At 40.6% G+C, this 57671-nt stretch carries 58 protein-coding genes and 3 pseudogenes (1 of these 61 running past the window's edge); all 61 read left to right on the top strand.

Annotated features, from left to right (window positions below):
• On the top strand, positions 1–100 hold the final stretch of the coding sequence (ntdP, locus tag HF992_RS02435) for a nucleoside tri-diphosphate phosphatase (protein ID WP_168548473.1). The gene continues 434 nt to the left of window position 1, outside the view; the window shows 100 of its 534 coding nt (coding positions 435–534); the start codon falls outside the window, past its left edge; it ends in the stop codon at positions 98–100.
• A 67-nt stretch (positions 101–167) separates the two neighbouring features.
• The gene (locus tag HF992_RS02430) at positions 168–590 is read left to right on the top strand and encodes a GNAT family N-acetyltransferase (protein ID WP_168548472.1); all 423 of its coding nucleotides are present in this window, start codon (positions 168–170) and stop codon (positions 588–590) included.
• 253 nt (positions 591–843) lie between these two features.
• A complete protein-coding gene (locus tag HF992_RS02425; RefSeq protein WP_168548471.1) occupies positions 844–1161 on the top strand; it encodes a DUF960 domain-containing protein in 318 nt (105 codons plus the stop codon).
• Positions 1162–1251: 90 nt separating this feature from the next.
• The gene (locus tag HF992_RS02420; RefSeq protein WP_168548470.1) at positions 1252–1491 is read left to right on the top strand and encodes a DUF1858 domain-containing protein; all 240 of its coding nucleotides are present in this window, start codon (positions 1252–1254) and stop codon (positions 1489–1491) included.
• The gene (locus tag HF992_RS02415) at positions 1484–2806 is read left to right on the top strand and encodes a DUF438 domain-containing protein (protein WP_168548469.1); all 1323 of its coding nucleotides are present in this window, start codon (positions 1484–1486) and stop codon (positions 2804–2806) included. Before HF992_RS02420 ends, HF992_RS02415 begins: the two co-directional genes overlap by 8 nt.
• Entirely contained in the window at positions 2803–3057 is a 255-nt protein-coding gene (locus HF992_RS02410; RefSeq protein ID WP_168548468.1) for a DUF1912 family protein, read from the top strand. Before HF992_RS02415 ends, HF992_RS02410 begins: the two co-directional genes overlap by 4 nt.
• 17 nt (positions 3058–3074) lie before the next feature.
• The gene (locus tag HF992_RS02405) at positions 3075–3527 is read left to right on the top strand and encodes a helix-hairpin-helix domain-containing protein (protein ID WP_168548467.1); all 453 of its coding nucleotides are present in this window, start codon (positions 3075–3077) and stop codon (positions 3525–3527) included.
• A 386-nt stretch (positions 3528–3913) separates the two neighbouring features.
• Positions 3914–4078 (top strand): hypothetical protein, encoded by a 165-nt coding sequence (locus HF992_RS02400; RefSeq protein WP_168548466.1) that lies wholly within the window; start codon positions 3914–3916, stop codon positions 4076–4078.
• A 57-nt stretch (positions 4079–4135) separates the two neighbouring features.
• Positions 4136–4390: pseudogene (locus HF992_RS02395) on the top strand (hypothetical protein); the annotation flags it as partial.
• Positions 4391–4902: 512 nt separating this feature from the next.
• Complete coding sequence (locus HF992_RS02390) at positions 4903–5091, top strand: hypothetical protein (protein ID WP_168548424.1); 189 nt, start codon at positions 4903–4905, stop codon at positions 5089–5091.
• Positions 5091–6293 carry a replication initiator protein A gene (locus HF992_RS02385; protein WP_168548465.1) on the top strand — a complete coding sequence of 401 codons (1203 nt, stop codon included), beginning with the start codon at positions 5091–5093 and terminating at the stop codon, positions 6291–6293. Before HF992_RS02390 ends, HF992_RS02385 begins: the two co-directional genes overlap by 1 nt.
• Positions 6290–6721 carry a single-stranded DNA-binding protein gene (gene ssb, locus HF992_RS02380; protein WP_168548464.1) on the top strand — a complete coding sequence of 144 codons (432 nt, stop codon included), beginning with the start codon at positions 6290–6292 and terminating at the stop codon, positions 6719–6721. Before HF992_RS02385 ends, ssb begins: the two co-directional genes overlap by 4 nt.
• A 9-nt stretch (positions 6722–6730) precedes the next feature.
• A complete protein-coding gene (locus HF992_RS02375) occupies positions 6731–6961 on the top strand; it encodes a hypothetical protein (protein WP_210729387.1) in 231 nt (76 codons plus the stop codon).
• Between the two features lie 36 nt (positions 6962–6997).
• Complete coding sequence (locus HF992_RS02370) at positions 6998–7138, top strand: hypothetical protein (protein WP_168548463.1); 141 nt, start codon at positions 6998–7000, stop codon at positions 7136–7138.
• Between the two features lie 586 nt (positions 7139–7724).
• Positions 7725–8054, top strand: a complete 330-nt coding sequence (locus tag HF992_RS02365) for a hypothetical protein (RefSeq protein WP_168548462.1) — start codon at positions 7725–7727, stop codon at positions 8052–8054.
• Between the two features lie 60 nt (positions 8055–8114).
• Positions 8115–10571 carry an SEC10/PgrA surface exclusion domain-containing protein gene (locus HF992_RS02360; RefSeq protein ID WP_168548604.1) on the top strand — a complete coding sequence of 819 codons (2457 nt, stop codon included), beginning with the start codon at positions 8115–8117 and terminating at the stop codon, positions 10569–10571.
• Positions 10572–10725: 154 nt separating this feature from the next.
• Complete coding sequence (locus HF992_RS02355; RefSeq protein ID WP_168548603.1) at positions 10726–12816, top strand: putative cross-wall-targeting lipoprotein signal domain-containing protein; 2091 nt, start codon at positions 10726–10728, stop codon at positions 12814–12816.
• Positions 12816–16601, top strand: coding sequence for an SspB-related isopeptide-forming adhesin (locus HF992_RS12335; protein WP_168548461.1), 3786 nt, complete (start codon positions 12816–12818; stop codon positions 16599–16601). Before HF992_RS02355 ends, HF992_RS12335 begins: the two co-directional genes overlap by 1 nt.
• Before the next feature lie 175 nt (positions 16602–16776).
• Positions 16777–17013 (top strand): hypothetical protein, encoded by a 237-nt coding sequence (locus HF992_RS02345; protein ID WP_168548460.1) that lies wholly within the window; start codon positions 16777–16779, stop codon positions 17011–17013.
• Positions 17014–17025: 12 nt separating this feature from the next.
• Complete coding sequence (locus HF992_RS02340) at positions 17026–17772, top strand: hypothetical protein (RefSeq protein WP_168548459.1); 747 nt, start codon at positions 17026–17028, stop codon at positions 17770–17772.
• A gap of 49 nt (positions 17773–17821) precedes the next feature.
• A complete protein-coding gene (locus tag HF992_RS02335) occupies positions 17822–18145 on the top strand; it encodes a hypothetical protein (protein ID WP_168548458.1) in 324 nt (107 codons plus the stop codon).
• A gap of 69 nt (positions 18146–18214) precedes the next feature.
• Positions 18215–18580, top strand: coding sequence for a PrgI family protein (locus HF992_RS02330; RefSeq protein WP_168548457.1), 366 nt, complete (start codon positions 18215–18217; stop codon positions 18578–18580).
• Positions 18528–20903, top strand: coding sequence for a VirB4-like conjugal transfer ATPase, CD1110 family (locus HF992_RS02325; protein WP_168548456.1), 2376 nt, complete (start codon positions 18528–18530; stop codon positions 20901–20903). The genes HF992_RS02330 and HF992_RS02325 overlap by 53 nt, the downstream gene beginning before the upstream one ends.
• Before the next feature lie 9 nt (positions 20904–20912).
• Complete coding sequence (locus HF992_RS02320; protein WP_168548455.1) at positions 20913–23579, top strand: phage tail tip lysozyme; 2667 nt, start codon at positions 20913–20915, stop codon at positions 23577–23579.
• A gap of 15 nt (positions 23580–23594) precedes the next feature.
• Positions 23595–24254, top strand: a complete 660-nt coding sequence (locus tag HF992_RS02315; RefSeq protein WP_168548454.1) for a hypothetical protein — start codon at positions 23595–23597, stop codon at positions 24252–24254.
• Positions 24208–24474, top strand: coding sequence for a hypothetical protein (locus tag HF992_RS02310; protein ID WP_168548453.1), 267 nt, complete (start codon positions 24208–24210; stop codon positions 24472–24474). The genes HF992_RS02315 and HF992_RS02310 overlap by 47 nt, the downstream gene beginning before the upstream one ends.
• The gene (locus HF992_RS02305; RefSeq protein WP_168548452.1) at positions 24437–25315 is read left to right on the top strand and encodes a hypothetical protein; all 879 of its coding nucleotides are present in this window, start codon (positions 24437–24439) and stop codon (positions 25313–25315) included. Before HF992_RS02310 ends, HF992_RS02305 begins: the two co-directional genes overlap by 38 nt.
• Before the next feature lie 23 nt (positions 25316–25338).
• On the top strand, positions 25339–26151 hold the full coding sequence (locus tag HF992_RS02300) for an LPXTG cell wall anchor domain-containing protein (RefSeq protein WP_168548451.1): 813 nt from the start codon (positions 25339–25341) through the stop codon (positions 26149–26151).
• A 58-nt stretch (positions 26152–26209) separates the two neighbouring features.
• Complete coding sequence (locus tag HF992_RS02295) at positions 26210–26761, top strand: DUF3801 domain-containing protein (RefSeq protein ID WP_168548450.1); 552 nt, start codon at positions 26210–26212, stop codon at positions 26759–26761.
• A complete protein-coding gene (locus tag HF992_RS02290; RefSeq protein ID WP_425505585.1) occupies positions 26758–28569 on the top strand; it encodes a VirD4-like conjugal transfer protein, CD1115 family in 1812 nt (603 codons plus the stop codon). Before HF992_RS02295 ends, HF992_RS02290 begins: the two co-directional genes overlap by 4 nt.
• 21 nt (positions 28570–28590) lie before the next feature.
• Positions 28591–29919, top strand: coding sequence for a hypothetical protein (locus HF992_RS02285; protein ID WP_168548449.1), 1329 nt, complete (start codon positions 28591–28593; stop codon positions 29917–29919).
• A gap of 1 nt (position 29920) precedes the next feature.
• The gene (locus HF992_RS02280) at positions 29921–34354 is read left to right on the top strand and encodes a PBECR4 domain-containing protein (protein ID WP_168548448.1); all 4434 of its coding nucleotides are present in this window, start codon (positions 29921–29923) and stop codon (positions 34352–34354) included.
• A gap of 54 nt (positions 34355–34408) precedes the next feature.
• The gene (locus HF992_RS02275; protein WP_168548447.1) at positions 34409–34663 is read left to right on the top strand and encodes a hypothetical protein; all 255 of its coding nucleotides are present in this window, start codon (positions 34409–34411) and stop codon (positions 34661–34663) included.
• A gap of 200 nt (positions 34664–34863) precedes the next feature.
• Entirely contained in the window at positions 34864–35229 is a 366-nt protein-coding gene (locus tag HF992_RS02270; RefSeq protein ID WP_168548446.1) for a plasmid mobilization protein, read from the top strand.
• A 3-nt stretch (positions 35230–35232) separates the two neighbouring features.
• A complete protein-coding gene (locus tag HF992_RS02265) occupies positions 35233–36867 on the top strand; it encodes a relaxase/mobilization nuclease domain-containing protein (protein WP_168548445.1) in 1635 nt (544 codons plus the stop codon).
• A gap of 77 nt (positions 36868–36944) precedes the next feature.
• Positions 36945–37751, top strand: coding sequence for a ParA family protein (locus HF992_RS02260; protein WP_168548444.1), 807 nt, complete (start codon positions 36945–36947; stop codon positions 37749–37751).
• 64 nt (positions 37752–37815) lie between these two features.
• A complete protein-coding gene (locus HF992_RS02255; RefSeq protein WP_168548443.1) occupies positions 37816–38055 on the top strand; it encodes a ribbon-helix-helix domain-containing protein in 240 nt (79 codons plus the stop codon).
• Positions 38056–38072: 17 nt separating this feature from the next.
• Entirely contained in the window at positions 38073–38195 is a 123-nt protein-coding gene (locus HF992_RS12155) for a hypothetical protein (protein ID WP_281346960.1), read from the top strand.
• A gap of 111 nt (positions 38196–38306) precedes the next feature.
• Positions 38307–38450 carry a hypothetical protein gene (locus HF992_RS02250; RefSeq protein ID WP_168548442.1) on the top strand — a complete coding sequence of 48 codons (144 nt, stop codon included), beginning with the start codon at positions 38307–38309 and terminating at the stop codon, positions 38448–38450.
• Between the two features lie 12 nt (positions 38451–38462).
• Positions 38463–39629 (top strand): annotated as a pseudogene (locus HF992_RS02245) (ISLre2 family transposase); the annotation flags it as partial.
• 623 nt (positions 39630–40252) lie between these two features.
• Positions 40253–40816, top strand: coding sequence for a GNAT family N-acetyltransferase (locus tag HF992_RS02240; RefSeq protein WP_168548441.1), 564 nt, complete (start codon positions 40253–40255; stop codon positions 40814–40816).
• Positions 40800–41183: a flavin reductase family protein gene (locus tag HF992_RS02235; protein ID WP_246201211.1), complete on the top strand. Its 384-nt coding sequence runs from the start codon at positions 40800–40802 to the stop codon at positions 41181–41183. Before HF992_RS02240 ends, HF992_RS02235 begins: the two co-directional genes overlap by 17 nt.
• Complete coding sequence (locus tag HF992_RS11900) at positions 41149–41319, top strand: hypothetical protein (RefSeq protein ID WP_246201210.1); 171 nt, start codon at positions 41149–41151, stop codon at positions 41317–41319. Before HF992_RS02235 ends, HF992_RS11900 begins: the two co-directional genes overlap by 35 nt.
• A gap of 62 nt (positions 41320–41381) precedes the next feature.
• Positions 41382–41954 carry a DEAD/DEAH box helicase family protein gene (locus tag HF992_RS02230; RefSeq protein ID WP_168548440.1) on the top strand — a complete coding sequence of 191 codons (573 nt, stop codon included), beginning with the start codon at positions 41382–41384 and terminating at the stop codon, positions 41952–41954.
• A complete protein-coding gene (locus tag HF992_RS02225) occupies positions 41954–42307 on the top strand; it encodes a VOC family protein (protein WP_168548439.1) in 354 nt (117 codons plus the stop codon). The genes HF992_RS02230 and HF992_RS02225 overlap by 1 nt, the downstream gene beginning before the upstream one ends.
• Before the next feature lies 1 nt (position 42308).
• Positions 42309–42899, top strand: coding sequence for a GNAT family N-acetyltransferase (locus HF992_RS02220; protein ID WP_168548438.1), 591 nt, complete (start codon positions 42309–42311; stop codon positions 42897–42899).
• On the top strand, positions 42886–43503 hold the full coding sequence (locus tag HF992_RS02215; protein ID WP_168548437.1) for a DUF1349 domain-containing protein: 618 nt from the start codon (positions 42886–42888) through the stop codon (positions 43501–43503). Before HF992_RS02220 ends, HF992_RS02215 begins: the two co-directional genes overlap by 14 nt.
• A complete protein-coding gene (locus HF992_RS02210) occupies positions 43500–44078 on the top strand; it encodes a flavin reductase (RefSeq protein WP_168548436.1) in 579 nt (192 codons plus the stop codon). The genes HF992_RS02215 and HF992_RS02210 overlap by 4 nt, the downstream gene beginning before the upstream one ends.
• Positions 44068–44598, top strand: a complete 531-nt coding sequence (locus HF992_RS02205) for a DapH/DapD/GlmU-related protein (protein ID WP_168548435.1) — start codon at positions 44068–44070, stop codon at positions 44596–44598. Before HF992_RS02210 ends, HF992_RS02205 begins: the two co-directional genes overlap by 11 nt.
• Before the next feature lie 62 nt (positions 44599–44660).
• Entirely contained in the window at positions 44661–45569 is a 909-nt protein-coding gene (locus HF992_RS02200) for a DUF5655 domain-containing protein (RefSeq protein WP_168548434.1), read from the top strand.
• 14 nt (positions 45570–45583) lie between these two features.
• Positions 45584–48235, top strand: a complete 2652-nt coding sequence (locus HF992_RS02195; protein WP_168548433.1) for a valine--tRNA ligase — start codon at positions 45584–45586, stop codon at positions 48233–48235.
• Between the two features lie 93 nt (positions 48236–48328).
• A complete protein-coding gene (locus HF992_RS02190; RefSeq protein WP_168548432.1) occupies positions 48329–49507 on the top strand; it encodes a DNA cytosine methyltransferase in 1179 nt (392 codons plus the stop codon).
• A 14-nt stretch (positions 49508–49521) separates the two neighbouring features.
• A complete protein-coding gene (locus HF992_RS02185; RefSeq protein ID WP_168548431.1) occupies positions 49522–51627 on the top strand; it encodes an ATP-binding protein in 2106 nt (701 codons plus the stop codon).
• Positions 51627–52496, top strand: coding sequence for a response regulator (locus tag HF992_RS02180; RefSeq protein ID WP_168548430.1), 870 nt, complete (start codon positions 51627–51629; stop codon positions 52494–52496). Before HF992_RS02185 ends, HF992_RS02180 begins: the two co-directional genes overlap by 1 nt.
• 47 nt (positions 52497–52543) lie before the next feature.
• A pseudogene (locus tag HF992_RS02175) lies at positions 52544–52702 on the top strand (DNA (cytosine-5-)-methyltransferase); the annotation flags it as partial.
• 212 nt (positions 52703–52914) lie between these two features.
• Complete coding sequence (locus HF992_RS11895; RefSeq protein ID WP_343032939.1) at positions 52915–53169, top strand: HIRAN domain-containing protein; 255 nt, start codon at positions 52915–52917, stop codon at positions 53167–53169.
• A gap of 90 nt (positions 53170–53259) precedes the next feature.
• On the top strand, positions 53260–53514 hold the full coding sequence (locus HF992_RS02165) for a hypothetical protein (RefSeq protein ID WP_168548429.1): 255 nt from the start codon (positions 53260–53262) through the stop codon (positions 53512–53514).
• A gap of 214 nt (positions 53515–53728) precedes the next feature.
• Positions 53729–55018 carry an adenylosuccinate synthase gene (locus HF992_RS02160; protein ID WP_168548428.1) on the top strand — a complete coding sequence of 430 codons (1290 nt, stop codon included), beginning with the start codon at positions 53729–53731 and terminating at the stop codon, positions 55016–55018.
• Positions 55019–55814: 796 nt separating this feature from the next.
• Complete coding sequence (locus HF992_RS02155) at positions 55815–56204, top strand: hypothetical protein (RefSeq protein WP_168548427.1); 390 nt, start codon at positions 55815–55817, stop codon at positions 56202–56204.
• A 262-nt stretch (positions 56205–56466) separates the two neighbouring features.
• Positions 56467–57228: an IS110 family RNA-guided transposase gene (locus tag HF992_RS02150; RefSeq protein WP_168548426.1), complete on the top strand. Its 762-nt coding sequence runs from the start codon at positions 56467–56469 to the stop codon at positions 57226–57228.
• Positions 57191–57634 carry a transposase gene (locus HF992_RS12330; protein ID WP_210729386.1) on the top strand — a complete coding sequence of 148 codons (444 nt, stop codon included), beginning with the start codon at positions 57191–57193 and terminating at the stop codon, positions 57632–57634. The genes HF992_RS02150 and HF992_RS12330 overlap by 38 nt, the downstream gene beginning before the upstream one ends.
• Positions 57635–57671: the final 37 nt, after the last annotated feature.

Below are 57671 nucleotides of genomic sequence, written 5' to 3'. Positions count from 1 at the left end.
CAAGATTTTGGTGGATTGGATCAACCATGGCAAGGGGCCTTTTTCAGAGGCTTATGTCAACATTTGGTACAAGCGTTACTTGGAATTGAAAAACCGTTAAAGTCGCAAAGACCTCCCTCGTTAGCCTAGCTAATGGGGGTTGTCTTAACTGTTCAAGAGAGGTCAGGATGGAAGAGATTAATGCATTTGTTGATCGGGTTTTTGTAGAGCAGTATCAAGAGCGTTTCGGTAAGGACAAAGCTGATAAGACACTACCAGTCTACCTCACCTTGACCCGGAAGGATGAGCAAAGATTAAAGGCTGTTTTGAGAGCTAAGCTTGTTCTTGAAAATGCCCACATCACTGATTTAGTTGTTGATCAACCTTATAGAGGGCAGGGATTAGGGGCTTCGCTCATGGCAGAGCTGGAGGCTATTTTGTCGGCGCGTGGCATAAGGTCAATTACCTTGTCAACCAAGTCTTATCAGGCAGAGGGCTTTTACCGAAAATTGGGTTATCAGGTTTATGGGACCTTGATAGACGTTCCACAAGTAGGTGTCACGAAATACCATCTAGTGAAATATTTAAACGAATGCCATTTGCCTAAATAGTTGCATTTTAGAGGCAATTGCTGTAAAATCACTATAACTTATATCTTGAGACAAAAAAACGAAGAGATAGGGAGTTGTTCCAGTAGCCATTAGGGGATTTACGTGCCAAAACGGTCTGATCCTTTAAGGTTCGGGCTAGGGGTCTATCCCAAACTATGTCACTCCCAATTCTTGCGTCAAACGGATGACTCTCTACAATCCATTTGGGAGACTGGGCTTACGACTTGGTTTCAGAGTCAGAAAGGAGACTGTGATGGCTTTTTCAAATACAAGAGGACGCTATGCAAGCTTTGGGATTGTCACCGTCCTTCCGAGTGAGATGATTGATGTCTTTTGGGAAATCATTGATAACAAGCTGAAAGGGGTTATTCCCTTGCAGCCAGTCCTGACTTTTCGTCTAGTGAATCGGAAAGGAAAGATTTCCATCGCCTTTTCGCAAGAACAGTTTCCTGTTCGAATCACCTTTGATTACGACTATCCTTTTGATCATTTTTATCCCCACACGGTTTATGTTATTGACCGCAATGGCCGTGAGACGGTTACTTTGCCAGAAGAGGCCCATATGATATGACCTTGAGCTGTTTAAGCCGAGGTTTTTTTGTGACGACATATGACAAATCATGGGCTTTTTAGTATAATGTAAGGAGTAAAAGGAGTCTTTATGCAGAATGCGATTGATTTAAACCAGCCAGTAGCTGACCTGTTAACAAAACATCCGGAACTCTTAGACTTATTGGTTGATTTGGGATTTAAGCCCTTGGCCAATCCTGCCATGCGCCATACGGTTGGTAAAGTGACTAGCCTAAAAGTTGGTTCCAAGATGACTGGTATTCCCTTGACAAAGATTATATCGACACTTGAAAGTAATGGGTATGATGTGCTAGGAGTCGAACATGAGTAAGGAACGGATTGACATTTTAAAAGGCATCTTGCTAGAACTGCACCAGGGAGCCTCTCCTGAAACGGTTCAGGCTCGATTTGAAGAGCACTTTACAGGTGTGTCAGCTATCGAAATCAGCCTGATGGAGCAGGAATTGATTTCAGCGGATACGGGGATTACCTTTGAGGATGTGATGCAACTTTGCGATGTTCACGCCAATCTTTTTAAAGGGGCTGTTCAAGGCGTTGAACTGCCAGATGCGGAACACCCAGGGCATCCAGTAAGGATTTTTAGGGATGAGAATCTAGCCCTTAGGGCAGCACTTTTAAGGATTCGCAGACTCCTGGAGCGCTTAAGGGATAGTTCAGAAGAGGACGCGCAAGCTATCGGCCAGGGATTAAAACGTCAGATGGCTCTCCTAGGCCAGTTTGAACGCCATTACCAGCGCAAGGAAGAATTGTTCTTTCCACAGATGGAAAAATATGGACACACGGCGCCACCTAAGGTTATGTGGGGGGTAGATGACCAGATTAGAGAATTATTCCAAAGAGCCAGCCAGGCTATTGACAAGTTACCGCAAGCTTCATTAGCAGAGGTCAAAGAGGAATTTGAAGTCTTTGCGACTGAGTTTGAGTCCATGATTTTCAAGGAAGAATCCATCCTAATCATGCTACTACTAGAGGCTCTGACCCAGGATGACTGGCTTCAAATTGCTTCCGAGAGCGATACTTATGGTTACGCCATTGTGATGCCTCATGAAAAATGGGAACCTGAGCGGGTAGAATTTGACGCGACAGCCAGCTTGGAGCAGACTCAAGGAGATCAAAATACTCAGGTGATCGATACGCCAGCTGGTCAGGTCCGTATTTCCTTTAGTCCTAAACCGAAAGAGGAAATTGCGATTGATCGGAATACTCCGCAAGCCTTTGGCAATGGTTATCTCTCAATCGAAGAGGCCAACTTAATTCTCAACCACTTGCCGATGGAAATTACCTTTGTTAATAAAGAGGATGTCTTCCAGTATTACAATGATAGTGTCCCTGCTGAAGAGATGATTTTCAAGCGGACACCGAGTCAGGTTGGACGCCATGTCGAGCTTTGTCACCCACCTAAACTTTTGCCCAAGGTCAAACAGATTTTTACAGCTCTTCGTACAGGAAAAAAAGACAAGTTTGAGATGTGGTTCAAGTCAGACTCACGGGGTCAGTTTGTCCATGTGACCTATGCAGCAGTTAGGGATGCTAATGGGGCATTTCAAGGCGTTTTGGAGTATGTACAGGATATTGCCCCGTATAGGGCAATTGAAACGGATGTGTATCGGGAGATAGAGGAGTGACTTATCAAGAAAAGTTTTTAGAGGATTTTGCAGCTTGGGTAGATAGCCAAGTCATGATCAATGAAATGGCCATGGCAGAGAGCCGCCGCGTTTTGGAGGAAGATCAGGATGAGCGGGCGGCAGATGCCTACATTCGTTATGAGAGTAAGCTAGACGCTTATCGCTTTATTCAAGGAAAATTTGAAAACTACAGGGCTGGCAAGGCTTTTCATGAGCTTCCAGATGGCCTCTTTGGTCAAAAACACTATTAAGAAAAAAGGAGAAAAAGATGGCAAAGAAAAAAGTAAATCGTAAAAAGGTGTTGAAAAAGCAATTTGCCGCTTTAAGAAAAGCGGGTAAAGATTTGGTGGGAGCGGCTACTCAGACAGCCCAGCTTGCAGCCACGACAGTGAGCGAAACTGCTGAAACTCTGGTTGACAATGTGACTGAAGCGACCAGCAAGGCTGTGGAAACAGTGACTGAAAAGGTTCAAGAAGCGACAACTGCAGTAGCGGATAAGGTTGAGGATATCAAAGAGAAAAAAGCTGCCAAGGCATTTGACGCTTTTGTGGCAGAGCTAGACGGTGTAGCAACTGCCCGCCTAGAAACCTTCTATGCTGAAGGCATCCAGTCTGTTAAGGACTTTACCAAATGGACAGAAGAAGAACTCCTAGGGCTCAAAGGCATCGGACCAGCAACGATTAAACAATTAAAAGAGCTGGGGATCACATTCAAGAAGTAGAGCGGTTTTGCAAGGTTTCTTTGAAATGAAAAAGCAGTTGAAGGAATTGGGGATAACGATTAAGGTTTAGGGACGTGGATCTAGCAAGGCTTTGCCCTGGAGGAGTTGGGGATAGGGCTGTCATTGCAACTGGAGCTGTTGTTGCCCCCCATGTTCGATTATACGCTGTCGTAGGAGGAGTCCAGCCAATAGCATCAATTGCATGGATCTGGATGTGTCCAAAGCAGAAAATGGACGGGGTAGCCCGAGAGGTGAGAATAGTTCTCTTTGTTGCTCTAGGTGTCCTGAGTTTCCGAAAGTGAAAAAAATTGAATAATCAAGATTTAGAGAATAGATTCGTCTATTCTCTTTTTTGTTGGTTAATTTTTAAGAAATAGGTGTAAATTATGTCAAATTTTACTCAGATTAAAGAACTCATGACCCGTCTTCCTGTTATGGATGGAGTAGTTGTTGTAGATGAATTTGGTGAATATAAAGAAATGGCTATTGAGTTGGGTTTGGGACTTACTGAATACAAAGGGAAATTAGCTTATAAAATCAATATACCATAACATATAGTAAATACGATAATCTTAAGGTAGAAGATTAGTATGGAAAATAAAATTATAGAAAAAGTATTGCCGTATGATGACCTAAATAGAGTTTGGACAAGTAAAGGTTACTACTACAAACCTTCTAGCTTGATTTGGAGAATTGAGAAAGATGGGGTTGTGCATACATTAAGTCCACAGAATAAACATGGAACCTATCCTTATTACCAATGTTCCAGTGATTATACTTGGGGACGTTGTGATCAACTCACACAAGAAGAAGCTATGTGGCTAACTCTGAAATTTAATCCAGATCTGATGAATTATGTATAAGGAGACAAGTGAAATATGCCAATTTTAATTCCAGTAAATATTTGTTTTGCGATTATCACCTTTTCAATGTTTATAAGCGCCTACCATAGAGAAAAATATTACTTTTCTCATCTATTTCTTTTTTTGTTGAATGCTTTGATAGTTCTATATATAGTCTTTAACTACTTTGGTTTGTTGAGGTAAGAAAGTAGAATCGAAAATGAATAGGCAAGAAGAAACAGTTTATGAAGCAAGAGTGTTCTTATTTGGCTTTATCCTGCTCTGCAAAGTAAAACATACTAAAAAGGAGTGGCTGAAACTTCTATCGTTGCAGGTTAAAAGGAATCGCTTAGTATTGGTTGAAAGGATGTGACGAAGCATGAAATTGATGGTATTTCACTTAATTGTATTAAGTCTTGGGTATTTCAATATAATCCCTCATGAGTGGGCAATAATACTATGGGGAGGCTCAGTATTTGCATCGATATTCACTGAAATATCAAAAGAAACCTATGTGGAAAAAGAGGAACAACATGACTAGAAAAGAAAACCAAACACCTGTCTCAAAATTGACAAGAAACATGATGATTATTGACCTAATGAAGACGACAGGTTGGACAAGAGCTAGAGCCGTCTCAGCCATTGAGGAACTTGAAAAAAGTCAGTTGATTGATTTTCCAGAAACTGGTGGATTAAAATTACAGGTTGTTGGAGGACTTTAATGGCAGATATTACAATTGATCAACTGGAGACACAAACATTCTATCAGATACCACAAATCTTTATGTCTAGAACTGAAAAAGAATATGGCTCGGATGGAAAGCTGAAGGCTAAAGTCAAGTGGACTAGCAGATATGCGAGAGAATTATCAAATGATGCTAAATTGACCTATGCCATTCTCTATAATCGATGTTTACTGAGTATTCGCTCTTACCGTGAGGGTAAGTTAGATTTTGTAGACGATAACGGATCAGTCTTCCTGATTTTTACGGTTGAGGATTTAATGGACTTGCTGGATAGAGGCAAAACAACAGTCCTTAAACTTAAAAAAGAGTTGACAAATCTCGGCTTACTAAGAGAGGTTAGCCAAGGGGCAAATCGTCCAAACCGTATCTACTTGCAAACAGTGGATGCTAGTCTTTGGGAAAAAGAATACTATGTAACTGAGCAAAACATTGTACATTCTGGCCAAGGGAATCGTGCCCAAACTAAAGTAACCTACATCCACACTAAAACAGAAGATAGTGGTGGAAAAGTGATTTTTCAAGCTCAGGTTAAGAGCAAGGCAACCCCTGATATATTAACGAAAGGTGGTGGTTCAAAATCTGAACCACCAGAAAAGCCTAGTAAATCAACGAAAGGTGGTGGTTCAAAATCTGAACCACCAGAAAAGCCTAGTAAATCAACGAAAAGTGGTGGTTCAAAATCTGAACCTCCTGTGGTTCAAAATTTGAACCCAACTAAGATAGAGAATACTAATATAGAGAAACTAGATAATAGTAGTTCTAGAAAGGCTGAGGAAATTTCAAAAGAAATTCCCCAACCTGCTAAAACTGAAAAATTACAAACCCCTTCGAAATCTAGCTCCTTTATCTCTAACCCTTATTACAATCTCTTGCAGGTCATTGCTGATAGGTATAATGGGAAGTTTAGTCAGTTTGATTTGCTAACAGGAGAGTTTCAGCACTACAATTTGACACACCATCAAAAAATGTTGATTGCTACATATCTGGAGAATGGCTATGTTACCAGCGAGGAGGTTTTAGGAACGATTGAACGAATTCCTTATGACTGTCAATCTCCATTAGCTTATTTATTAAAATCTCTAAATAATTTGGAAACAGAAAGGAAACTTGAAGTAAAGATTGCTGCTCATCGTAGAGCAGAGACTTATTATCAGGAATTAAAGGGGAAAACAGGATGAACACAACTAACCTAATTGGTCGCCTAACTAAGAAGGCAGAATTATATCAAACACCGAATCAAAAGACTTACGCTAGATTTACTATCGCAGTTAATCGCAAGAAAAAATCAGGCGGTTCAAATCAAGAAGCAGATTTTATTAGCTGTGTCATTTGGGGGAAATCTGCTGAAAACCTAGTTGCCTGGACTAACAAAGGAAGTCTCATTAGTGTTGAAGGTGAGATTAGAACTAGGACCTACGAGAAAGATGGTCATAGGCAATATGTAACAGAGGTGTGGGCTAACTATTTCCAAACACTAGAGAAGAAAGTTCCCTCTCAAGAGCAAGTTGTACACCAGGAACAAACAGGTTTTTTCAAAGGTCAGAGCACTCAGCTTCAAGATGATTATCTCCCAGATATGCCATTTAACTTTTCTGGTGATGAATAGGAGTGAATTATGATGCTGATGGTGGAGTGTCGAGACTGCGGTTCTACTCATGCTCTGAGAGGATGGGTAGAACCCTCAGACTTGAAAGGTACGGTCTGGGAAGGGTACGATGAGAAACAAATTCGAGAGGCTGAAACAGAAAACCCTCAGATTTTTAACGGTCTAGATCCGATTGATCAATTTGAAGTTAGTGGCGATAGGTGCCCAAGTTGCAGTTCTGAAAATACTTTTTGGTACTAACGATTTTTAATCTAACAGACGATTAGCTGAAAATTCATGCTGAAAGTTATTTTTGAAAAATTTTTACAGAAATTAGAGAAACCAGCAATTAAGAAGGAGTTAGTTATGGGATGTGATATTCATTTATGGATTGAAGGGCGAGACAAAGAGGGGAATGCGTTTGGTATTTTGGTTTGATAATTAGTCGGTTTATTTAATTGTTGGAAACCTTAATTCTACATAAGGAGATACATCTTAAAAGGAGACATAAAAGATGAACATATATTTTTTGTCAACATTGATAATTCTTGTGGGAGTGGTATATCTAGGATTCCTAGGTTATTCGCACCACATAAAGCAACTTGGAGTAATTTCTGAAGAAGAAAAACCTCGTGTACAAGGGTTAGTGCATCTATTTGCAGCTGTATTTGTTGTCACTTTACTTTTCACCTTTTTATTATGTGTGCTTTATATCATTTCTGCATTATGATTTTTTTGACCTAGATAAGTCCTTAAACTGTCTGAGTCCTTTGAAAACTGAATACCCACATTGTCCACATCAGCGTGTCTAAGCATAAAAGAAAAATGAGGGCGATGGTTAGCTAGAAAGATATATCTAGCGTTGGCACACTAACGTAAAAGCATGATGCGACAACAGGACATCATAAGCTCAAGGAGTTTGCGGTTACTAGACTATAAACCGTGCGCAAAAAATACAGTAAACATGCTACGGCATATTTCGGCATGGCTGTTATTTCAGCCTTTTACTCAAAAGGAGATTTTTATGAGTGAAATAAAAAGAATTGATACTGAGATGACTATCTCAGACTTGCGCCTGCTTGGAAGGCAGGGTAATGCAACAGCAAGGCTTGATGATGGAACGACTCTATTACTCAAGCCAGATAGACCTTTGAAACCTCAGATGGCCTATGTTGCTGGTGAATTATTAGAGGTCATGGTGCCCTACTCCTATATTGACATCTATAGTCAAATTAGAACGGTTAAACGGGGAGATGTTTTAATCGCCAGGCGGTCAAAGTTTGGTGATAGGACAATCTTACGTTTAACTGGCCAGGGATTTGTTAGACCACCTAGGAAATCTCGAAATAGATAGGCTCTTACCCTGATTGAACTAGTAATTTAGAACATTTGAAATTTTTAAAGGAGAACCAAAATGAAAAAAACACAAACACTTATTGCAACTGCAACACTTGTAACTAGTCTAGGTGTTGCAACAACCGTATCAGCTGAAGAACAAGCTAAACCAGTCACGTCAACTGCTGATACTAAAAAACCAGTCACTAAGGCTGATGTTGATAAGGCTAGAGTTAGCCTGGAAACAGCTCAATCTGAAGTGGCTAAACAAGAAGAAGTGGTCGCAACTCAAACTGTGCAAGTAGAAACAGCAGAATCTACTGTCCAGAGCTTGACTGAAGAAGTGAAAGTCGCTGAGGAGCTGGTAAAAAAAGCCACTCCTGAAGAGATTACTAAAGCAGAAGAAGCGATTGTGACAGCTGAAATTGTCCTTGCTGAAGAAACTGAAAAAGTAGCTCCAGCTGAAGAGGTTGTTAACCAAGCTAGTGAAGCTGTCACTGCTCAAGAAACAGTGGTTGCCCAAGCTAAAAGCGAGGTTGATCAGTCACAGGGAGAGGTTGCTGAAGCCCAAGACAAAGTGGATCAAGCCCAGGTAATCTTAGATGGTACTGGCCAAGCTGAAGTTTTAGCGGAAGAAGTAGCTGCTAAGAAACAAGTTGAATCGGCAACAGTTGCTGAAGCAAAAGCTCAGGAAAATCTAACAGCTGCCATTGAAGCGGACAAGAAACGTCAAGTGGCTATTGCTGAAGCGAAGACAAGATTAACTGAAACTGAAGAGGAAGTTGGAACAGCTCAATCAGCTTTGGATCAAGCAACAGCTAAGGCTACTGAAACACAAGAGGCTGAAAATCAGGCTAAAGGAACAGCTGAACAGGCTCAGAAACTTGTTAATGGGCTGACAGATGAATTAGCCAACAGAAATGAAATCAAGCTACCTGAAGGCTATCTGGTTGCTCTAAAAGATTATTACCTCAATGGTAATAATGGCACTACTTTGTCAGCTATCGGGGAATCTGCTCTTGCTAGTCATGCTTACCGCTCAAATAGTAAAGATAGGGCGCTAGTGATTTCTGATGTCAATAATTTAACAGCAGAACAACGTCAAGAGCTAACTTTGTTCACGACTGATCTTTTAAATCAGGTTAGGAAGCAGGGCGGGCTTAATGTAGTAGAAGCTAATAAGTCAGCTATTGAATTTGCGGACAGAGTTGCCAATCGATCAATCACTTTGGGACATGATACAAAAGTCATTTCTGAAGTGGCCAATGAACTAGGTCTCTTTTCGATGGCAGGAGTTAATCACTATGAAAATTTTTCATCAGGCTATTTTAGTCCAACTCGTACTGTGACGATGGACACGCTTAAAGGGGCTATCTATAACACGATTGTATCAATGCTCTTTAAAGATGAATCCTCTAATTGGGGGCATACGACCTCTCTCGTTGGTGTGCGTTACCTCAAGTCTCAGCCAGACAGTCGTTATATTGGTGTTGATGTTTCTAATCTTGCTTATCAATCTACTAGCGGAGTGATCAGTCTAGGTCGAGTGCACATTTTAGGAGTTGCTGATCGTCAGATTGAAGATGGGGTTAAGTTTGATAAGTCAGCTAATATAACTCAAAGAGATTTGCAAGCTGAATTATCAAGTGCTGAAACCAAATTGAGTCAGGCTGAATCAGCTTTGAAAACTGCCCAGGAAGCTAATAAGCTGGCTCAAACGGATAAAAACTCTGCTCAAACAGTCTTAAGCTCAGCTAAAATCAAACAGACAAGAGCGGTAGAGACTTTGACCAAAGCTGAAGCAGTTGAGATCAAGACTCCTGGAGCACAAGAGGCTTTAGGTAAAGCACAAGATGACCTGATTAAAAGTAAGGAGCGTTTGACCCTTGCTGAAGAGGCGGTAGCTCTATTGACTGCTGATGTTAAAGCAAAGCAAGCTAATTTAGAGGCTGCTAAGTTGGTACTGGTTGATAAGGAAACGGTACTCAAACAAGCCCAAGATCGTTTATCAAGTGAAAAAACAACTCTCACAACTCTTAAACAGGAACTGACTGAGGCCCAAAAGGTCTTGAAGAATCAAGAGGATAAGGTTGCTGAAGCTCAAACGAAATTGACTGAAGCTAGAACTTACCTAGACTCTTTGTTAAAAGCTCCTGAAACCTTGGCTGAGAAACAAGCTCTCTTGACAGAAGCTAAAGAAAGCTTGTTCCAAGCTCAACAAGCTTTAAATCTTGAAAAGGAAAAGTTAACTCAGCTTCAGGAAAAAGAAATCTTGGCTCAATCAACTTTGACTAACTTGGAAAAATCCTATGAAATTGAACTTGTTAAGGGTGTAACAGCTCATGCTCTGCCTGTAGTTAATTCTCATGGCCAAGTGGTTGCTTACAACAACGACACTAAATTTATAGCAAGTAAGACTAAGAAAGTAGCTGTCACTTTACCAAAAACAGGAGAGACAGCTTCGGCTAGTTTAACAGGCTTCGGCTTGATTTTATCGGTGTTATCTCTTCTAGGATATAAAAGAAAGGAGGAATAGCTGATGGAAGATGATAATTTTGAAGCAAATTTAGTGATGTCTATATGTGTCTTAATCTTATCTATTCTTCTAGCCCTATCAAGTTTATAAAAACTTTTATTGACCTGGACAAGTCACTAAACTCTCTAAAATTTATAAAAAAGGAGATTCGGAAATGAATCAAAAAATGGAAAGAGGGCATGGGTACTATCGTAAATCTAAAGCTTATGGCTTGGTTTGTGGCATTATGTTAGCTGGTATGTTAACGATCACAACGTCCGTAGGCGCTGAAGAATTGACAAATACTTATGTTGCTGATACTAGTGCGCCAGTGGCACTGCCTGCTGAATCTGAGACTGTAGAACCTATCACGGTCAAAGTTGTTGATGAAGCGACTAAAACAGAAGTCGCTCGTGTATCTAAAGACACTGTAGTGGAGTGGGAAGAAAGCAAAACTATCGACTTGCCATCAGATCGTCCACACACAGAAACCTTAACCGTTACCACTCCCGTTGATCCAACGGAAGAGGTTAATATTGATAAGACTAACGAACTGAATAAAGAAGCTGGTTGGTCAGCTGAATTAAAGGACAAGGAAGTTGTTTATACAGCAAACAAAGAGTTGTTGGATAAGGTAAACACCAAGGCCTATACTAATATCACTGGTCAAGAAACCTTTGAAACAAAAGCTATAGAAACAGATCGTGTGCGTAAGGAAACTGAAACTTATGAAGTTGATGTTACCAAAACACGTGAAGTGACAGAAGAAGTTCCAGTTACCAAAACACGTGAAGTTACGGAAGAAGTACCTGTGACAAAGACACGTTTGGTGGATAAAACTGTCACCGAGACGACAATGGACTACACTACCTCTCCCCTAAACATTGGGTATATTCTTGATACTTCTAATTCTCGCAAGGAGATTGTTGCTAGTGCTACATCTACTCTCAATAAGTTCTTGGGTACTTTGGATAAATCTAAAATCGAAGTATATGCAGAGGACTACGCTTATGACTATGTAAGTGCTGGAACTGGCTTGTCTTCAGGCTGGTCATTTGCAGGGAACACGGTTAAAGTAGAAGGTGGAAGTAGCACTTTGAAAATTATCTATGATAAGACAGGTACCTCTCTTTCTCGTGCTAAGAAGATTACTGAGGCACTTAAGCAAGCGAACGGATCTGCTGATACCGTAATTGTTATTGAATCTGATTTTGATGATTTTGGTGGTTTTAGTTCAGGTGCTACAACGTCATTCTTTAAAGATGCTAAAAACTTGGAAGATTTGCCAGAAGGTGTCAAACTACTTCTTATCGAAGATGCCGAAAGCAACGGTACTAAGGACGAAGCGACAACTAATCTAGAAGAAATCGTTTCAGGACGTGTATGGAGAGTGTCAACTAAGAATGCAGATGGTTCTATTTTTGACCGTAACGAAATCTTAAATACTTTTATGAAAACTATCGCTAAAGAAACAACAGTTTCTAAGGTTGTCCAAGTCGAAGAAGAGTACACTGAGATGGAAACCCGTACACGTACAGAAGAGTACACTGAGATGGAAACCCGTACACGTACAGAAGAGTATGTGGAAAAAGAAACTCGTACTCGTGAAGTAGATGTCCCTTACAAAGTTTTAGAGCCAATCGTCATTTCAGTTGAAAATGGTGATGGTGCTAAGATTACTTCAGTTACCGTTGAAGAAGTTGGCAAAGCTCCTCAATCCCTTGAACTTGTAGATGGTAAAGCAACCTTCACACCTACAGTTGTAGGTACGGTTAAAGTGACTTATACCTATGAACATGATGGAGTCGAAACAACGTCTGTTAAGATTGTGGCGACAAGCAAAAATACGGTAACAGGTGAAACATTAACTGAAAACGAATCGACAAAAGCTTTGCCAACTAACGGTAAGTATGAGTCAGTCAGCATTAAGCTCCCTGTAACAGTATCTAAGCTAACAGCTTATGATACCAAGTATGAGCGTGCGTATGCCGTTAAGGTTAATGAAGGTCTTGACAATGCCTATACGCTCGATATTAAGGGTGGTCAGCTTTTGACTGAAAAAGCCCCTGCTAAAGTTGTGAATCCAGTCAAGGTTGAGAAGTCACCTACGAAACCTGAGGAAAAACCACAAACAATCACTCCAGTAGCTGTTTCTACTAAAGTCTTACCAAAGACTGGGACTGCAACTAGTTTCTTATCACTTGTTGGGGCTGTAATGTTGCCATTATTGGCACTTGGAACGAAAAAGAAAGAGGAAAATAACTAATGAATCAAAATACAACACAAAAAGGACGCGGATATTTCCGTAAATCAAAAGCCTATGGTTTGGTTTGTGGGATCGCTTTGGGAGCTATGCTTTTTATGAGCAATTCCGTTTCTGCGGATGAAGTATCACCTGTAGAAACAGCTCCAACTGCTGTTTTAACGGACAATCCAGCGACAAACCTTCAATCTGCTCAGCCAGAGACACCTGTTGCTAACCAAGAAGCAACTGCTCAATCAGGAAACCAAACAGGAACGTTGACTTCAGAAGTAACATCTGAAGCGTTGAATAGTGCTGTGGAATCTGCGACACAAGCAGGTGTTGAGGTTAATCAAACTGAAACAGTAACTCACAACACCTTGACTGAAGCTCAGGCTGATTTGAATACACAAGTTGAAACTGTTAATAAGGCTGAAGTTGCTCATACAACTGCCAATGAAGTTATTCAGGAAGCTGTTGGCAAAGCTGTAGGGGAAACAGAAGCAACTGGTACTATTAAAGTAACAGCGGCTGAAGCTGAAGCTAAGTCAAAAGAAATTGCTGCAAAAGTTGAAGAAGTTTCAAAGTCAAATCAGGCTAAACTTGATGAACAAGCGAAGGCCCAAGCAGAAATTGATAAGAAAAACGCTGAAATTAAGGCAAATAATGAAGCACGTGCGGAAGCTATTGCTAAGAATAAAGCTATTGATGAAGCGAATGCAGCTGAGCAAGCCCGTGTTGACAAGTTGAATGCGGAAGGTCAAGCAGAAGTTGATAAGCGTAATGCGGAAGGTCAAGCTGCTGTTGACGCTAAGAATAAAGAAGCAAAAGATAAAATTGATGCTCAAAATAAAGCTTTGCAAGATGCTTACAACGCTGCCCTTGCTCGATTCAACAATGGTACATCATTTAGTGCTAATGTAGAGGCTCGTACACAAAATGTTGATAATTTGGAGTATGGTGATAGCTTCATGAAAGCAACTGTAGATGATCGTACGGGTGATTTTACTCTACACTATGACGTGAATGACGGTGTTGGTGTATTTGGCGAAGGGAAGATCAATGGCCGTATCAATTGGACGGTAAGTTCTGATGGAAAGGCTGGTGAGGTGATTGTTGTATCAACAGTAACATTGAAGAACCATAGCTTTAAAAACTTCACGGCCAACCGTGCAGTTAATCAAAACATCAGTTTACATATTCAAGATTTGAAAGGGAATAATGTTTATTCACATCAGTATGATGGAAACTCAGACTTTGATATTCCTATCAATAAAACATTAGATGTCAACCTTCGAACCACTTTAGCCCCAAATCAGACTTCAAGCTTGATTCAGGTTCTTAACGTTGATGACAACTGGATCCATAACACACACGGTCAAGTGTTCGTGCAATTCAGAAACACTAACCAAAAACCAGGGGATCTCAAGTTGATTCAATCAACTCCTGATACTGGAAGTTTTGAGCCTGATAAATATGAACCAATTAAACCGAATTTGACGCCAAAAGTCGATGTTCCTGAAGAAAGATTTGTACTTCCTCCAGCACCATCGCCAGAGCTTGACAAGATTGGGTATGAAAAACTTGTTGTAACTACAAATGTCCATGATGTTCTTTTGGATCAAAAACCAAGCAATGACAAAGATGTCATCAATGCAGATCAGGTATCAGTAGATGGTCAACTTGTGCCAAAAGGCTCTACAGTTACCTGGACACTTGCAAATGATTCTCTTAAAGCAGGTCGTGAAGTTGTTACAGCTTACACCATGTCTGATCCATTGCCATCAGGTTTTGAAATTGATGCTAAGGCAACTGCTGAAGCTTCACCAGCCTATCTAGTAACATTTGACGAAACTGGTAAGGCTTCCCTGGTTGCGACTGAAGCTACGCTTAAAGCAATCAATGCAGACTTGACTAAAGATGTAGCTATTCCTGTGGCAACTATTGTTGGTCGTGTGGTCAATGATGGTGCGACTTACAAGAATACCTTCACTACAACAATCACTACTCCTAAAGGCGAATATACAACGGTATCTGATACCCCTGTTGTCTATACGCCAGGTTCAGAAGTTCGTACTTACAATGGTAACGTTGTAGTTCGTTATCGCTCTACAGATGGGCTGAAGATTGCTGAAAATGCTATTGATGTAGAAGATGGAAAAGTAGGCTCATCTTATGACACTACCGATAACAAGCCAGCTATTATCGCTTTTGAAGGCAATCAGTACAAATTGACTGAAAAAGTTGAAGGTGCTGAAAACGGTAAGGTTATTGATGGAACAATTTATGTTACTTATTTCTATGATCTTGTAGCTAAAGAAGCTGGTAAAGGCTCTGTTATCGTCCATTACGTTGAAGAAGGCACTAATCGTCCAATCGCAGTTGATGTAGTAGATACCCCATCTGCGCCAGTTGGTGAGTCTTATGAAACAACTGATAACAAACCAGGTACTATCAAGACTAATGATGGTATTGAGTATGAACTCATTCCTACTGCGACTATCGGAAACGAAACAGGTAAGGTGGTAGAAGGGGTAACGGAAGTAACCTACGTTTACAAACGTTTAACTCCAAAACCAGAAACTCCAACACCAACAGACAACTTGATTGAGCCTAAGAAAGATGTTGTTGACGATAAAGGCAACTCTATTGATGGTAAATCAGTTTTACCAAACACTACGCTTAACTATTTGGCCAAACAGGACTTCGATCAGTATAGAGGCATGTTAGCTAGTCGCTCAGCTATTCTCAAGAATTTCCTACACTTGGAGGACTTAAAAGATGAGGCTTTGGATGGTAAATCTTTAGTAGTTAACAGCATTACAGCCTCTAATGGTGATGATGTTCGTGAGTTACTTGAGATGAGACATGTTTTGTCTTTAGATGCTCTTGAGGAAAAGCTTCAGACTTTGATTAAGGATTCTGGAATCTCTCCAGTTGGTGAATTTTATCTTTGGGTAGCAAAAGACCCTCAGAAATTCTTTGAAGCTTATGTTCAAAAAGGCTTGGATATTACTTACAACCTTTCCTTCAAGATCAAGGAGACTTTCAAAGAAGGTGACATTACCAACCAAACTTTCCAGATTGACTTCGGTAACGGTTATGCAGGAAATGTTGTAGTGAACAATTTGCCAGTGCTGGCTATCCATAAGGACGTGCTGGATAAAGATGGCAAGTCCATTGATGGTGGTACAGTTCAAATTGGTGATGAAGTAACTTACAAACTTGAAGGTTGGGTTATTCCAGCTGATCGTGGTTATGATTTTCATGAATACCGCTTTGTGGACCAACTCCAAGCAACGCATGACGAGTACCAGGCCTACCGCTTTGAAGCTAAAGTAGACATTACTTTGGCAGATGGTACCGTGATTAAAGCTGGTGCGGATCTCAAAGATCACGTGGAAACAGTCTACGATGCCAAGTTTGGACTCTTTGTAGCTAGATTCAAAGAAGATTTCTTGAAATCAATCCAACGTGAGAGCGCCTTTGGTGCAGATGGGTACATTACTGTTAAGCGTATTAAAGCTGGAGACGTGACTAACTCTTACCAACTCTACGTTAATGGTAATCCAGTGGTATCTAATGTCGTGATCACTCACACGCCACCAAAACCAACACCTCCAGCTCCAGAAGCTCCAACACCAGAAAAACCAGTAACACCAACTCCAGTTACTCCAGCAACTCCTGTAGTAGCTGCTAAGGTATTGCCACAGACTGGTGATGGTGGCTCAATCGGTCTGTTGATGGCTGGTTTAGTATCAGCTATGAGCGGTCTTGGATTTGCGGTGCGTAAGCGTAAAGAGGACTAGTCCTCAATCAACTATGCTAGGTTAATGCCTAGCTAGTTGCTAGATATTTGTTTCCTGGTAAGGTAGATCCCAACTTTATCATCTGAAACAGATGTCTATCAGCTAGTTAGGCTGATCTAACCAACTCTTCCCCAGTTCTGAATAACTGGGGTTTTTGAATTATAAAGGAGAAAACATGAACGCAAAAACAATCATTATTGGCTTTATCTCGCTAATTTTTGGTATTGCTGCTGTTAATGGCTTATGGTCGGCAGCAGAAGGCTATCTGAAATTCTTATCTGGTCAGCGTATTAACAATGATTTGACCAAGGAAGAAGGTCGTAACCAAATGTTGTTTGGCTTGGCTCAAGCAGGTGGCTTGGGAGCCTTTTTGGCAGGTATTATTGCTGCTATCAATGCTCTAGAATTCTAAGGAGGGCTATATGTGGATATTACTGAACTAACCCAGTCTATATCGGCCTATAATGCTCAGGCTAATGCAATTACCAACCTGGTTTATAATGCTACTAAGCCGATAGCTCATATCCTGATTGGGATATTTTTTGCGATTGAGTTTGATACCATCACAAAACACCAAGCCAGGCAAGGAGCATCGATGACAGGAGAAATTTTTTGGGGCATTGCCTACAAATTTCTTCTGGCCTTTCTCTTGGTAGAGAATGCTCGTTTAATTTTTGATGTGATTATGTATCTAACCACTGGTGCGGTTAAGGCTATGGATAAGACAGTTAAACCTGTTGACATGGATTTAGGGATTGAAGTCAAAGGGATTAAAGGCATTATAAAACATTTAATTTTAGTTATTGCTTGGACTGTTGAGGGGATTTCACAGCTATCGATTAAAATTATTATGATGATGAGGGCTTTTAACCTCTATATTCTTAGGGCGGTGTCTGGTCTACTGATTGCCCTGTTTATGTCTGATACCACTCGACAGATTACCATCAATTTCTTAAAATTAGTAGCGGCAGCTACCTTCCAAGTAATTGTTTTATTTATTATCATCCGTCTCTATCCAGTCATTGTATCTAACGATCTATTTAAAATGACTCTATCCAATGATAAGGGAGCGATGGCGATTGCCTTTGCGGCTTTGGCCAAGGGTATTGTATTTATTACGCTTATTTGGGGTAGTCAAAGAACTGCAAAAAACTTACTTAATGCTATGTAATGATGTCTCTGTGTGGTATAATTATCTTATAGGCACTGGAGGTATTTACATGAATGAAGAAGAAGTTGTTTTAACTAAAGATGAACCTTCATTAGAGGGAATTTTTGGTGCTATTATTGTAGTTATTGGTAAAGGCATATCATATATTCTACTTACTCCTGTATTTCTTTATACATGGATTAAATCTTGGATTTATGTAGGTTTGGTTTCTTCTGGCTTATGGTATGTTCTTGGAGCAGGCTCTTTGGAAGGTTTAGGCTACTCTAAATATATTCCTTATGTTAAATCTCCAATAGCATTTACAATTATCATTATCTTAACAGGTTTGTTAACCTTACGGAGAACATACTACTATATCAAATATTATCGTTAGTTTTTATTTTATAAAATGGGACACCTTACAAATTCTGTAGGGTGTTTTTTCATACCTGAAAGGAGACTTATGGCCAAATTAGGCTCAGAATTTTTAAAAGAATTTGATCATTTTGAAAAGCCCTCACTGTTTAAATCCTCCAAGAGACTGGTGATCTTCATCATCGGTGTTTTCTTGGTTAGTGCTTTAAGTGTTGGGCTATTTTTAATTAACTTTCCGCTCATACTCATTTACCTCTTGCTGTTTATGGTGCTTGTGCCTTTAACCTTATATTGTACAGGTAAGGATGAGGCCATCAAGGAAAGGGTGCTTTATTTTATAACCATCCATGAGAGGAGCTATCAGACACAATTTCAAAATAGAGAGGAGGATCTCATTGTAGATGATTTTAAAGTTCGCTCAAAAACAAAAGAAAGCCAAGCTGACGAAAGCTGAGAAAGAACGGAAGAAGCGCCTCAGACGGTCCATTAAACCGTCTACCCAAAGTTCGATTTATTACCAGTCCTTATTCGAGAATGGCCTAATGCACGTGGCCAAGAACATCTGGTCCAGGAGTTATCGTCTGGGTGACGTGGCTTACACCTCAGCTTCAGATGAAGATAAAGTCGCTGTTATTGATACCTATGCAGAAGCCACTAATAGTTTAGATGTGGGTAATACCATGCAACTGCTAGTGATTAACAGACGTGTCGAAAGCTCTGCGATTTCAAAAATCCTGTATGAACCTGCGGATGATGATTACAATGATCTGCGTGAAGAGTACAACACGATGATTAAAAATCGCTTTTCAGCTGATAGTCGAAATTTTAAAGTTGAAAAGTACATTACCTTGGCCACCCAGGCTTATGATGCCTTACAAGCAGATACCAATCTTCATGAACTCTCTGGATCCATTACAGATCAGTTTACAGAGATGGATATAGAGTTTGATCCCCTGGACGGTTTAGAACGCATGGGGATTTTTTCATGGTTTCTGAAACATAGTCCCTATCTACCGTATACCTATAGAGATATAGACCTATCAGGTCTCAGGACTAAAGATTTTGTTGCTCCTAATCGATTCCACTTTATGGAAAATCAGATTAAGATTGATGACAAGTTTGCTAAGGTGATGTATGTCCGACAATTCCCAACCTTCTTATCCGATAAATTGATCAAGGAGTTGACATCGATAGGGATTGAACTGGCTATTACGGTGACTGCTGATCCTTATAACCCTGGAGAGTTTACTCAATCTCTCCAAAATGCCCAATCTGAGGTTAAACGTGAGATGATCAATAACCAAAAGGATGGGGCCATGCAAGGGATTGACCCAGAATTAGCAGTCTCAGGGATTGCCCAGGAAGTGAATGAAGCAACTAAACGCTGGCAGGATGAAATTCGTGAGAATGACCAGAAGGCCTTTGCTGGGGTGATTGCAGTTTACCTAGTTGCTGACAGCCAGGAAGAGTTAAACACTCATCGAACCAAGGTAGTAACTGCTGGGAATAAGCTAGGTGTTGACTTTGTAGAATGCTATTACCATCAGGAACAAGCCTTAAATACCATGTTACCAATCGGGCAGATTTTCTTAGATGCTAAGAAAAAATTTGTCCGTCCCATGACCACAACTAATATTGCTACCCAGGTCCCCTTTACCAATGTGGACTTGAGATCAGATAGTCCTAGGGCTATCTATTATGGCCAGAACCAGCTGTCCCATAACACCATTACCTTAGATCGCAAACGTGACCTAAACGCTGGTAATGGTGGTGTTGTAGGGTCTTCTGGATCTGGTAAGGGGATGTCCACTAAGACCACGGAAATTATTCCTACTCTCCTGCGTTATCCTGATGATCGAGTGATTATTGTGGATCCTGAAGGGGAATATACCAAGATTGCTGAAGCTTTTGATGGGCAAGTCTTAAACATTTCACCAAAATCAAAAACCCACCTAAACCTCTTAGATTTACCTCAAACCATCACAGCTCTCTTTAATGACGATGACGAGGAGATTGACGTGATTGCGGATAAGGCCAATCTTTTAATGGGTCTCTTTGAAAGTATTTTGAAAGAGGTAGATGATGATCACGTCACCATTATTGACCGTGTAACCACCTTAACCTATGAGCGTTTTGAAACTCCAACACTTGTAGACTGGCACCAGGTGCTCAAAGAACAACCAGAAGAAGCGGCTCAAGATTTGGCTACTAAGGCTGAGATTTATACTATCGGAAGTTTGAACCTATTCTCTTATCCTACCAACGTGGACATGTCAAGTCGTCTCATCGTTATTAACCTCAAAGGCTTAGCTAATAAGCTCAAGCCATTTGCGCTCCGAGTTATCCAAGATTACATCTGGCAACAGGTTATCAATTACCAGGGCAAGACCACCATTCGTCTCTACTGGGATGAGGTCCATCAGTCATTCAGAACTGCTAGCGATGCTGCCTTCTTTGCGGACCTTTGGGCTAGGATCCGTAAATATGGAGCTGTCCCAACCTTTATTACCCAGCAAATTGGTACCTTGATCAAGTTTGAAGAAGGAAGAAACTTACTGTCAAACAGTGAGTTCTTGCTTTTGCTGAAGCATAAGCCCCAAGATCTCAAAGATCTCCAAAGGGTCGTGACCATTCCACCTAGTTTGATCAAGTATATTGAGAAGCCACGTCAGAAAGGCTCAGGTCTCCTGGTTGCGGCACATACCATCATTCCTTTTGAAAATCCTATTCCTAAAGGAACACGGTTGTATGAGTTGGCCCAAACAGATCCAGACTAAGGACTTCCTATGGTAGAACAAAGAAGTATTAAAGTCAGATTTGAAAATCATCGAGCAATTCGTAAAGAAGCTAAAGTAGCTTATCGTAACCTTAAAGGGAAGTCTGCTAAAATCAGACAGGCAACTGCTAGAAGTTATTATCTTGATTCTAAGCGAGCTTTAAAGGTTACAAAACGTCAATATAGCTATCTGAAAAAGATTTCTAAAAATCCGGAAGGAGAGGGTCTTCAAAATCAATTAAACCAGAGTAGAGAAGAACTCCAAGAGGCGATAAGAAGGCATAAGGTTAGTCGTGGGGCTAGTCGCCTAGCGGATAAGAAAGTCAAGCGTGCTGAAGTTAGGAAGCTAGGACTAAGGACAGCGCATAATCAAGCTAGGAGACAGGGTGAAGACTTATTACGAGACAATGAGACCTTAGAAGATATTGCGGATGCCAGGCATCACATTAGAGATGTTAAACGTGACGTTGATTTCTCTAAACGTTTGGCCAAGTACACAATCAATGAGGGAGTCAAAAATTCTAAAACTCTCTATGATGTAGGGAATCGTTCTTATAACCTGATAAGAGGTAGGGGCTTTATGCGGACAGCCAAGGTTGATCGCTGGGAGACCAAACTTCAAAATCAACTCAAGAAAATCCGATACCGTATTTCTCAAACCAGGTTAGGACGTTGGGGGAAGAACACAAAAGAGTTTGTCGGCTTCTTCTCAAAGCCTTTTAAACTCATGGCCAAACCAGTCCTTCATGTGCTGACTAACCCCTTATCACTCGCCTCCTATCTCATAAGCTTTATTGTGCTGTTTATCTTTTCCTTCTTCATGAGCTTATCTCCAACGATCTCTCAAGATGAATTTGACTTAAACGAGAGTTGGTTAACCTTGAGTAAAAAGGATCGTGAAAAATCGACGGATAAGGTGGATTATTGGACTAACATTGATGATGTCATCTTCTACATGAATCACCGCTACAGTGGCTACACGATCGATGAAGCTTGGACAGAAAAGCGGATGAGTAAACCATTGACGATGAGACATGCGTTAGAAGATATTTGGGATCATCTTAATAAAGATGAGGATAAGCTCAAAACCATGATGGAGTTAGCTCAGAAAGGGGATACTTGGATTAAGCTCTCTAAAGATGACTTGGAAGAGTACAAGGAGGCTCTGGAGAATGCCCAGGAGTTGGGACGATATGTCGCCTATCAAGACCTGGACAATCCTCTTTACAAGGAGGATGATGAAGCTAACTATCAGTCGCCATTGGTCATTGTAGACCGTTTTGGCTATACTTCAAAGACTGAGTTAAAAACCTCCAGTCATATTCGAGCAACTCAGGGACAAGATGTCTTAGCTGCCATGGATGGAACCGTTACAATCAAAGGCAAAAAGGTGATTATTGAAGATAAATCGAGTCGGTTAACTTATCACAATATGGCTGGTATTCGTGTCAAGGATGGGGAAGAGGTCAAGACCCAGACCCTGATTGGACAAAATAACAGTGGCAATGGGTTAGAGATGACCTATGAGAAAAAAGATGATGATGACAAGTGGGTCCCCGTCAATATCGGGTTCTACTTTGAACGTGTCACCTATAACCAAACCACTAGCGTGTTAACTGATCTTAAGATAGATGGGGATTTGGCCCAAAGGTCAAGAGCTATCCGTGATCGGATTAAGAAGAAGATTCCAAAAGCAACAGATAACGGGATAGCTGCTATGTTGGGGAACTTTGCTACTGAGAGTGGTATCAATCCTAAACGGGCTGAAGGGGATTATCTAGCCCCTCCAGTAGGTGCTACAGACAGCTCCTGGGATGACCCTAACTGGTTATCGCTTGGAGGGCCTGCAATCTATAATGGTGCTTATCCCAATATTATCCATCGAGGGCTTGGGTTAGGCCAGTGGACGGATACTGCTGACGGGGCTATTCGGCATACACTTCTATTGAATTTCGCCAAAGAGAAGAATAAGAAGTGGTATGACCTGGATCTCCAGATAGACTTCATGATGGAAGGAGACAACCCTTACTATAGGGAGATCTTACGTGAGATTCTAACCAGTGAGGAGGATGTGGAAACTCTCACCAAGCGCTTCCTGAACTTGTGGGAAGGAAATGCTGGAGATAAACTCCTGGAGCGCCAAAATAATGCTAAGCAAATTCTTCAGTATCTCAAATCGTCTGGAGGAGTTGGCAAAGGCGGTCATCCGTTTAATCAGCCTTACACGGTGCTTCAGCCTTATGGTTTTACACCGTGGTCAACTGGAGCAGGATATTACCTCTATGCAGCCTCTGGAGGGAAACATACAGGTGTTGATATTGTTGCTAACGGGGTACATGATGGGGTGGATATTCCAATCTTTAGTATGACAGATGGCACGGTCTATAGCGTCTCATATTCTGATTTAGGTGGTCATGCCATTACTATCCAACTGCCAGATGGCAAGTATCTCTATTATGGTCATATAAAATATGCACCAAGTTTATCAGCTGGCACTAAAGTCAAAAAAGGGGAGCAGATTGCAGTCCTTGGACGATCAGGAGCGACAGATGTGTATCATATTCACCTGGAGTTATCCACTAGTCCTATTATCTCAAGTGGGCAATATGATTTGGATCCTAGCTCACTCTTCCAAGACAGCGGAACTCTCCAACAAAACCAAGTTATTACTCCATAGAAAGGAAATTACATTATGTTAGATCAGGAAGCTGTTAAGAGGCTTCAAAAGGTTGGCCTAGTATTGGGTTTTATCTTGATATTCTTTATTGGCTTTGTGTTGGGAGGACATGGTAAAGTATCCCCCAAGGCTGTTAAAGAGACTCCCAAACAGGTTATTAAAGAGGAGGTTCAAGGACTGACTCAAAAGGAGGTCGAAGACTTCCTAATTGCTTATTATACCAAGAAAGATTTGGAAGCAAACCGCCAGATTTACCGTCCCTTTATGACCGCAAGTCTATACCAACAAGAAATGGATCTTGAAAATGATCCCATCAATCAGGCTTATAAGGGCTATATTGTGGATTTTAAATATAAGTCATCATCCATATACATTGATCAAGAATCGATGGTAGCCCTGGTAAAAGTACAGTATACCAATACTCTACTAGCTGAAAAGGGCAACTATGAACGGTCTCAAAGGGATGTGGTCAATGAAGTTGCTTTACAGCTACAATATGTCAAGCAAGGTGGGAAATACCTGGTTAACCAGAAAACACCAATCACACTTTCAGCACTACATGATCAGGGGCCAGATTATCCTGATTATGGTCATTTAACACAAACGACAACAGAAACGGAGGAATCTAATGGCCAAGAAACCGACACTAGCGGAACTGAAGAAGAAAATCGCTAGAGAACAAAATGAGCTAGATAAGCTCAATGAGAGGGAGGCAACCCTCCAAGAAAAAATTACCAGACAGAAACAAAAGGTGAGCCAAGCGGAGGTTGAATACCATTTGGCTTTGATTAAAACCAGTCATCGAACAGCAGAAGAATGGGAAGCCTTTGCTTTATCAGCTGAGAAAGGAGGAACAGATGTATCAAGTCACGAATCTGGAGAGCCAAGATACTAGGGGCTTTGAGTCTAGGGATGCCCTCCTACAATTCTTAGATGAACAGAATGCGGTTTGTCGTCAGGAACAGATGCAACTCGATTTGAAGCTCTTGCATGTTGATCATGATACTGGTGAAGTTAAGAGCAATCTTTCGATTACTTTACCAACATCAGGTACGATCGATAGTCTCTTGATGACCTTTGGTAAGGATGAGGGTAAGAAAAAGCTACCGCTGCCATTCCCTAAGAGAGCACCTAAAGAAATACCAAAATCACCTCCTGAGAAGCTTGAGGGCAATCCTGAAGAACCGGCAAAAGTAAATCAGGAAGTTGTATCGGAAAAACAACTTGAAACCCTGTTCAAGCAAGAACTCTTGGCTGCTAATAGACAATCTCAAAGGGTTGCGAGATTTTTATTTGGGTTAATCTTTATGCTAGGAGCAGCTAGTATTGGTCTTGGTATCTTACAGTCTACCCAAATCAAACAGTTGAAGGAAGACATTAAGATATTAAACTCTAGCCAAAACCAGGAAGCATCTAATTTAGACCATAAGTTAAATGTCTTTAGTCGTTATTTCCTATCCCATTACTACAGTGTAGCGGATAGGGACTTGTCAGATTTCGTTTCAAAGTCTTTGACTAAGGAAGTGAAATCATCGGAAACAAGTTTAATTTCTGCCATCCTGGAAGAAGTCAAATCAACAAAGGCAGGCTATAACGTTAGCTTTGTCCTGGCTCTACGAAGCAATAATGAAACAAGAAACGTTCGCTTAGTCTTTACAGTAAAAGCGGATAAATCTAGCCCCTATGGTTACAGGATCATTAAAGCTCCTGTAGAAACCCCGTATCTCAATCAATAACAATAGAAACAGAGGAACTTAAAATGAAAAAAACAACGCTATTCTCAATCATGCTTTTATCAACACTTGCTCTCAATTCAGCTGTCTTAGCTGAAGAAGCTTCAGCGCCAGGAACAGATTCTGAAGTCATCGTTCCTATTGGTGATACCAATATTCCTGAGCTTCCTCCAGTTGAAGCGCCAGTTGTACCACCAGCTCCAGAAACGCCTGCTCCAACAGATCCAGTAGTTGTTCCTCCAGTAGAGAAACCAACAGCTCCTGAAGAACCAAGTAAACCAGAGGAGCCTGTTTTACCACCAGCTCCAGAAACTCCAGTTGAGACAACAGAAACTACAACTAATCCAGAAGTCCCGACAACACCACCTACCACCGAACCGACTTCGCCAACTACCGAAGATAAACCAAACGGAGATCCAGAAACGACTAAGCCAACGACTCCAACGACAACAGAAACGCCTAAACCTACTGAGCCAAGCACCACTGAAGGAAACAAACCTTCAAATAAGCCAACTGCGCCAGCAACTTCTGACAAGAAGGAAACCACTAACCCTCCTGTAACCCCTATGACCCAACCTGTCATTACAGATAAAGGGGTAACCATTGTTGGGACTACAGATAGTCAAGTCATTGTTGCACATGCAGATGGTAGGCAGGAAGTTGTTGCTGCTGCAAGCGTAGGAGGTGTTGTCAATGCGGATAAGACCGTTACTATTACAACCCAAGGAGGGAAGAAACAAACCCTACCAAGTACAGGTGATCAATCAGGAATTGTAGCTTCTATTATGGGCTTATTAACCCTGGTTGGCCTTGGATTTAAGAAACGCTTTACTAACTAATGATGTCATCAAGTCATGAGCAATAGCTCGTGGCTTTTTTTGTATTCAAGGAGGACTTATGGATCAAGAAAAAACCGTACGACAACTAAAGGAAAACGCCAGGGCGACAGGGGAATTTATCCTCAAAGCCATTTATTTCTTCACAACACGCCGATTTGATGGGTTTCAACAGACCCTGATGGACCGCACTAAGCATTTAAGAGGGGAGCAGGACTGGGGAAGTTTTATGGGAACTCCTGAAGCAAAAGAATTAAAAACTTTTCTCAATCATGAAGTGAATATTGATGCCCTAAAGAAGCACCTCAAAACCTATGGTGTAGCTTTTGCTATGAGAGAGACGGAGGCAGGAAAAATCCAACTCCTCTTCCAACAAAAGGACGTGGCTATTCTTACTCAGGTCTTTGATGATTTGATTAAACAACTGACGGATAAATCCGCTGGAAAGCAACTAAATGCCCGTTTGTTACGCCCTAACAATGCTCAAAGTCTCGAAGACAAATTAGCTTATCAGACCCAACGAGTCCAGGATAGGATTGCTTTAAAACAAGCATTAGATAGTGCTAAAAAAGTGTCACGTCGGGCAGAAGTAAGTGAGGTGAGTAAATCGTGACGAAAAAAACCGTCAAATTGATTTTACTACTCTGTTTCTTAATCATCTATATTGGCCATTGGTTCTATAAGTCTACTCTCTTATATCCTGATACTGGAGAATTGGATATTCTTGGTCTGAATCGTTTAAGCTGGGTCTTTGGGCACTTAACGCAACTACCTTTGATTGACTTTGGCTTTACGCTAACATCGTTGAGCTTTGGTCTAGGGCTATGCTTGATTATCTTATTTATTGCTTATCGGCCAAAGGACACTAAAACCTATCGAACTGGAGAGGAGCATGGATCGGCTAGGTTCGCGACTGTCCAGGATTTGATTAAGTTTCGTGACAAAGAGCCTCAAAATGATATGATTCTCTCTCAAAATGCCCGTATGGGCCTATTCAATAAACGGTTGGGCTTTGCGGTCCAGTTGAATAAAAATGGGATTGTCTTTGGTCCACCAGGTGACGGTAAGACCAGGAACCTAGTCAAACCTAACCTGATGCAGGCGAATGCTTCCTTTGTTACAACAGACCCTAAAGGGCTATTGGTTCATGAAGTGGGCCACTTGTTAAAAGAGGAAGGTTATGATATCAAAGTTTTAGATTTAGTTACCCTCTCTAATTCCTCACAATTTAACGTCTTTCATTATATGACTTCTGAATTGGATATTGATCGAGTGGCTGAAAGTATTATCAATGGAACCAAACGAAGTGATAACAAGGGTGAAGACTTTTGGGCACAAGCAGAGGCTTTCCTCATTCGTGCCTTAATAGGATACCTTTACTTTGATGGTAAGGTTTTAGGAGAATTTGAGCCTCACCTGGGACTGGTAGCGGATTTGCTAAGGAAACTCAAACGCCAGGATCCAGAGGAAGCGAGCGAAGTGGAACAGCTCTTTAAAAAACTAGAAGAAAGATTACCAGGTAACTATGCCTGTAAGCAATTTGACCTTTTTATGGCAAACTTTGGTGGCCAAACCCTGATGTCTGTATTAGCGGTAACTTCAGCACGTTTTTCAGTATTTGACCATGATGCGGTTAGAAACCTCATCAGGACGGACACCCTGGAGATGGAGACCTGGCAAATCAGAAAAACAGCGGTATTTATTGCCATTCCAGAGACAGATCCAGCTTATAACTTTATCGCTAATCTTCTCTTTACAACCATGTTTAGAGTGCTACCTAATCTTGCGGATGAGATTTTGCAGGGTCGCCATCCTCAATATGGCCCTAAGGATCTTATTCATTTGAGATTGATCTTAGATGAATTTGCCCAACTTGGAAAGATTCCTTATTTTGTAGAAGCCTTGTCCAGTGTACGGTCACGTGAGATCTCTATTTGGGCCATTGTCCAGGCTATCAATCAGCTCAAAACATCTTACAGGGATGAGTGGCAGACTATCTTAAACAACTGTGCCAGTTTGATTTACCTGGGTACTCAGGATGAAGACACCATGAAATACTGCTCAATGCGTGCAGGGAAGCAGACGATTGCTACCACGTCTAGCGGTCAAACCTACTCCCAGCAAGGCTCTAGCTCTGTTAACGTGCAATCAAACTCGAGGGATTTAATGACCCCTGATGAGATCGCCAGAATTGGCGTTGATGAAACCCTGGTATTCTTGGCCAAGCAAAATGTCTTTAGGGATAAAAAGTACAATCCTGATACGCATGAGAAGGCTCATTTATTGGCAGATTCGCCAGAAGATAAAGCAAGGTGGTTTACCTATAAATTCCCAATGACAGATATTGATGAATGGCATCTCCTCGTCAATCATGAGGATAGTGAGGTAGTTGACGAGGATACTGTGAAAAAAGTTGCTTAACATAGAAAGAAAGGACAGATAATGACACTAACCCAAAAAGATTATAAGGCTCTAAAACAGGGCGTTGTGGCCGATACCGCTATAGGTGTCGGTTTTTTTGCAGGAATCGAAAGTAAGATTCCTGATTATGCTTTAATTGAGGCCATTCGAGAAATGGCAACAAATGGTTGGATTGGCCATCAGACTTCTGATGGGGATATTAGAAACATGCTGGTAACGGAAAGTATTAAAGCTATGAACTTTCAGGATTTTAAAGATGTGGCCCCGTATCTCTTTTCCTATCCGAGAGAGCAACGCCAAGAGGATCTGTTGGTTGCTCCAATCGAGGTTTCAAGATCATTATTTGAAACGTTACAGGCAGAAGCGGATGAACTCTTTCGTTTGAAGCGTGAGTTGGCCTATCAAGAGCAAGAAGAACTCACGATAATGGATGTGATTGATCAAATAGAACACCAGTCTATTATTCAAGAAACAGGCTATAGCGTTGTTGGCATTAGTCAGGACCAGTCTCAGTTCTTGATCCTGGATAATCGATCAGCAGATCAAAGAGATCCCTATCTGGGAGAAGAGATTTTTGAAGGAGAGCTTTTGCTAAATGATTACCGCTCACCTTACTCTAATAAAGCCCAGATTATGGATGGTCTTATTGAGCAATCGAACCAAATAGCGACTCATATCTATCAATACTACAATGATGTCTATTACCAAGAATCAGGAGTCTTAGACGGTTTAGAAATCGTACAGAATTACTATCAGGAAGATCAATTAGATACTAAGCGATTAGAAGGAGTAAAAAGTACGTCTTCACTGTGGAGACTGGCTCAAGATTCTCCTAGTTTTCAATCCGACTATGAGACAGTAATGGAACTTCTGGAAGATGATGGGATCAGAGATTATATTAGGGATTATCCAGATCACTTCCTAGACGATAAAGACCAGGTAGAACTTGTCCAGGGGATGCTGGCGGAAGATGGGAAACAACTCGCTATAAAAGAAGTGACAGGATATAGTCAGGGTGAATTCTGGACTCTGGGAGCTATTTATGATACCGCACTTTTTAAGGCAGAAGAGATTGATTTTTACCTGGAGCATGAAGTTGGAGCTTTTTATAAGGGTTCTCTAACTGAAGCTATGATTATTTCTAAGGAACAATTAGAGAGCTTGGGTCTAGAGGCAGCTGCACAATCGGCGGAAACCTTTATCGTTAATGAGGAATTGCTTTGGGGGAAAAATTCGCTAGAGGTGCTTACTGAGTTGTTGCAGCTTGAGGGCTATGAATCTCTAGAGCAGGTTATGGATCAGGAAGTTGTAAGTCAGGAAAAAGAAGAAACAATAGAAATGGAGCGATGAGATGGCAACAATTGAAGAGTTAAAACGCCTGTCTATCCTGGATGTGGCCCAGCAACTAGGCCTAGATATGAAGCGTCTGGGACATGACAATTACACCTGGTCTGACCATGATAGTTTTATTCTAAATACGAGTAAAAATATCTTTTCTTGGTTCTCCAGAGATTTACACGGGGACGTTATTAAACTGGTCCAGGTGATAAAGGAGGAACAAACAGGCCAAAAACTTAGTTTTAAACAAGCAAAACATTACCTGGAGACGGGAGAGTTTGAATCTTTTGAACCAACCGAATATATCCCACCTGTTTTTGAATATTACCTACAAAACTTTGAAAGTCAGGATTTAACTTTAGCCAAAGATTATCTGGTCAATGAACGTGGGTTGTCTGAAGATACTATCAATCTTTTTATAAAGCAAGGGTTGTTGGCCCAGGCGACACACAAGACAGGAGAAGTTTTAGAGCCTGTTATTGTCTTTAAGACCCTGGACAAGTCAGGACAGATCACAGGAGCATCGCTACAAGGAATCATGGAGAATAATACCATCCATGAAAGAGGGCGCTTAAAACGCATTATGAGAGCTTCTGATGGGATGTCTGGAATGACCCTAGATATTGGCCAACCTAAGCGCCTAGTGTTTGCGGAAAGTCCTATTGATCTCATGTCCTATGTAGAGCTACATAGAGATAGTTTAAATGATGTTCGCTTGGTGGCCATGGATGGTCTCAAGGAAGCCACTATTAGTCGCCACTTTATGGAATGGTATGCGAATCAGGAAGGGAAAACATACACGGTAGATTATAAAGAAACACCTAAGCTTTTAGCCCACGTTGCTCAACATACCTCCTATTTTAAAAAAGAGGATAACCAGGTTCTGATAACATTAGCCTTGGATAATGATGAAGCAGGCAGAAACTTTATCTCTAAGCTCCAGGGGAAAGGTATTCCAGTAGTTGTTGACCTCCCTCCGCTGGCAGACGGTCAAGAGAAAACGGATTGGAATGATTATTTAAAGACTCAAGGGGCTAGTCAAGTTAGAGATAATAGCAGACTGGCCCAAGCTTATAGAAAGCTAGAACGCCTGGAGAACGAGTTAGGCCAAGCAACGCAGGCAGTCTTTTCCTACCAAGCCCAAACTAATGGCCAGCCTATGAATGATAAGCGTGGGGCTGGAGCTTTCTTCAAGAGACGTGATCAACTGGAAAACAAAGCTATCTCTCTTACTAGAGAAATAGAAGCGCAAAAGGAGCGAATCGAACGCTTGGAAGACCAGGAGGAAAATAAGCGACTAGGGCTTAACAAAAATGGTTATGGTTTAAATTTGACTGTTGACAACATTTCACGGATCAAGGATGAGATAGAGAAATTCTATCGAGGGGAGTCCCTTTATACCCAAACGACTATTAGGAAATATGAAAAACGCCTAGTCGAGCTTGAGGCGTTAGCGGAGAAATCACAAGGTATTTCAATGAGTCCAGGGGTACAACATCTGATTGATCAAGGCCTGGTTAACCAATGGAAAAAACAACCGATGATCTATTTCGTTAAGGGACTTAAAAAAGTAGCCTTTGAGCTGACTGATCAAGGGACCTTTGAACCATCAAAAAAATATGGTCCATTAACTGATAGTGATCGAGCTAGAGTTAATGAATTATTAGGGCTTATGAAGAATAAGGAGGAGAGCGATATGGATTTAGATCAGGTGGAACAACCAGAAGTGGAAATAGACTTAAAAGCTCTCATCAATGAAAAGATTATTCAAGAGGGAGATTACTATCTCTGGCATGATTACGAACTGGAGCGTTTAGGAGCTTCTCAGGAAATGATAGAGGAGTTTCATAATAACCTGGAGGATCTGGCATACTCTAAAGATGGCGTAAATCTTTACATCGAGGACTCATCAAATAAAGGAGCCACTGGCTATCTCTCCCTGGAGGGAAATGTTTTGAATCAAGAGAGTATTTTAACCTATCTCTCAGAAAATGATCTAAACGGAGAGCAAGCTATTCAATTTCTGGATAATCTTGCTCAAGGAGTCGAAGAAACCTGGAGTAGGGTTGAACGTCACTATGATCAGGTCTTTGAAAATATAGTAGCTAAGTATGGATTGGGTAAAGAAAAATCCCTTGAGAAAACCCAAGGGATAATTGCTGAGACAAATGTCGAGGATTTACCTGGAGACCAGGAGGCAGCACCTCTACCTGAAGCGAACTTGTCGCAACCTTTGAATGACTTGTCACCAAATCAAACTGAATCTCAGCCTTTATTACATTTTACCATAGATGGGTTAACACCGTCAACTTACAAGAAGGGCTATCATCCTGTATCAGATAAAGATTTGAGGAAGTTGAATCGTTATGCACAAAACCTTCAGCAAGTGGCACAATTCTATCTTAATGAGCTTGCAGATACTACAATTACTTATTTTTATAGTGATGGGGTTGAAAATGGCCAAGTCAGTATTGAATTTGGGAAAGAATACTTCATGCACTTAACTGGCATATTACCTCAGAAAGAAGGGCAGACCGCCGAGCAGACTTTACTTGATTTTGCGAATGGGCGGGGTCATTTTGATAACTTGCTTATTGCCAATTATGATGCAGCTTTTGAAAAGCTCCAGGTACTGCCTGAATTACAGGAAATAATTGTGAGTGACGCATTTTACTTTAATGATTTATCTGACATTGAGAAATTGCATCGATTGGACTTGGATAAGGCTATTCGTACCAGCGATAAAGATCTTTTGCTAGCATTACGAACAGTCGATGGGTTAGCTATTCCTGCTAGTGTCATGCGATTAAAAAGTAACCTCAATGCTCAACTGGATGCTTCAAATCATGAAAAAATCATTCTTGGTGTTTATCGTAACCGTGATGGTAAGATTCAACAGCTGTCAATTAACAACGAATATATCAAAGATGGAGGCTCTGAGATGATGGCTATCATGCAGAATAACCAATTTGAAAGGGAAGAAATCAGTCAGGTTGAGGAGCTTGAACTGTCAGGAGCAGAAGAGAAAGAAGGGGTAACGTTTGAAGTTAACAAAGTAAAGGTAACTAGTGTGTTAGACACTCTTCGAGAGGTTGGCAGACCTGTTTTAGAAACTAATCTTAACCCAGACTACCTCGCTGAATTGGCTTTTGTTGATCAGCTTTTGGATCAATACGGAGGTGATTTAGACTTGGTGATCACTGATTTAACACTACAAGGTTTGGTTGATACTGAGGCTGAGTTTTACCAAAACTGGGTAGAGGATAAGGTTTACCAAGTCCACCAGGTATCCTGGGCAGATGTTGCGAATGGGAAGCATACACAAGAGGAATTTTCTGATCTAGCCACCAAAACCTTAGATGATTTAGTCTCTCGTTTAGAAGATTTTGAGACTTCTTCTTCGTCTCAAGAAGTAGAGGAGGCTATAGTTATTACTCCAGAAAAGGTCTCAGAATTGATTGCAGCTGGAGATAAAAAAGGTTTGAATGATCTCATGAAAGCAGGAATAAGAACCTATCTAGAATCTGATCGTTACAAAGAGTTTCTGTCAGCGATGGCAAAGTTACCACACTATTCACCTAACAATCTTTTCTTATTACAAGCTCAGAAAGCAGACGTTAGCAAAGTTGCTTCCTTCAAGGTTTGGAAGGAGCAATTTGGACGTTTGGTCAATAAGGGAGAGAAGGCTTTGAGAATTTGGGCACCTGTAACAGTTACTAAAAAAGATAAAGAGACTGGCCAACCCATCCTTGATGAGAATCAAAAACCAGTGACCTATACCAGCTTTAAACTAGTACCAGTCTTTGATATTTCCCAAACGTCTGGACGTGAGTTTCCTAAAGCAGTCAATAACCTGGAAGGAACTTATGATGATTATGCCAACCTTTATAGAGCCACCAAGGTTCTTGCTCAAGAGAGAGGTATTAAAGTTGAGTTGTCTAATAATTTAGGAAACTATAACGGTGTTTACCTTCCTAATGAAGATAAAATTATCATTAAAACAGGTATGTCAGAGACACAAACGCTAAAAACTTTCTTCCATGAAATGGCTCATGCAGATCTCCATAATCTCCAGGAAAGGGAGAAACATCAATACACTAAACCAGAGAAAGAGCTGCAAGCTGAATCAGTTGCTTTTGTGGTGGCGAGTCATTTTGGTATTGATACACAAGACTATAGTTTTGCTTATTTGGCTAACTGGTCAAGAGATAAAAAGTCTTTGTCTGACCTGGAAGCTCAATTGGATGTGATACAAAAATCAGCAAAAGGATTGATTCAACGTTTAGATAATATTCTTGAACACCAACAAAACAAGTCTGTTGGTCAAGATATTTTTAGTCAGCGCTTAGCTGAAAAGACAACGAATAGAGAGACTCAAGCACTCGTTAAGGAGGAGACACCTGACATAAAAAAGTCCCAGGAACAGGAGGAGAACCGTCACATGTAACGATCACAAAACAGCTATCACGATTAAATCAACCAAGAAAGAAAGGAACAAATAATGGAAGCACTTGAGTTAACATTACATCAATACTACTACAACTATGGGCCAACTGATCGCCCAAAGTTAGACCAGAATGCTATCCGTCAATCTCGAAGAGAGGTCATCTATCAGTTGGAACAGGATACTATTTTGGCTCAAAAACAAGAGCTTGATATAGCTCACTCTTACCAGGAATCTATTGTTTTGTTAAAACGAATGACTGATGAAGAGTACCAGCTTCTAAGAAATGGTCTCTTACAAAACGTGCGTTAGCACGTTAAAAGGGGATTGGGGATTTCCCCAAAAATTGAAAAAACTAGGCACCTCTATTCTCCCAAAAGGGAGGATAGAGAGGGTGCTTAGTTTTTTAAAAACAGCACTTGTCAGGACACGTGCTACGCTTGCCAGATGTGAGCCAGGTCTGGCTTAGGTCTGGTTTTAATTCAATTTAGAGAAGTGGAGGATTACAAAATATGGATCAAAAATCAAAAGAAGTAAGACGAAGTCGTTCTGTTAAGAAAGAATTTTTTGTAGACGAGACAGAAGAAAAAATAATCAGAGCTAAGATGGCAGAACATAACTTGAGAAACTTCTCAACTTTTGCTCGGAAGATGTTGCTGACTGGAGAAGTTAAGGTGATTAACTTTGAAGAGCTGCGTTTGTTTCGTCAAGAGATCAAACGCATTGGTGTTAACGTTAACCAGGTTGCTAAGCAAGTCAATACCGATGATGAGGTTTCGGTCGCTCAAATAACTCAAGTTTATGAGTTGCTAAAAGAGGTCAATGATCGAATGAATCAGGTGTTGAAACGGGCTGAAGAACAAGCTAATAAGGAGTAAGGAGTGGTTGTATTAAAAATAAAACAGGTCAAATCTCAAGCCAGTTTAAAAAGAGTTGTGGATTATATTTTAGATCAATCTAAGACATTGCGAGTGTCAATGGATCAAGAATATGATCCTGAAGATGATTTTCCATTGGAGTTTATAAATGGTCATAGACAAGAACAAATAGTCTCCAGTCATCTCCTGACAGATGAGGTCAATGGCTATGAAGAAATGATGATGACCAACCGATTGGCTAACCGTTATCATGGGAGAGCGGATAAAACAGACTATCAAAAAGGGACAAGTGAGGTTTATGCTCACCATATCATCCAGTCATTTTCTGTTGATGATAATCTGACTCCAGAGGAAGTCAATGAGATAGGCAGACGAACCATTATGGAACTCACAGGAGGCCATCATGAATTTATTGTGGCTACTCACATGGATAAGGACCACCTCCATAATCACATCATTTTTAATGCGACAAATAGTTCTACATTGAATAAATTTCGTTGGCAAAAAGGTACCAGGAAAAGTTTAGAAAAGATTTCGGATCGTCATGCGGATTTGTTTGGTGCAAAAATTATTGAAGACAGGAGTAAGATTTTTGATCATCGCAAGTATTCAGCTTATCGAAAACAGAATGTGCATAAGATAGAAATCAAGTCCCGATTAGATTTTCTATTGAAGCACTCTATTAGCCTGGATGATTTTTTAGAAAAGGCAAAGGCTTTAGATCTATTTGTTGACGTTACTGGTGAATATGTGAAGTATAAACTCTTGGATAAGGACCAAGAAAAAAATACCAGGGATAGGGCATTGTCCAAAAAAGGAACCTACTCTTTAGCTGTTATTGAGGATAGGGTTTCAAAAAACGAAGTCGTTTATAGCTTAGAAGAAGTAAAGGAAAAGTACCAACTGGAGCAGGCTGATAAAGAAAATGATTTTGAAATGCGGTTACCTTTGCAGTCATGGCAAGTTAAGGAAGAGACACAGACAGGTATCTATTTAGAAGTCGATTATGGTCTTAGAAATCATGGAATTGTTAAAGTACCGTATCGCTTTGTCGATAAATTAGATGACGGGAGTTTTGAATTGTTTATTAAACAATCTGATTTTTTCTATTTTACCAATCCTGACCAATCAAAAAATAATCGTTTCATTAAGGGGGATGTTTTGGTAAAACAATTGGCCCACCACAACGGTAGTTACATCCTTAAAAAGAATCCGAATATCTCTAAGTTAGATGAGTTAATCAGAGAGTTTAACTTTTTGAATCAGCACCAGGTTAGTAACTCAACTCAGTTGGATGAACTGGCTAATCGCTTTATTGAACAACTAGATCAGACAGATAAATCTTTGGACCTTTTGGATGATAAATTGGCTACCCTCAATAAAATTCGGGGAGCCTTGACTGATTACCAGGAAGGTGGTTTGGCTGAGCAGATGATTGCACAAGAAGTGCTAAATAGTCTATCTATCCCCCTGGATTACTCTCTGGAACACCTTGATAAAGAGATGGTAGAAATTAGTATAGAGAGAACTCAGTTAAAAGAAACGGTTGATCAAATCAGCTTTGAGTATCGGAAGTTGGCGACTTTGAAGGAACATCATAACGATAAACCAAATCCAGAAGAAAACAAATCAATATAAAAATAATTATAATTATGTTGATAAATATAATTATGTGTGGTATAATAAAACTATAAAAATGTGGAGGATTTAAAATCATGAAGATTATCAGCTTTGTTGCTATAAAAGGTGGTGTTGGTAAAACAACATTAACCTTTAATTATGGTGAATGGTTGGCCAAGCAGGGCAAGAAGGTCTTATTTATTGACTTGGATCATCAGTGTAATTTAACCCAGACCTATGAGCTTTATGATACTGAGCAGACTATTGCCAATGTATTCAAAGGTGGTGAGGTGGCCATCAAGCAAGTTAAGGATAATATTGCGATTATACCTGGGTATATGCAGCTGGACCTGGTAGAAAGGGAGCTGGAAAATAATGATCGAAAGAACATGATGCTCTATCTTTGGCTTGAAGATAACTACGAGAAAAGGGATTTGGAGCAATATGATTATGTGCTGATTGATTGTCACCCAGATTTTTCTATTGCCACGAAAAATGCTATTGCAGTTAGTCATGCGATTATCAGTCCCTTAATTCCATCTGAGTTTGGCTATAATGCTAAGTTTAATTTAGAGAGTAGGTTAGAAGCCTATAGAAAAGATGTGATTGACTATCGCACGAGGGAATCCTATATCACTGCTGATCTCTATTTTCTTGCCAATATGATTCGCCCTAACTATGGAACCTCCAGAGAATTGTTAGAGGCACTGGAGCAGGAAGCCAGCGAGAAGGGGGAGAGTGATCTCATTGGTGTTATTCCAGCCAAAGAACTCTTCAATCATTCCACAATTGAGAAGATTTCTATTGCAGAAATGAAAGAGGATTCAGTCCTGTACCACAAGCATAAGAAATTTTTTGATGAAATAGACCTGACTTTTTCAATACTTCATGATACAATATAAATATAATTAAATTTATAATTATATTTATATACATAAATAGATTGATATTGATAAGGAGACCAAAATGGCTTTTAAACCAAAGAAAAATGAAATCGCTCAAGTAATCACGGAGACAGCAACTTTACCAAGCTCCATTCAGTCAACAGACACTGGGGCTGGTGGACACTTTGATACCTTTGAACGAACAAAGCAGTATCAATTTACCTTGCAACCATCTGTCCGAACTAAGATTGATGAACTGGCAAAAGAGAAAGGATTTAGATCCGCTTCAGCATTTGTGAATGACTTGTTTAAAAAAATGTAACCTGGTAAGGAGAAGATATGGACTTAATTACTAGGCTCTTAGCAGAGCAGCATTTTTACGCTAACTACTTAAAAAACAAAGGATTTAGCGGAAAAGTTAATAATCTAGTAGCTAATAGTCAAATGATTATTACCCCCTAAAAAAGATGATTTTGATTTTCAAATAAGATAGACCTCGGCTAGGATTCTGAGGTCTTTTTTTGTTTAAAAATAAATTTGCGTGATTTTGTGAAAATCTTTAGAATACTTATTATGATGAAGAAGGTATTTGATGAAGTGAGTTTATTTTTAGAATTCCAACAGAAAACAGTTGATGATTTTCTGGCACACATAGCTCAGTACGATGAGGAACAAAGTGACTATCTATTACGTCAGGGCTATAAACTGAACAAGTGAGATAAACGGACGGTACTTTTTACTTTTGGGGAGGTTAGTTTCTATCGGAACCGTTGGACCAAGGATGGCCAACAGTTTATACCTGTAGATGTTTATCTTGGACTTGAAAAGTACAGTCGCTATTCAACGCAACTGGTTTATGAAATTTCTAGACTTTCAACCTTTACATCTTATCGGAAGGTTGTAGATATTGTCAAGACGACTTACAAATTAGATATTAGTAAAAACATTGTTAGTCGGGCAATGGAAGAGGCTGGACGTTTACTTGAGGAGAGGGAATCCTATCGTTTTTACGAAGAACAACAGGAAATTGATAAGATACAGTCGAATATTATCTATGTTGAAGGAGATGGGGTCATGGTTAAGGTGGTAGATGAAGCTAATGAGACAACGGTTAATATGGATCTGAGTCATTTTCTCGTTCATACAGGTAGCCAAGAAATTAGTAAAAATCGTTTTGCTTTGGAGAATAAACGGACTTTCGTAGGAGAGAACAACTATCAGGTGAGGCGCCAAGTACAGGACTATCTCTATAATCATTTTGAGATTACAGATGAAACCTTGCTCGTGAGTAATTCGGATCATGGCTCTGGTTATACCCCGTATGTTTTTGAGGATTTAGCGAAGTCTCTAGGAATTAAACATCATGAGCATTTCTGGGATAGATACCATCTCTATAAGTTGATTGAAGAGCATTTCAAACCCTATTCAGAGGAATTATCTGATTTGGTCATTCAGGCTGTTATGCAGCATGATAGGTCTAAGCTAAAATTAGCCATTAACACTGTAGAAAGTCTGATACTAACAGAAGATGAAGCTGAATGGTTTGGGAAGTTTGCGGAGCGTTTGATGCGAGACTTTAAATACACGAAGCCCCCTCAGTTACGAGGTTTACCAACAGCTGGTATCGGAGTCATGGAGACTCAGCATCGTAAACTAACGTATCGAATGAAGCGCCAAGGAAGGTATTGGTCACGTCAAGGAGCTGTGACCATGAGTAAGTTGATTTTATTAACTTACGAGGATCAATTGAAAGAACTCTTTTTTGGGAATTGGCGAAAAGAATATGTTTATTACCAGGAACTGGAAAACATTCCCATAAGTAGCTATCTTAAGGAAATTAAAAAAACTTCAGATTATTATCTGAAGGGGAAATTACACGGAAATTATAAACCATAGAAAGCTCTAAAATTTCTAAATTTTGGGTTTTTTTCAGCATATACTGATTGCTTTTTAGTGATAGTTTTGATATAATAGTTATAATAAAATCAATGAAAAAGGCGTGGACCTTCGACCTTCCACGCCACCGATAAAGACAAAACCACCTTGCTTTATCAGTCAAACAATATTGTAACACAAGAAAAACAATATAGTCAAGACTGAAGCAAGCACGTTTCAGTCTTTTTTCGGCAGAAATTTCTCTAAATCTTGAAATTTTCTTTTTTTCCTTCCTTTTCGGAACTTTGGGACACTAACCTTTGTTGCTAAAAAAGTTGCTTTTAGATAAAGGATTTGCTACAATAAAGCTATTCAGAGGTGTTTTGAGACAACAACTGTACAGAAAGCGGTGAGGCTGAGAAATCCGCGAGTTGGTCAAAACTAGTTGCTGATGGCTAAAACTGAACAAACAAAGTTGCGGGCTCTGCCCGAATCTGGGTGGTACCGCGGAAATCGTAACAGAACTTCGTCCCTGTCTAGCGTATGCTGGATGGGGATTTTTTGATAGATAATAGAAGTGATGTAGGTATTTTACTGTCAGATGGTTCCAATTATAGCATTTGTTAGAGGATTGAGAGGTTTCCATGAAAGAATTTAAAGAACTTATAACAGAGCGTTTACATCTAAGGCCTATTCGTTTAACAGATGCTGAAGCTATGTATGACTATGGTCATCGACCAGAAGTTGCACGCTTGGCAGGCTTCCCCGTGAATCAATCAATAGAAGAATGCCAACATTTTATTCAGATGGACTTGAATAAGGCAGGTGATGACGTTCGCCAACGCATCTATGCTATATGCCTCAAAAATGAGGATAGACTGATGGGGACAGTCAATTTTGCGAAAGAAATAGAACCAGATATTCTTGAAATTGGTTATGTCCTGCACCCAGATTTATGGGGAAAAGGCCTGATTCCAGAGGCTGCTTCAGCACTCATTTCTTTTGGATTTCAGGAGCTCAATCTTCGTAAGATTGAGATTGTAGTCTATGATCATAATCCCCAAAGTCAGCGTGTCGCAGAGAAACTAGGCTTCTCTTTAGAGGCTAGACTTCGTCAACGAAAAAAGATTGATGGAAGTTATCAAGACAAGTTAATTTTCGGACTTCTGAAAGCTGACTGGGAGAAAAGGCATGAAAATTCCCTTTGATACAGCCAAATTTTACTATGGTTTTCCAGTCTTTGTCTTGGGCTACAAGGACGAGGTATTTGGTTACAACATCACGGCCAGCACCTCCTCCTACTCTTTAGGAGATATGATGGTCATCGGCCTTTTTAAGGACAACAATGCCACCAAGCAGATCGCTCAACACAAGGCCTTTACCCTCAATATCCCAACCTTGAAGCATATGGCAATGGCAGAGCAGGCAGGCTTTGTCAGTCACCGCGACAAATTAGACCTGACTGGACTTGCCTATCACCCCGCAAAAACGATTGACGCGCCAGTTCTCAAGGGATTATCCGGTGAGCATGGAATGTCAGGTGGTAGAAGTTGTAGAATTTGGAGCCTATGTTAATTTTGTAGCGCGGATTACCTACCGTGAGGCAGAGGAAAATCTACTTGTGGACGGTGCCTTTCAAAGCCAAGCCTTTCATCCCATGCTCTATATGGGAGACGAGAAAGCGAGAATCTACCATCAGATGACCGTCTAGACGAACCCCCTAGGACACTTCCTCAAAGAAAATCGCCGTCGGAAGAGAAGAGAGGAACACCGATGAACGTCTTGATTATAGGGGCTCCAGCTTCTGGGAAGATGACAGTCGGTCAAGAGCTAGAAAGATTAACAGGGGCAACCTTGGTTCACAATCATGAGACGATCGACTTTGTCTTGAAATTTATCCCAGACTTTAACGAAGAAATGATGAATCTCAACTCTCGCCTCACCTTTACTATTTGTGACAGCTTTGCTCAATATGGGAGAAAGTGGATTGGAACCAGTGTGATTAATTTTAATAATCCGAATCACCTTGATTTTCTAAGGATTATCCAATCTATTTTTCAAAAATATGGTCGAGACCTCTTGTTTGTGGAATTGGAGGTGAGTTTGGGAGAACGCTTAAGACGAAATCGAACCGAAAATCGCCTCAAGCACAAATCTCTCAAATGGAATCTGGCAGTTTCTGAGCAGGAAATCCTAGAAACAGTTAACACATGTCAATATGTATCCGATCGTGTTCCAGAAGGTTTGGACTATTATTTGACATTAGACACGACAGCAATCAGCGCCAAGGAAACAGCAGAAAAAATTGTAGCTCATATCAACCGTTTGGAAAAGGAGAAGGACTAATGGATCTTAATCAACTAGATATTCTTGTCAAGGACGTTCCCCAAGCAAGTGCGAAATTGGAGAGCTTGCTTGGTCTTTCAGCAGACTATCAGGATGAGCATTTTGCCCAGTTCACTGTCGGTAGCCATTGTTTGATGCTGTCAGATAAGGCTCTGATTCCACTGAAGCATTTCCAGTCGGGGATCATTCTCCATGTTCAAATTGAGGATGTAGATGGGAAATACCAAGCCCTTCAAGCAACTGGGGCGGTCATTCTCAATCCACCGACAGAGACTGACTGGGGCACCTATTCCCTCTTGGTTCAAGGACCAGAAGGCCTTGTGCTGGATTTCTATCAATTAAAGGAGGCCTAATATGGATACCAATCACGAAACGCTTAAAAACAATAGCTTGCCAAATATCGAAACAGATCGTCTCTACCTGCGTGAACGGACAGTAGCAGATGCAGAAGCTGTTTTTGATTATGCTAGCCTCCCCGAAGTTTGTTGGCCAGCAGGTTTCCCGCCCGTCGCTACCGTGGAAGATGAGGTTTACTATCTTGAGCATGTCCTTCCCAAGCGCAATGCAGATCAGGATTTGCCGGCAGGGTATGGAATTTGCCTCAAGGGTGAGGATAAGGTTATCGGGTCGATTGATTTCAACCATCGTCATGCGGATGATGTGTTGGAAATGGGCTATCTCCTCCATCCGGATTATTGGAATCAAGGAATTGTAACTGAGGCCGCTCAAGCCCTAATCGAGCTGGGCTTTACCCAACTTGGCCTCCACAAAATTGAAATCGGCTGTTACGACTACAATGTTGGCAGTCGCCGCGTCGCAGAAAAACTCGGTTTCACCCTTGAAGCTACCATCCGTGATCGCAAGGACGCCCAAGGCAAGCGCTGTGCGGATTTGAGATATGGATTATTAAAGAGTGAATGGGAGAAACACCATGGAAGCATTTGACATCAATAAATTGGTTTGGACACGACAGCCAAAATCTTATCAGATTTCAGATAAGGAAATTACCATTGAAACCCTGCCTCACACGGATCTATGGCAACGAACTTATTATCATTTTCGCAATGACAATGCGCCTGTCTTGCAGATGACGACCGACGAGCAGTATTTTTCCTTCGTTGTGAAAACGATCTTCGACAGTAAGCAACGCTTTGACCAGTGCGGTGTCGTGGTCTATCTGGATAGCGACAACTGGATCAAGGGCTCTATTGAATATGAAAATGAGGAATTTCAGCATTTGGGCAGTGTCGTGACCAACCAAGGGTACTCAGACTGGGCAACGGTGGAAATTCCTGCGGAGACCAACAGCATGTGGTATCGCCTCAGTCGTCGTGGCCAGGATTTTCGGATTGAAAATTCGATTGACGGTGTGACCTTTAAGCAAATGCGGATTGCTCACTTGGCAAAAGCAACCGATGAGATTTCTTTTGGGATTTATGCTTGTAGCCCAGAGGATTCCTCTTTCAAGGCAACCTTTACCGATTTTGAACTGCTCGACTGTCAATGGCAGGCTCACGATGGACAAGCGCCTGATGAGGAGATGGAGTGAAGCAAAAATTTAACACCACAAAATTTTACTACGGCTTTCCAATTTACATTTTAGGGTACAAGGATGAAAAGTTTGGGTATAACATCACGACTTCTAGTTCTTCCTACAGTTTAGGTGAGATGCTGGTGATGGGGATGTTCAAGGGAAGTAATGCAGTGGAACAGGTTCAACGCTATCAATCTTTCACACTGAATATACCAACTGAGGAGCAAGCTTTCTTAATGGAACGCGCAGGTTTTCTAACGCGCAGAGACAAACTTAGTTTACTTGATATCACATACAGCATGGCAGAGAAAATTGATGCTCCGTTGTTGGATGATTGTCCTGTGTCCTTAGAGTGTGTTGTTGAAGCCGTTCAAGAATTTGACAATTATGTTAATTTTACTGCCCGCATTGTCAACCGTTGGGTCGATGCTAGTCTGTTAGATGAGAAGGGGTATTTCAAATCAGAGGCTTTCCATCCCTTAGAATATATGGGAGATGGGAAAGCACGGATTTACCGCTATTTGGATGAGGAAAAGTCTGAAAAACTAGGACAGTATAGTAAGAAGGGGAGAAAATATCATGATAGATAGACAATATACAAGTTTTGGAGATGCTCAGCTGTTTGAAGAGGCGATTGCCATTACGATGGACTTAAACAGTCGCTATCATGAGCCTGATGAGGTTCGCCGGTTGATGAGTCAACTGACAGGGAAGACAGTTCCAGACAGTCTGCGCGTCTTTCCACCGTTCTATACGGATTTTGGTAAAAATATTACCTTTGGTGAAGATGTCTTTATCAATTCAGGCTGTCATTTTCAGGATCAGGGAGGCATTGCAATTGGTGCTGGTAGTCTCATTGGACACAATGTCGTTTTGGCAACGGTCAATCATGCGCTAGAGCCTAGTCGCAATCGAAAGAACAGTTATGATTCTGTTGTGATTGGCAAGCATGTCTGGATTGGGTCAAATGCAACCGTCCTTTCAGGAGTGACCGTTGGCGACTGGGCTGTTATTGCTGCCGGTGCAGTTGTCACAAAGGATGTTCCACCTTATGCAGTGGTCGGTGGAGTCCCAGCCAAAGTTCTCAAAATGGTCGATGCGGAGAGTTAGGGAAAAAGTAGAAAAAACGGTTGCCTGCTGTTGAAGAGTGGATTTAGGAGAAAGGAGAATGTATGAATTTATTTAAAATAGATCAAAATAGTTTATCTAATTTAGAAGAAAAACCTTTCAAATTAGAACGAGAACTTCAACGCGTTTTTGAAGAAAATCTTACAGTCATTACTGGCTTGGAGTTTGTAAGTAGTGAATTTTCCATTCAAAATCAACGTTTAGATACCTTGGCTTTCGATCATGAAAATAATGCTTTTGTTATTATTGAATATAAACGTTCAACCAACAATAGTGTTTTAGACCAAGGGGTATCATATCTCAATACATTATTAAAATATAAGGCTGATTTCATTTTAGAATATCAAGAACAGACAGGTAAATTACTAGCAAAAAAAGATATAGATTGGTCTCAAAGTAAAGTAGCCTTTGTTTCTCCGAATTTCACTCTTTTTCAAAAGCAAGCTGTTGATTTTAAAGACTTAAATATTGAACTATGGGAAGTCAAACGATTTACAAATAATATATTAGTTGTAAATGGAATTACTAAATCAGGAAATGCTCCAAGTATCAAAACTAAAACAGAGACCTCAATAGATGAAGAATTAGGTTTGCTGAAAGAAATTGTGACTTACACAGAAGAAAATCATTTTGCAGGGAAATCAGAAGAAGCGTTGGAATGCTACCAAGATTTTAAGCAGGCGGTTTTTCAGTTGGTTCCCGACGTTACTCTGGAACCTAAAAAACTTTATATTGCCTTTAAAAAAAATAAGAAGAATATTGTTGATATAGAGATACAAAAGAAACAGTTAAAGCTGTTTATCAATGCTAAATTGGGCCAAATTGATGATCCAAGAAACTTACTGAAAGATGTTTCATCAGTAGGACATTGGGGAAACGGCGATTATCAGATTATTGTTAATGATACAACCCATCTGGAATATATTATGAGTTGTATTAAGCAAGTTTTATAGTAAAGGAGAAGCACATGTCAAAACAACTTTCACCAAAATACAATCCAGCCGAGGTTGAGGCTGGGCGTTACCAAACTTGGTTAGACCAAGATGTTTTCAAGCCGTCAGGCGACAAGAAGGCCAAGCCTTATTCTATCGTGATTCCACCGCCAAATGTTACTGGTAAGTTGCACCTTGGCCACGCTTGGGACACGACCCTTCAAGATATCATTATCCGCCAAAAACGCATGCAGGGCTTTGATACGCTCTGGTTGCCTGGTATGGACCACGCGGGTATCGCGACGCAAGCTAAGGTTGAAGAGCGCTTTCGTGAGCAGGGCATCACGCGCTACGACCTCGGTCGTGAAAAATTCCTAGACAAAGTTTGGGAATGGAAGGACGAGTATGCGACCACTATCAAGGAGCAGTGGGGCAAGATGGGGCTTTCTGTCGATTACTCACGCGAGCGTTTCACCCTTGATGAAGGCCTTTCAAAAGCTGTGCGCAAGGTCTTTGTGGACCTCTACAAAAAAGGCTGGATCTACCGCGGTGAGTTCATCATCAACTGGGATCCAGCAGCCCGTACAGCCCTTTCAGATATCGAAGTTATCCACAAGGACGTTGAGGGTGCCTTCTACCACATGAATTATCTGTTGGAAGATGGCTCGCGCGCCCTTCAAGTGGCAACAACGCGACCAGAAACCATGTTCGGAGACGTTGCCGTTGCCGTAAACCCAGAAGATCCTCGTTACAAGGACCTAATCGGTAAAAATGTGGTCCTCCCCATCGTCAACAAACTGATTCCTATCGTTGGTGACGAGCATGCGGATCCAGAATTCGGAACAGGAGTGGTAAAAATCACACCAGCCCATGACCCGAATGACTTTGAGGTTGGTCAGCGCCACAACCTCCCACAGGTCAATGTCATGAACGCTGACGGTACTATGAACGAACTGGCTGGCGAATTTGCAGGCATGGACCGTTTTGCAGCGCGTGAAGCTGTTGTAGCGAAGTTGGAAGAAATCGGAGCCCTTGTTGAAATCGAAAAGCGTGTGCATTCAGTCGGTCACTCAGAACGTACAGGTGTGGTGGTTGAGCCGCGCTTGTCAACCCAGTGGTTTGTCAAGATGGACCAATTGGCGAAAAATGCCATTGCCAATCAATCGACCGATGACAAGGTAGAATTTTACCCACCACGGTTCAACGACACCTTCCTTCAATGGATGGAAAATGTTCACGACTGGGTAATTTCTCGTCAGCTCTGGTGGGGTCACCAGATCCCAGCCTGGTACAATGAAGCTGGTGAGATGTACGTTGGCGAAGAAGCCCCAGCAGGTGATGGCTGGAAACAGGATGAAGATGTCCTTGACACATGGTTTAGCTCTGCCCTTTGGCCCTTCTCAACCATGGGTTGGCCTGATGAAGATGCGGAAGACTTCAAGCGCTACTTCCCAACCTCAACCTTGGTAACAGGTTACGACATCATCTTCTTCTGGGTGTCTCGTATGATTTTCCAATCGCTTGAATTTACTGGGCGTCAGCCATTCCAAAACGTCCTGATCCACGGGCTCATCCGTGACGAAGAAGGACGCAAGATGTCCAAATCCCTTGGCAATGGGATCGACCCTATGGATGTCATCGACCAGTACGGTGCCGATGCCCTTCGCTGGTTCTTGTCTAACGGCTCTGCTCCAGGACAGGATGTCCGTTTCTCTTATGAAAAAATGGACGCTTCATGGAACTTCATCAACAAAATCTGGAATATTTCTCGCTATATCCTCATGAACAATGAAGGCTTGACGCTGGCTGATGCGACCGCAAATGTGGCGAAAGTGGCGAGTGGTGAGGCTGGCAATGTGACGGATAAATGGATCCTCCACAACCTCAATGAGACCATCGGTAAGGTGACAGAGAACTTTGACAAGTTTGAGTTTGGTGTGGCCGGTCACATCCTCTACAACTTCATCTGGGAGGAGTTCGCCAACTGGTACGTGGAATTGACTAAGGAAGTCCTTTACAGCGACAACGAAGACGAGAAGCTCATCACTCGCTCTGTCCTTCTCTACACGCTGGATAAAATTCTTCGCCTCCTCCACCCAATCATGCCCTTTGTGACGGAAGAAATCTTTGGCCAATACGCTGAAGGCTCTATCGTGACTGCGGACTACCCAAGGGTTGACGCGGTCTTTGAAAATGAAGCTGCGCACAAAGGCGTGGAAAGCTTGAAAGACCTGATTCGTACCGTGCGAAATGCGCGTGCGGAAGTAAACGTTGCCCCAAGCAAACCCATCACCATCCTGGTCAAAACAAGCGACAGCGACTTGGAAGCCTTTTTCAACAGCAATGTCAACTACATCAAACGTTTCACCAACCCAGAAACGCTTGAAATCTCATCAAGTATTGCGAACCCAGAACTTGCCATGTCAGCCGTTATCACAGGTGCTGAAATCTTCCTTCCACTCGCAGACCTGCTCAACGTGGAAGAAGAGCTCGAACGACTCAACAAAGAACTCGCCAAATGGCAGAAAGAACTGGATATGGTTGGTAAAAAACTCAGCAACGAACGCTTCGTCGCCAACGCCAAACCAGAAGTCGTTGAAAAAGAAAAAGCCAAACAAACCGACTACCAAACCAAATACGATGCGACAGTAGAGCGTATTAAAGAGATGGAGAAGCTTGTAAAATAAGTCACTCACAGGTGAATCATAAACCGTTCAACCCCAGCATTTTGCTGGGGTTTTTGGTATAATGGAAGTGATACTACAATTTAGAGGTTGACAATGAAGTATATAGATCTGTTCGCAGGTTCGGGAGGCCTTTCGCTAGGGTTGCATAATGCAGGTTTAACGGGTGTTTTTGCTGTAGAAAGAAATAAAGATGCATTTGAAACATTAAAGCATAATTTAATTGAGAAGAAAAATCACTTTGAATGGCCAAAATGGTTGGAAAAGAAAAATTGGGATATCCATGAACTATTAAAGAAGCATAAGGTAAATATTTCTGGATTAAATGAAACTGTTGATTTGATAGTAGGTGGTCCTCCTTGTCAAGGTTTTTCAATGGCAGGTAAAAGGCAAAATGATGATATGAGAAATAAACTGATGTATTCTTATATTCATTTTGTAGAACTAGTTCAACCTCAAATGCTTTTCTTTGAAAATGTTCAAGGATTTACAGTAGATTTTAAAAGTGATACTAAGACTCAAAACTACTCTTCGATACTCGTTGATAATTTGAAAAAATTAGGCTATTCAGTTGATTATCAGGTGATTACCATGTCTGATTACGGAGTACCTCAAAACCGAAAACGATTTATTTTATTTGCTTCAAAGAATCAAAATCAGAGTAAGCGGTTTTTTGAATTATTGACCGAGAATATAAATCCATTTTTAGAACAAAGGCAAATCACTCTTCCAGTAACGATATTAAATGCAATTGGTGACTTGAATCAAAAAAATGGTGATATCGATAGTCAGGATACTAAAGGTTTTAAGAATGGAGTATATGGTAATGTGGGGTCTGCTTATCAGCGACTTATGAGAAGAAATATTTCAAATGATGCATTACCAGATAGTCATCGATTTGCCAAACATCGACCAGAAACGATTGATCTTTTTAAACGTTTGATGTCTGCGACAGAGAAACAAATTAGGATAACTCCGCAAATGAAGTTAGTGGATGGATTAAAAAAGCGCGGTGTGACACCATTGAAAGGAAACTCGGTATGTAACACTGTGACATCAATTCCCGATGACTACATTCATTATTCGGAACCTCGAATTATGACGGTTAGGGAGCATGCGAGAATCCAAAGCTTTCCTGATGATTATGAATTTAAGGGACCTTATACTACCGGTGGAGAGCGCCGTAAGATAGATGTCCCAAGATATACCCAAGTTGCTAATGCAGTACCACCACTATTTGCTGAGCAGGTGGGGAATGTACTATTAATGTTCTAAAATTAGGAGATACTATGTCAGAAAAGTTACATTTTAAAGTTAGTTCAGGATTAAAGGATATTATTGGACGTGATTTGATCACTAACGAATTAGTAGCTATTTTTGAATTGGTAAAAAATAGCTATGATGCCGATGCTACTGAAATAAACATAGTTATTAATAGTTACGATAATTCCATTATAATTCAAGATAACGGGAAAGGAATGGACCGATATGATATTGAAAATAAATGGTTATTTGTTGCCCATTCCGAAAAAAAAGATAGTGAACGAGTTTATGCTGGTTCAAAAGGAATAGGTAGATTTTCCTGTGATCGATTGGGGAGTAAGTTAACTTTATTAAGTAAAAAAAATAATGAATTGAGCGAGTTAACTATTGATTGGGGAGAGTTTGAGAAGAATTCTCTTGATGAATTTGAAAAGATGGAAGTTACCTATCGGTCAAATTCGGAAGTTAGTAATTTATTTGAATTAGAATCTGGGACAGTTTTAAAGATTACGGAGTTACGTGATACTTGGTCTAAAGAACGTGTGGAAAAAGTGTTCTCAGCTCTTCAACGTTTAGTAAATCCCTTTGTTGATGATGGGAAAATAAAAATTAATATTAAATATTTTTCATCGGCTTCGCAAATTGCAGAAATTGATAGAGAAGTCAGTAACAATATCGCCACCGTACTAGATAAGAAAACAATCTATTTGGAGTGTACAGTTAAGGAAAAAGAAATCAGTGTTACTTTATTTGATAAAGAAAAGACAATCTATTCTTTTTATGTTGAAAATACGACGATACTAAAAAATATTTATTTTAAAATTTATTATCTTTCGACTGCAGCTAAGAATAATTTTACACGCATTATGGGGACAGAGGCTAAGAATTATGGTTCTATATTCTTGTATAAAAATAATTTTCGTATTTTTCCATATGGCGAGCCTGACTATGACTCTTTTGGACTCAATTTACGTAAAACACAAGGTTATAACCGTCACTTAGGACATCGAGAATTATTAGGTTGGATTAATATCACTGATTCGGAGAATCATTTTAAGGAAGTAACATCTCGTGATAGAGGTTTTGTGACCAATACTTATACGATTGCATTTGAAGATTTGTATATGGAGTTTATTCAGCGACCATTAGAATCTTATGTTCAACTTGTAAAATTTGGTAATAGTGAGATTGACGATATTCAAACTGATGATGGTAAAGTTATTGAAAAGTTAACTAATCGATTTAAAAAATACAAATTTACTACTAACCCAAAATACTATGAGTTACCTAAAATTGCTCAACCTTTGGATAAGAAATTCGACTTGCTTGCAGATGAGACTATTAGTGCTTCAGACAAAAAAGAAATCCAAAAAAATTTAAAACAAACTGCAATGGAGTTAACTAGAGAGAATAAAGCAGTTAAGAAGGAAAAAGAACAGGTAACTCAAGAAAACGAAAGATTAAAAAATAAGATAGCGATAGCAGATAAATTTATTGATAGTTCAAAGCCAGCTAGGCAAGATATGTTATTTCATGAGCTTGGAAAAGTTGCAAGTGAAATAAATGGGACTTTGAAAAAAATGATGCGTTTGATGGATGAGGTTGAGTTTGAAAAATTTTCTGATACAATCTATAAATTAAGAAGAACTTCGGATAAATTATCCTCAATCAAGAAGCAGATACTGAGGATTAATTTTGAAACATACAGTAAAACAGAAAAAATTGAAATTAAAACGTATCTAAAAAGCTATATAGAAAATACAGTGAATGACACTTCAAAAATAAAAATCAATATCGGAAGTGGAGTGATTGAACAAAAGATTAATATCTATGATTTCGGAACTTTGATTGATAATCTTATAATCAATGCTCAAGATAGAGATGCTAGTAATATTAATTTCTATTTTGAAGATGATAATAGTGCTCTACACGTAGTATCTGATACAGGTCCTATTAAAATTCGACCTATAGAAGATATTTTTAGATTGGGTGTTACTTCTAAACATCGGGGCACAGGGTTAGGAATGTATATAAGTAAGCAGATTTGTCAAGATTTTGGGTGGAAAATTACAGTTTCAGAATCGACAAATAATTATGTAGATTTTAAAATTGAATTTAGCAAGGAGTCGTAGTGAGGGAAGATATAAATATTTTATGGTTAGACGATGAACTTAATTCTGATGCCCATGATGAAAGAAAAGAAATTGTAAAAGATATTTTAGAAGATAAAGGTTATAAAGCAGTTTTTAAAGAATGTTCAACATTTGAAGAAGCGGATGAAGAACTAGCGACAGTAAAACGATATGATTTTTTTATTTCAGATTTTAATTTAGAAGATGAGGAAACGGGCTTGACTTATCTTGAGAGAATACGGGAGCGGAACGGATATAAACAATTTGTTATACTGTATTCGAATAATGCATACTCAACTATAAAAGATGAAATAGTTAATGTTGTCAAAGAGAAGAGTATCGACATCTTTTCTAATTTTACTTTCTTTTCTGTTGGTGACCAAAATGAAGAAAATTATTTTCGGAACGCAATTGATACTATCTTGTGTAGATGGGATGAGCTTAATGCAATTCGCGGTAGGTTTATGTTTGAAAATGCGAAGCTTGAGCATATGCTTCGTGAGAAACTTTGCAATAACATAAGTGACATTCTGTATACTAAAGTAGTTGAGGAAAAGGAGTATCGATGGCTAATAAAAGAATTTTTCAAAAGATTGCGTTTTGATAATGGAAAAAAATCCGAAAGAATCTTACTTAAGGAATCTTGGATAGAATTAGCAAACAAAAGAAATCTATTAGCACATTCTGAAGAAAAATTTGATTCAGAAGGGGGGAGAGGTTACTATATATACTCTAAGGACTATCACACAGAGAAAGAATTGTATATGTATGAAGATAGTTTAGATGATGAAAGAAGGTATATCAGTGGGCTTGTTCCGAAATTAATTAAATTATTAAATGGAGAATTTTTACAACAACCGAAGAAGTAATTTTGCACAAATTATATGACATGTTTAATTATAAAGCAGGTGCTTACATGACAAATTCTGTAAGTTCACACCAACCAGATCAGTACGCTGTTGCGGCCTTCTTTTCTGAGGTTGGTGGAATTGAGTTGGACTTCGAACAGACCAACGAGTTTGATAAGCATGCCAGACAAACTTATCAGTTGAATTATCCAGAGACTTTTTGGGATAAACAAAGACAATCCGCCTGTTGATGCCATTGGCTGGATATCAAAATAACATACAATATAAAAAAGGAGCCCCCTATGACCTTTACAAGCTACGAACCAAGTCGGAATGTGGAAGATTTTCATTTAGCCGGTTTTGCATATTAGTCAAAGAGTCCAGTGGACTCTTTGAGCTCGCTTCCTCGAAATAAGAGAGAAGCGAGGGGAGCGAGGTCGTGGATGAGTTGAAGATTGTGACTTACTTGGATTTGGTGGCGGAGCTGACCAATCCGTATGATTCAGAGACAGTGGCCTTGTTTTATAAAGGAAAAAAACTGGGTTATATTCCCAAGGATCGCAATACATTGATCAGCCGGATGTTGTTTTATGGGCATAGTTCTATCTTAGAGGCGCGTGTTCAGATGGTGGATTTAACAGTGCACCCCGAGCGGCAGTTGCGTGTGGTGGTCAAGTTCAAGGACAATCGTTAATCCTTTAAAAGAGTAGCTTGGCTCTCTTTTTCTTTAGTCTTAATTTGTGTTATATTGATAGAAAAAATGCTGGTTGAGAGAGGTGATCAGATGAAAGCTATTAAGGATCTTGTCTTTCAGGGAAAGCAGGTCAACTGGAAATCGTTGGAAACCTTTGGCTTTGCGCTGGAAGAAGGGAAATACGTATACAGGAGCTCCTTGATGAATGGGCAATTTGAGGCGGTTATCACGCTTGGTCAAGAGGGGCGAGTTGTGGGGCAACTCATTGATACGGATTTGGGGAAGCCCCTAGTCTCCTCCATGCTAGAAACAGCTGTTAGGCCCATTTGCATGTTATCGTTATGATTCAGCCAAGTAAGGAGGAGCGTTTTTTAAGAACCTAATCCACAAAAAAACAGTTTATTTAAGCGAAATCCGAATTTTAACACTAAAATATTGAATTAATTCGGTTTTTTCTTTATAATAGAAAGGTATGAGCAAAACTCGCAGGTGAGATTCCTGCCATGTTTGATCAAGAAAGGAAGGAAGTAGCAGCTCTGCTATTTCTATGAGTAGACGTATGACATCAGTTGTTGTTGTTGGGACCCAGTGGGGAGATGAAGGTAAGGGGAAAATCACGGATTTCCTGTCAGCGAATGCAGAAGTAATCGCGCGTTATCAGGGGGGAGACAATGCGGGCCATACCATCGTTATTGATGGGTTTAAGTATAAGTTGCACCTGATTCCATCGGGGATTTTCTTTCCAGAGAAGATTTCGGTGATTGGTAACGGCATGGTCGTCAACCCTAAGTCTTTGGTCAAGGAATTGGCTTATTTACATGAAAATGGGGTCAGCACAGATAACTTACGGATTTCTGACCGAGCCCATGTCATTTTGCCGTATCATATCAAGCTAGATCAGCTTCAGGAAGAGGCTAAGGGCGATCATAAAATCGGCACGACCATCAAGGGCATTGGACCTGCCTATATGGATAAAGCTGCACGTGTCGGGATTCGAATTGCAGACCTTTTGGACCGTGAGATCTTCGCGGAGCGACTCCAGATTAATCTGGCAGATAAAAACCGTCAATTCACTAAGCTCTATGATTCAGATGCAATCAGCTTTGCAGAGATTTTTGAGGAATACTATGCCTATGGTCAGCAGATTAAGCAATACGTGACCGATACGTCTGTGATTTTGAACGATGCCCTGGATCAGGGGAAACGTGTTCTCTTTGAAGGAGCACAAGGGGTCATGTTAGACATTGACCAAGGAACCTATCCATTTGTCACTTCTTCTAACCCTGTGGCTGGCGGAGTGACTATCGGGTCGGGTGTAGGACCGAGCAAGATTGATAAGGTGGTTGGGGTCTGCAAAGCCTACACCAGCCGTGTCGGAGATGGCCCGTTCCCAACGGAATTGTTTGATGAGACTGGGGATCGTATCCGAGAAATCGGTAAGGAATATGGGACTACAACAGGTCGTCCACGTCGAGTGGGCTGGTTCGACTCTGTTGTTATGCGCCATAGCCGTCGTGTGTCAGGAATCACCAACCTCTGTCTCAATTCAATTGATGTTTTGTCAGGCCTTGAAATCCTTAAGATTTGTGTGGCTTACGACCTTGATGGGGAGCGGATCGATTACTACCCAGCAAGCCTTGAGCAACTTAAGCGTTGCAAGCCGATTTACGAAGAAGTACCAGGATGGTCTGAGGATATCACTGGCGCGCGTAGCTTGGAGGATTTGCCTGAAAATGCCCGCAATTATGTCCGTCGAATCAGTGAGTTGACAGGGATTCGGATTTCAACCTTCTCAGTCGGCCCAGGTCGTGAGCAGACCAATATTTTAGAATCAGTATGGTCAAGTTAGTAGCAGTTACGAAATAGGTTGGGACGTCCCAGCCTATTTCGTTTATTATTGACCATTCGCCAAGCCAAGACACAGAGGGTGGAAGTAACGTTTACCAAACCCTAGATAGTCCGTTGTACGTTACGACGAGTCAATCACTATTGAGCACTTTAAGGCAATTGAGTTTTAAGAGTGGGGGACAAAGCAGCTCCCCCTCTAATGCATTGCTATCATGAACTGAACAATCTTAATGAATAAGGGAAATCATTTGCTCATTTTTTAAGTTCATACAGTTACTTAGTTAACGGTTTAAGCTGGACAGAGGGGCAATGGTCTTTGAAGAGAATGTTTCGGGTTCAACATTTCAAAAAAGGGATGGAAGAAAAACAGGAGCTGACGAATGGGCGATCGTTGTCTCCTTCTTATTGATGTTATCCCAGCTAGCCGGTTTTGAAACAGATATTCGTATATGGTTTTAAAGCCGGTCAGGCAGGCCAATAATCCAGTGATGGAAAATTGCTTTTCGATAGCTGATTGGCGTTTGGATATAGAGAAGATGATGGTTAAGCGTTAGAAAATGAAAGATTTAGCAGTTAACTGAGGACAGAAGTGAGGAGCTGATAAGTCAGCCAACTTTAGCTAGTACTAGATGTAGTTACTCTTTTGAAGTAGTTTGGTATTTAGGGTATCAAAAGCAAGAGGCTATTTTCGGATATTGAACGGAGTGCACCGATTTCTTGACAAGGGCGAGCGAGCATGATAGACTAGACTCAATAAGTAGACATGGTATTACAGTGATAGAAAAGAGGTAGCGAGCTTGCGTTTTAAGCGTCAAGAAAGTCGAGCAATTCAGCAATTTATTCTAGGTGGTTTGGCTCTTATTTGTGCAGGACTCCTGTATTTAGCAACCATAAAACAGGTATCTGAGTCCCAGTTACCAGCTCCAAAACCGGCAGCAAAGACTGAGACTACGACGACAACGACAACGACAAGTAGCCAGACTGAAACGTCGTCAGAAACAACAACAGATCAGCCTCAATCCATTATAGAAACTGAGACTGAAGCAGTTTATCAGCCACTTGTGACAGAAGCTCCTGTTGCGGTAATAGTGCCTGTTCCGGTTGAAGTTCCTGTGGAGACGGTCGTTGAGCAACCGGTGGCACCAGCAGAACCTGTTGCTCCTGTTGTTGAGGCGGTTGGAGAATAGCAGTAGGAAGCTTAGGCTTCTTTTTCTCTGCTCAAAACTCTAAGCAGGCTATGCCTGCCAACTCATGACAGAAAAAGAGATTAGGAATATAATGTAGGTGAGCAATACAAATCCGTGGTTTTTAGTAGGGCTTTGCCTAGCCTGTACTCAAAACTGGATGAATAAGAGTCATGAGATAACTCGACTATGCCTTGAGCGTGAAAATAAAATGACAACTAGCCTCTTATTCGATTGTTCAAAATGAAAATAGGAGGCTCTTCATATGGAAGTCATGATTAAAACCTGCTGTGGCATAGATGTTCACCAGAAATCCATTGTTTGTTGTATCCTAGATGGTCCACTGGATACCAACAAACCTAAAAAACTTCAGAAGACATTTGGAACAACCACCATCGCTCTTCAAAATGCCCTAACTTGGCTAGAAGAAAATCATGTGACTCATGTTTTCTTTGAGTCTACTGGTCAATACTGGGTGCCACTCTTCAATATCTTCTCCGATTCCGAACTAACTCTCGTTCTAGCTAATCCTCAACACATTAAGAATGTTCCTGGTCGAAAAACGGATATGAAAGACGCTGAATGGATAGCTCAATTAGGACGGTGTGGTCTCATTGCCCCCTCTTATATTCCTAGTCCTGAAGTCATGCAGTTACGATTACTCACTCGTCGCCTGCGCTCTTATAAGCAACGCCAAACCCAAGTCAAAAATGAAATCCATAACCGTCTTCAACGTGCCAATATTAAGCTAACCAGCTATCTGTCTGACATTTTCTCTAAGACAGGACAGGCACTCTTGAACCTTTTCATCAATGGAGAAACGATTGATGTCAATACGATTTCTTCCTGTATCCATAAACGAGTGAAAGCCAGTCCTGAAGAACTCCTTGACGCCATGAATGGGAAGCTGTCACTAGAAGACCGATTTTTATTGAATCAGAGTTTAGAAGAATATCGTCTGTATCAAGAGCTTATGGATCAATTGACTAGTGAGATTCAGGCTTATATCGAAAAGGAGTTTCCCTGAAGAAAATAAACGACTCCAAACGATTCCTGGCGTGAGTGAAGTTTGTGCAGCCACTATTTTAGCTGAGATTGGACCAAATGTTGACGCGTTTAAAAGTGATGGTCATCTAGCATCTTGGGCTGGGTTATGTCCTGGTTCATACGAGAGTGCAGGGAAGAAGAAATCGTCTCATATCACACAAGGCAATCGCTACATCAAACACGCTCTAACCCTGGCAGGACTAACTGCTGGACGCTCAAAGGACACAGCTTTTTCATCATTTTATAACCGAATTTCCCAAAGAGGAAGCAAGATGAAGGCTGTCATTGCCTGTGCTCATAAGATACTCCGAATTATTTACAAACTACTTACTACTCACCAACCCTATCAAAAAGAAAAGGCGTTAGGACTGAGGCAACAGTTCTAACACCAAATCTTAAAAATTTTTCAACTTTAGTATAGCA

The sequence above is a fragment of the Streptococcus ovuberis genome (assembly GCF_012396585.1).
Taxonomy (GTDB): domain Bacteria; phylum Bacillota; class Bacilli; order Lactobacillales; family Streptococcaceae; genus Streptococcus; species Streptococcus ovuberis.
The sequence above is the reverse complement of the archived record's forward strand: the minus strand, read 5'-3'. Positions and strand labels throughout refer to the sequence as shown.

Bases quoted from the DNA above. Each gene is read 5' to 3' on its own strand.
- HF992_RS02430 (WP_168548472.1), top strand. From the start codon at position 168: ATGGAAGAGATTAATGCATTTGTTGATCGGGTTTTTGTAGAGCAGTAT.
- HF992_RS02425 (WP_168548471.1), top strand. From the start codon at position 844: ATGGCTTTTTCAAATACAAGAGGACGCTATGCAAGCTTTGGGATTGTC.
- HF992_RS02420 (WP_168548470.1), top strand. From the start codon at position 1,252: ATGCAGAATGCGATTGATTTAAACCAGCCAGTAGCTGACCTGTTAACA.
- HF992_RS02415 (WP_168548469.1), top strand. From the start codon at position 1,484: ATGAGTAAGGAACGGATTGACATTTTAAAAGGCATCTTGCTAGAACTG.
- HF992_RS02405 (WP_168548467.1), top strand. From the start codon at position 3,075: ATGGCAAAGAAAAAAGTAAATCGTAAAAAGGTGTTGAAAAAGCAATTT.
- HF992_RS02400 (WP_168548466.1), top strand. From the start codon at position 3,914: ATGTCAAATTTTACTCAGATTAAAGAACTCATGACCCGTCTTCCTGTT.
- HF992_RS02390 (WP_168548424.1), top strand. From the start codon at position 4,903: ATGACTAGAAAAGAAAACCAAACACCTGTCTCAAAATTGACAAGAAAC.
- HF992_RS02385 (WP_168548465.1), top strand. From the start codon at position 5,091: ATGGCAGATATTACAATTGATCAACTGGAGACACAAACATTCTATCAG.
- ssb (WP_168548464.1), top strand. From the start codon at position 6,290: ATGAACACAACTAACCTAATTGGTCGCCTAACTAAGAAGGCAGAATTA.
- HF992_RS02375 (WP_210729387.1), top strand. From the start codon at position 6,731: ATGATGCTGATGGTGGAGTGTCGAGACTGCGGTTCTACTCATGCTCTG.
- HF992_RS02370 (WP_168548463.1), top strand. From the start codon at position 6,998: ATGCTGAAAGTTATTTTTGAAAAATTTTTACAGAAATTAGAGAAACCA.
- HF992_RS02365 (WP_168548462.1), top strand. From the start codon at position 7,725: ATGAGTGAAATAAAAAGAATTGATACTGAGATGACTATCTCAGACTTG.
- HF992_RS02360 (WP_168548604.1), top strand. From the start codon at position 8,115: ATGAAAAAAACACAAACACTTATTGCAACTGCAACACTTGTAACTAGT.
- HF992_RS02355 (WP_168548603.1), top strand. From the start codon at position 10,726: ATGAATCAAAAAATGGAAAGAGGGCATGGGTACTATCGTAAATCTAAA.
- HF992_RS12335 (WP_168548461.1), top strand. From the start codon at position 12,816: ATGAATCAAAATACAACACAAAAAGGACGCGGATATTTCCGTAAATCA.
- HF992_RS02345 (WP_168548460.1), top strand. From the start codon at position 16,777: ATGAACGCAAAAACAATCATTATTGGCTTTATCTCGCTAATTTTTGGT.
- HF992_RS02335 (WP_168548458.1), top strand. From the start codon at position 17,822: ATGAATGAAGAAGAAGTTGTTTTAACTAAAGATGAACCTTCATTAGAG.
- HF992_RS02330 (WP_168548457.1), top strand. From the start codon at position 18,215: ATGGCCAAATTAGGCTCAGAATTTTTAAAAGAATTTGATCATTTTGAA.
- HF992_RS02325 (WP_168548456.1), top strand. From the start codon at position 18,528: ATGATTTTAAAGTTCGCTCAAAAACAAAAGAAAGCCAAGCTGACGAAA.
- HF992_RS02320 (WP_168548455.1), top strand. From the start codon at position 20,913: ATGGTAGAACAAAGAAGTATTAAAGTCAGATTTGAAAATCATCGAGCA.
- HF992_RS02315 (WP_168548454.1), top strand. From the start codon at position 23,595: ATGTTAGATCAGGAAGCTGTTAAGAGGCTTCAAAAGGTTGGCCTAGTA.
- HF992_RS02310 (WP_168548453.1), top strand. From the start codon at position 24,208: ATGGCCAAGAAACCGACACTAGCGGAACTGAAGAAGAAAATCGCTAGA.
- HF992_RS02305 (WP_168548452.1), top strand. From the start codon at position 24,437: ATGTATCAAGTCACGAATCTGGAGAGCCAAGATACTAGGGGCTTTGAG.
- HF992_RS02300 (WP_168548451.1), top strand. From the start codon at position 25,339: ATGAAAAAAACAACGCTATTCTCAATCATGCTTTTATCAACACTTGCT.
- HF992_RS02295 (WP_168548450.1), top strand. From the start codon at position 26,210: ATGGATCAAGAAAAAACCGTACGACAACTAAAGGAAAACGCCAGGGCG.
- HF992_RS02285 (WP_168548449.1), top strand. From the start codon at position 28,591: ATGACACTAACCCAAAAAGATTATAAGGCTCTAAAACAGGGCGTTGTG.
- HF992_RS02280 (WP_168548448.1), top strand. From the start codon at position 29,921: ATGGCAACAATTGAAGAGTTAAAACGCCTGTCTATCCTGGATGTGGCC.
- HF992_RS02275 (WP_168548447.1), top strand. From the start codon at position 34,409: ATGGAAGCACTTGAGTTAACATTACATCAATACTACTACAACTATGGG.
- HF992_RS02270 (WP_168548446.1), top strand. From the start codon at position 34,864: ATGGATCAAAAATCAAAAGAAGTAAGACGAAGTCGTTCTGTTAAGAAA.
- HF992_RS02260 (WP_168548444.1), top strand. From the start codon at position 36,945: ATGAAGATTATCAGCTTTGTTGCTATAAAAGGTGGTGTTGGTAAAACA.
- HF992_RS02255 (WP_168548443.1), top strand. From the start codon at position 37,816: ATGGCTTTTAAACCAAAGAAAAATGAAATCGCTCAAGTAATCACGGAG.
- HF992_RS12155 (WP_281346960.1), top strand. From the start codon at position 38,073: ATGGACTTAATTACTAGGCTCTTAGCAGAGCAGCATTTTTACGCTAAC.
- HF992_RS02250 (WP_168548442.1), top strand. From the start codon at position 38,307: ATGATGAAGAAGGTATTTGATGAAGTGAGTTTATTTTTAGAATTCCAA.
- HF992_RS02240 (WP_168548441.1), top strand. From the start codon at position 40,253: ATGAAAGAATTTAAAGAACTTATAACAGAGCGTTTACATCTAAGGCCT.
- HF992_RS02235 (WP_246201211.1), top strand. From the start codon at position 40,800: ATGAAAATTCCCTTTGATACAGCCAAATTTTACTATGGTTTTCCAGTC.
- HF992_RS02230 (WP_168548440.1), top strand. From the start codon at position 41,382: ATGAACGTCTTGATTATAGGGGCTCCAGCTTCTGGGAAGATGACAGTC.
- HF992_RS02225 (WP_168548439.1), top strand. From the start codon at position 41,954: ATGGATCTTAATCAACTAGATATTCTTGTCAAGGACGTTCCCCAAGCA.
- HF992_RS02220 (WP_168548438.1), top strand. From the start codon at position 42,309: ATGGATACCAATCACGAAACGCTTAAAAACAATAGCTTGCCAAATATC.
- HF992_RS02215 (WP_168548437.1), top strand. From the start codon at position 42,886: ATGGAAGCATTTGACATCAATAAATTGGTTTGGACACGACAGCCAAAA.
- HF992_RS02205 (WP_168548435.1), top strand. From the start codon at position 44,068: ATGATAGATAGACAATATACAAGTTTTGGAGATGCTCAGCTGTTTGAA.
- HF992_RS02200 (WP_168548434.1), top strand. From the start codon at position 44,661: ATGAATTTATTTAAAATAGATCAAAATAGTTTATCTAATTTAGAAGAA.
- HF992_RS02195 (WP_168548433.1), top strand. From the start codon at position 45,584: ATGTCAAAACAACTTTCACCAAAATACAATCCAGCCGAGGTTGAGGCT.
- HF992_RS02190 (WP_168548432.1), top strand. From the start codon at position 48,329: ATGAAGTATATAGATCTGTTCGCAGGTTCGGGAGGCCTTTCGCTAGGG.
- HF992_RS02185 (WP_168548431.1), top strand. From the start codon at position 49,522: ATGTCAGAAAAGTTACATTTTAAAGTTAGTTCAGGATTAAAGGATATT.
- HF992_RS02165 (WP_168548429.1), top strand. From the start codon at position 53,260: ATGAAAGCTATTAAGGATCTTGTCTTTCAGGGAAAGCAGGTCAACTGG.
- HF992_RS02160 (WP_168548428.1), top strand. From the start codon at position 53,729: ATGACATCAGTTGTTGTTGTTGGGACCCAGTGGGGAGATGAAGGTAAG.
- HF992_RS02150 (WP_168548426.1), top strand. From the start codon at position 56,467: ATGGAAGTCATGATTAAAACCTGCTGTGGCATAGATGTTCACCAGAAA.